The organism is Chlorogloeopsis sp. ULAP01 (genome assembly GCF_030381805.1).
Classification (GTDB): domain Bacteria; phylum Cyanobacteriota; class Cyanobacteriia; order Cyanobacteriales; family Nostocaceae; genus Chlorogloeopsis.
This window is the reverse complement of record NZ_JAUDRH010000004.1, coordinates 230,686-288,356: the sequence shown is the minus strand read 5'-3', so window position 1 is coordinate 288,356 and position 57,671 is coordinate 230,686. Positions and strand designations below refer to the sequence as shown.

42 protein-coding genes and 1 pseudogene (1 of these 43 running past the window's edge) are annotated in these 57,671 nt (G+C 42.1%); 27 read left to right on the top strand and 16 right to left on the bottom strand.

The features are described 5' to 3' along the window. From pheT to QUB80_RS09835, 3 genes are all read left to right on the top strand, one after another. Positions 1-1,908, top strand: partial view of a phenylalanine--tRNA ligase subunit beta gene (pheT, locus tag QUB80_RS09845; protein ID WP_289789318.1) — the 3' portion only. The gene continues 528 nt to the left of window position 1, outside the view; the window shows 1,908 of its 2,436 coding nt (coding positions 529-2,436); its start codon lies beyond the left edge, outside the window; the stop codon is at positions 1,906-1,908. Positions 1,909-2,001: 93 nt separating this feature from the next. Then, positions 2,002-2,271, top strand: a complete 270-nt coding sequence (locus QUB80_RS09840; RefSeq protein WP_289789317.1) for a YciI family protein — start codon at positions 2,002-2,004, stop codon at positions 2,269-2,271. Positions 2,272-2,557: 286 nt separating this feature from the next. Then, entirely contained in the window at positions 2,558-2,971 is a 414-nt protein-coding gene (locus QUB80_RS09835) for a hypothetical protein (RefSeq protein ID WP_289789316.1), read from the top strand. 18 nt (positions 2,972-2,989) lie between these two features. On the opposite strand, the gene QUB80_RS09830 is transcribed toward QUB80_RS09835, so the two are convergent. Beyond that, a complete protein-coding gene (locus tag QUB80_RS09830) occupies positions 2,990-3,763 on the bottom strand; it encodes a cobalt-precorrin-6A reductase (protein ID WP_289789315.1) in 774 nt (257 codons plus the stop codon). A gap of 37 nt (positions 3,764-3,800) precedes the next feature. Next, the gene (locus tag QUB80_RS09825; RefSeq protein WP_502875289.1) at positions 3,801-4,052 is read right to left on the bottom strand and encodes a hypothetical protein; all 252 of its coding nucleotides are present in this window, start codon (positions 4,050-4,052) and stop codon (positions 3,801-3,803) included. A gap of 402 nt (positions 4,053-4,454) precedes the next feature. Here QUB80_RS09825 and QUB80_RS09820 point away from each other — a divergent pair, with 402 nt between their 5' ends. Beyond that, the gene (locus QUB80_RS09820; protein WP_289789313.1) at positions 4,455-6,983 is read left to right on the top strand and encodes a mannose-1-phosphate guanyltransferase; all 2,529 of its coding nucleotides are present in this window, start codon (positions 4,455-4,457) and stop codon (positions 6,981-6,983) included. 147 nt (positions 6,984-7,130) lie between these two features. On the opposite strand, the gene QUB80_RS09815 is transcribed toward QUB80_RS09820, so the two are convergent. Continuing rightward, entirely contained in the window at positions 7,131-8,315 is a 1,185-nt protein-coding gene (locus tag QUB80_RS09815; RefSeq protein WP_289789312.1) for an NAD(P)H-quinone oxidoreductase subunit H, read from the bottom strand. A 395-nt stretch (positions 8,316-8,710) separates the two neighbouring features. Between QUB80_RS09815 and rsmH the strand changes: the two genes are divergently transcribed. Then, positions 8,711-9,604, top strand: a complete 894-nt coding sequence (rsmH, locus tag QUB80_RS09810) for a 16S rRNA (cytosine(1402)-N(4))-methyltransferase RsmH (protein WP_289789311.1) — start codon at positions 8,711-8,713, stop codon at positions 9,602-9,604. A 181-nt stretch (positions 9,605-9,785) separates the two neighbouring features. Continuing rightward, the gene (locus tag QUB80_RS09805; protein ID WP_289789310.1) at positions 9,786-12,284 is read left to right on the top strand and encodes an ATP-binding protein; all 2,499 of its coding nucleotides are present in this window, start codon (positions 9,786-9,788) and stop codon (positions 12,282-12,284) included. 173 nt (positions 12,285-12,457) lie between these two features. On the opposite strand, the gene QUB80_RS09800 is transcribed toward QUB80_RS09805, so the two are convergent. The 3 genes from QUB80_RS09800 to QUB80_RS09790 form a co-directional block, all read right to left on the bottom strand. After that, entirely contained in the window at positions 12,458-13,270 is an 813-nt protein-coding gene (locus tag QUB80_RS09800; protein ID WP_289789309.1) for a S1 family peptidase, read from the bottom strand. Between the two features lie 244 nt (positions 13,271-13,514). Next, on the bottom strand, positions 13,515-15,374 hold the full coding sequence (locus tag QUB80_RS09795) for an ABC transporter ATP-binding protein (RefSeq protein WP_289789308.1): 1,860 nt from the start codon (positions 15,372-15,374) through the stop codon (positions 13,515-13,517). A gap of 188 nt (positions 15,375-15,562) precedes the next feature. Then, entirely contained in the window at positions 15,563-16,096 is a 534-nt protein-coding gene (locus tag QUB80_RS09790) for a single-stranded DNA-binding protein (RefSeq protein WP_289789307.1), read from the bottom strand. A 724-nt stretch (positions 16,097-16,820) separates the two neighbouring features. Here QUB80_RS09790 and QUB80_RS09785 point away from each other — a divergent pair. Then, on the top strand, positions 16,821-18,137 hold the full coding sequence (locus QUB80_RS09785; protein WP_289789306.1) for an ABC transporter ATP-binding protein: 1,317 nt from the start codon (positions 16,821-16,823) through the stop codon (positions 18,135-18,137). 65 nt (positions 18,138-18,202) lie between these two features. Here QUB80_RS09785 and QUB80_RS09780 read toward each other — a convergent pair whose 3' ends face one another. From QUB80_RS09780 to rpaB, 3 genes are all read right to left on the bottom strand, one after another. After that, complete coding sequence (locus tag QUB80_RS09780) at positions 18,203-18,721, bottom strand: DUF456 domain-containing protein (protein WP_289789305.1); 519 nt, start codon at positions 18,719-18,721, stop codon at positions 18,203-18,205. A 91-nt stretch (positions 18,722-18,812) separates the two neighbouring features. Continuing rightward, the gene (locus tag QUB80_RS09775) at positions 18,813-19,469 is read right to left on the bottom strand and encodes a cofactor assembly of complex C subunit B (RefSeq protein ID WP_289789304.1); all 657 of its coding nucleotides are present in this window, start codon (positions 19,467-19,469) and stop codon (positions 18,813-18,815) included. Between the two features lie 74 nt (positions 19,470-19,543). Then, on the bottom strand, positions 19,544-20,272 hold the full coding sequence (gene rpaB / locus QUB80_RS09770) for a response regulator transcription factor RpaB (RefSeq protein ID WP_016872551.1): 729 nt from the start codon (positions 20,270-20,272) through the stop codon (positions 19,544-19,546). Between the two features lie 171 nt (positions 20,273-20,443). Between rpaB and radA the strand changes: the two genes are divergently transcribed. Next, entirely contained in the window at positions 20,444-21,970 is a 1,527-nt protein-coding gene (gene radA, locus QUB80_RS09765) for a DNA repair protein RadA (RefSeq protein ID WP_289789303.1), read from the top strand. A gap of 128 nt (positions 21,971-22,098) precedes the next feature. Beyond that, a pseudogene (locus QUB80_RS09760) lies at positions 22,099-22,829 on the top strand (Uma2 family endonuclease). A 531-nt stretch (positions 22,830-23,360) separates the two neighbouring features. Here QUB80_RS09760 and QUB80_RS09750 read toward each other — a convergent pair. Beyond that, complete coding sequence (locus tag QUB80_RS09750) at positions 23,361-25,793, bottom strand: ATP-binding cassette domain-containing protein (protein ID WP_289789302.1); 2,433 nt, start codon at positions 25,791-25,793, stop codon at positions 23,361-23,363. A gap of 301 nt (positions 25,794-26,094) precedes the next feature. Between QUB80_RS09750 and QUB80_RS09745 the strand changes: the two genes are divergently transcribed. Further along, complete coding sequence (locus QUB80_RS09745) at positions 26,095-26,988, top strand: phosphate/phosphite/phosphonate ABC transporter substrate-binding protein (protein WP_289789301.1); 894 nt, start codon at positions 26,095-26,097, stop codon at positions 26,986-26,988. Between the two features lie 352 nt (positions 26,989-27,340). Then, positions 27,341-28,633: a serine/threonine-protein kinase gene (locus QUB80_RS09740; RefSeq protein WP_289789300.1), complete on the top strand. Its 1,293-nt coding sequence runs from the start codon at positions 27,341-27,343 to the stop codon at positions 28,631-28,633. Positions 28,634-28,638: 5 nt separating this feature from the next. Here QUB80_RS09740 and QUB80_RS09735 read toward each other — a convergent pair whose 3' ends face one another. Beyond that, positions 28,639-29,556, bottom strand: a complete 918-nt coding sequence (locus QUB80_RS09735) for a Tll0287-like domain-containing protein (protein WP_289789299.1) — start codon at positions 29,554-29,556, stop codon at positions 28,639-28,641. A gap of 901 nt (positions 29,557-30,457) precedes the next feature. On the opposite strand from QUB80_RS09735, the gene QUB80_RS09730 reads away from it, so the two are divergent. Together QUB80_RS09730 and QUB80_RS09725 are read left to right on the top strand one after the other, a co-directional pair. Continuing rightward, a complete protein-coding gene (locus QUB80_RS09730) occupies positions 30,458-32,263 on the top strand; it encodes a serine/threonine-protein kinase (RefSeq protein WP_289789298.1) in 1,806 nt (601 codons plus the stop codon). A gap of 97 nt (positions 32,264-32,360) precedes the next feature. Then, entirely contained in the window at positions 32,361-33,254 is an 894-nt protein-coding gene (locus QUB80_RS09725; protein WP_289789297.1) for an SDH family Clp fold serine proteinase, read from the top strand. Positions 33,255-33,364: 110 nt separating this feature from the next. Here QUB80_RS09725 and QUB80_RS09720 read toward each other — a convergent pair whose 3' ends face one another. Then, positions 33,365-34,156: a peptidoglycan-binding domain-containing protein gene (locus tag QUB80_RS09720; RefSeq protein ID WP_289789482.1), complete on the bottom strand. Its 792-nt coding sequence runs from the start codon at positions 34,154-34,156 to the stop codon at positions 33,365-33,367. 244 nt (positions 34,157-34,400) lie between these two features. On the opposite strand from QUB80_RS09720, the gene QUB80_RS09715 reads away from it, so the two are divergent. The 7 genes from QUB80_RS09715 to QUB80_RS09685 all read left to right on the top strand — a co-directional run bounded on the left by QUB80_RS09715 (position 34,401) and on the right by QUB80_RS09685 (position 44,315). Further along, on the top strand, positions 34,401-35,858 hold the full coding sequence (locus QUB80_RS09715; RefSeq protein ID WP_289789296.1) for a hypothetical protein: 1,458 nt from the start codon (positions 34,401-34,403) through the stop codon (positions 35,856-35,858). A 304-nt stretch (positions 35,859-36,162) separates the two neighbouring features. Beyond that, complete coding sequence (gene rimP / locus QUB80_RS09710; protein WP_289789295.1) at positions 36,163-36,624, top strand: ribosome maturation factor RimP; 462 nt, start codon at positions 36,163-36,165, stop codon at positions 36,622-36,624. Between the two features lie 191 nt (positions 36,625-36,815). Beyond that, a complete protein-coding gene (gene nusA / locus QUB80_RS09705) occupies positions 36,816-38,129 on the top strand; it encodes a transcription termination factor NusA (RefSeq protein ID WP_289789481.1) in 1,314 nt (437 codons plus the stop codon). A 64-nt stretch (positions 38,130-38,193) separates the two neighbouring features. Beyond that, positions 38,194-38,469: a YlxR family protein gene (locus QUB80_RS09700; RefSeq protein ID WP_289789294.1), complete on the top strand. Its 276-nt coding sequence runs from the start codon at positions 38,194-38,196 to the stop codon at positions 38,467-38,469. 422 nt (positions 38,470-38,891) lie between these two features. Continuing rightward, complete coding sequence (gene infB / locus QUB80_RS09695) at positions 38,892-41,999, top strand: translation initiation factor IF-2 (protein WP_289789293.1); 3,108 nt, start codon at positions 38,892-38,894, stop codon at positions 41,997-41,999. 683 nt (positions 42,000-42,682) lie between these two features. Beyond that, positions 42,683-42,880, top strand: a complete 198-nt coding sequence (locus QUB80_RS09690) for a hypothetical protein (protein ID WP_289789292.1) — start codon at positions 42,683-42,685, stop codon at positions 42,878-42,880. Between the two features lie 706 nt (positions 42,881-43,586). Beyond that, positions 43,587-44,315 (top strand): peptidylprolyl isomerase, encoded by a 729-nt coding sequence (locus QUB80_RS09685; protein ID WP_289789291.1) that lies wholly within the window; start codon positions 43,587-43,589, stop codon positions 44,313-44,315. A 158-nt stretch (positions 44,316-44,473) separates the two neighbouring features. Here the strand turns inward: QUB80_RS09685 and QUB80_RS09680 are convergent, their stop codons facing one another. Then, positions 44,474-44,647, bottom strand: coding sequence for a hypothetical protein (locus QUB80_RS09680; protein WP_289789290.1), 174 nt, complete (start codon positions 44,645-44,647; stop codon positions 44,474-44,476). A gap of 21 nt (positions 44,648-44,668) precedes the next feature. Continuing rightward, entirely contained in the window at positions 44,669-46,090 is a 1,422-nt protein-coding gene (locus QUB80_RS09675) for a serine/threonine protein kinase (protein ID WP_289789289.1), read from the bottom strand. A gap of 63 nt (positions 46,091-46,153) precedes the next feature. On the opposite strand from QUB80_RS09675, the gene cbiT reads away from it, so the two are divergent. Both cbiT and QUB80_RS09665 read left to right on the top strand, forming a co-directional pair. Then, the gene (gene cbiT / locus QUB80_RS09670; protein WP_289789288.1) at positions 46,154-46,756 is read left to right on the top strand and encodes a precorrin-6Y C5,15-methyltransferase subunit CbiT; all 603 of its coding nucleotides are present in this window, start codon (positions 46,154-46,156) and stop codon (positions 46,754-46,756) included. 129 nt (positions 46,757-46,885) lie between these two features. Continuing rightward, positions 46,886-47,770 carry a phosphatidate cytidylyltransferase gene (locus tag QUB80_RS09665; protein ID WP_276751088.1) on the top strand — a complete coding sequence of 295 codons (885 nt, stop codon included), beginning with the start codon at positions 46,886-46,888 and terminating at the stop codon, positions 47,768-47,770. Between the two features lie 175 nt (positions 47,771-47,945). Here QUB80_RS09665 and QUB80_RS09660 read toward each other — a convergent pair whose 3' ends face one another. After that, the gene (locus QUB80_RS09660; protein WP_289789287.1) at positions 47,946-48,662 is read right to left on the bottom strand and encodes an LmeA family phospholipid-binding protein; all 717 of its coding nucleotides are present in this window, start codon (positions 48,660-48,662) and stop codon (positions 47,946-47,948) included. A gap of 355 nt (positions 48,663-49,017) precedes the next feature. Between QUB80_RS09660 and QUB80_RS09655 the strand changes: the two genes are divergently transcribed. Then, positions 49,018-49,782, top strand: a complete 765-nt coding sequence (locus QUB80_RS09655) for a pseudouridine synthase (protein ID WP_289789286.1) — start codon at positions 49,018-49,020, stop codon at positions 49,780-49,782. Positions 49,783-49,807: 25 nt separating this feature from the next. Then, positions 49,808-50,608 carry a helix-turn-helix domain-containing protein gene (locus QUB80_RS09650; protein ID WP_289789285.1) on the top strand — a complete coding sequence of 267 codons (801 nt, stop codon included), beginning with the start codon at positions 49,808-49,810 and terminating at the stop codon, positions 50,606-50,608. Positions 50,609-50,840: 232 nt separating this feature from the next. Here QUB80_RS09650 and malQ read toward each other — a convergent pair whose 3' ends face one another. After that, positions 50,841-52,352: a 4-alpha-glucanotransferase gene (gene malQ / locus QUB80_RS09645; protein WP_289789284.1), complete on the bottom strand. Its 1,512-nt coding sequence runs from the start codon at positions 52,350-52,352 to the stop codon at positions 50,841-50,843. Between the two features lie 106 nt (positions 52,353-52,458). Between malQ and QUB80_RS09640 the strand changes: the two genes are divergently transcribed. The 3 genes from QUB80_RS09640 (at position 52,459) to QUB80_RS09630 (ending at position 57,577) form a co-directional block, all read left to right on the top strand. After that, a complete protein-coding gene (locus QUB80_RS09640) occupies positions 52,459-52,884 on the top strand; it encodes an NUDIX domain-containing protein (RefSeq protein WP_289789283.1) in 426 nt (141 codons plus the stop codon). A 165-nt stretch (positions 52,885-53,049) separates the two neighbouring features. Further along, positions 53,050-53,448 carry a RidA family protein gene (locus tag QUB80_RS09635; RefSeq protein WP_289789282.1) on the top strand — a complete coding sequence of 133 codons (399 nt, stop codon included), beginning with the start codon at positions 53,050-53,052 and terminating at the stop codon, positions 53,446-53,448. 13 nt (positions 53,449-53,461) lie between these two features. Next, the gene (locus QUB80_RS09630; protein ID WP_289789281.1) at positions 53,462-57,577 is read left to right on the top strand and encodes a tetratricopeptide repeat protein; all 4,116 of its coding nucleotides are present in this window, start codon (positions 53,462-53,464) and stop codon (positions 57,575-57,577) included. Positions 57,578-57,671: the final 94 nt, after the last annotated feature.

Genomic DNA, 57,671 nt, shown 5'->3' with positions numbered 1-57,671 from the left:
ATAGCGCGGGAAGTAGCAGCCCTCACAGGTGCAAAATTGACTATTCCCGAACCTGATGAAGCATCGGTTCCCCAAGGCGCAGGCAATTTAGCGATTAAAGTAGCTGATACGCAAGCTTGCCCCGCTTATATTGGCACAGTCATTAAACAAGTTAAAATTGCTCCTTCTCCAGAATGGCTGCAACAACGGTTGCGGGCTGCGGGAGTACGACCGATTAATAATGTAGTAGATATTACCAACTATGTATTGTTGGAATGGGGACAACCACTACATGCCTTTGATTGTGATCGCCTACAATCAGTTACTGGAGGCGAAAAATTAACCATTGGTGTCCGCTTTGCCAATGCAGGAGAATCTCTGAAAACTCTAGATGGGCAAACTCGCACTCTCTCCACCCAAAATTTGTTAATTACTGCCAATGATAAACCTGTTGCTTTAGCAGGAGTAATGGGCGGTGAAGCAACGGAAGTCCATGGAAATACGCAAAATCTAGTATTAGAAGCTGCACTATTTGATCCCGTAGCGATTCGTCGTTCTTCTCGAAGTGTGGGGTTAAGAAGCGAGTCTTCATCCCGATACGAGCGGGGCGTGAATAGCGCTGGATTGGAAATAGCTACACGCCGCGCCTTATCCCTACTAACGGAACTTGCTTTTGGAAAGCTTGTGACTCAGGAAATAGCCGATACCCGCCCCGATCCATCAACTTGGACACGTTCGATAGAATTGCGTTTAGATCGAGTTAATCAGGTGTTAGGGCCTATTGATTTGGGAGAAAAAAACGGAGAATTACAAAGTGAAGATGTAGAGCGCATCCTCACTGCCCTATCGTGCCAACTCACTCCTATAGAAGAGCGTACTTGGATGGTAACAGTACCACCCTATCGTTATCGGGACTTGGAGCGAGAAATTGATTTGATTGAAGAAATCGCCCGCCTCTACGGTTACGATCGCTTCTGCGATACTCTGCCAGAAAAGTCAGAAGCAGGCTATTTACCTTTTGAACAAGAAATGTTGCGCAAATTGCGCGCTGCCTTTCGAGCCAAAGGTTTGACAGAATTAATGCACTACTCCTTGGTAAAACCGGGAGAAGATAGACAAATAGTGCTAGCCAACCCTTTATTTGTAGAATATTCAGCGCTACGAACCGATTTAATTTCCGGGTTGATTGATGCTTTTCAATACAATTTAGAGCAAGGCAACGGCTCTCTCAATGGTTTTGAAATTGGGCGTATTTTTTGGCAAGAAGAAAATGGATTGCAAGAGGCAGATGCCCTAGCCGGAATTATGGGAGGCGATCCTACATCTAGCAAATGGATAAGAAGCGGGCGCGAACAACCCATGACATGGTTTGAAGCCAAAGGCATACTCGAAAGCGTATTTCAACTCATGGGCTTGCAGGTGGAATATCAACCCGATTGCCGCGATCGCCGCTTACACCCAGGGCGCACCGCTTCCCTATGGCTGGGAGGTTCTAGATTGGGTGTGTTTGGACAACTGCATCCCCAACTACAGCGAGAAAAAAATTTACCAGATGCAATTTCCATATTCCAGTTGGATCTAAATGTGTTGTTGGATGCGCTTGATCAAGATGAAATTCTTGTTCCTGCTTTCAAGCCTTATTCTACTTATCCAGCTACCGACAGAGACATTGCCTTTTTCGCACCAGTGAAAGTGACAGTTGCAGAAATTGAAAAAGTTATTACCAAAGTTGGCAAAGATTTGCTGGAGTCTGTGGAATTGTTTGATGAGTATCACGGCGAACACGTACCTCAAGGGCAGCGGAGTTTAGCATTCCGCTTAATCTATCGAGCCAGCGATCGCACTCTCACCGATGCAGAAGTAGAACCCGTGCATCAAAAAGTCCGCGATACATTGGTGGAGAAATTTGGCGTCTCTTTGAGAAGTTAATCAGAATGCTAATAGCTAATAGTTAATTGTTCGTTGCTATTAACCATTAGCCATTAGCAATTAGCCATTAACATTAACCATTAACAATTAATTATGCCAAAATACGTAATGTGGGGAAGTTACTGCGAAGATGTACTTGAAAAACGCGCTCCTTATCGTCAAGTACATTTAGATGGATTAGCAAAACAGAAAGAATCTGGTGTATTAATTACTATTGGTCCTACCCAAGATTTAACCAAAGTTTTTGGCATTTACGAAGCTCCAGATCAAGACACAGTGCGCCAATTAGTAGAAAATGATCCTTACTGGAAAAACGGTGTTTGGACTGAATACACAATCAAAGAATGGATTCAGGCTTTTTGATAAGTCTGAAACTTACTGAAACTTAAATATCGCCGCGATAGAGTAAATACACTTTTGGCAAACCGTTAGAAATGCTTGGAACTTTTAAGCGATTCCAGATTCTAAAAATCAGGCTATGTATTTAGCCCAAATGGGTGATGGCACAAGAGTATGCTACAAGTATTATGAAGTAGTGTTCACTCAGAAAAACTTTGCTGTTGTTTATCCTCAAAACGTGGGACAAAGCAACACAATTTCAACTTTGACTGTCCTCTGATTGGGTAAATTAGTTGAGGAACGTAGATCTATGAATAAGATTTTCAAGCGCGCACTCATACCTAACCTGATGGCTGCCAGCTTAATGGGTGTTAGCTTATTTCCTGCTCAACCTGCATCTGCTGATGAATACATCCTCCAAGATACCGTGATCGGAGCCGGCGCTGGTATTTTATCTGGTGCGATTAGAGGGCGTGGTAATGTAGTCAGAAATGCAGCTAAAGGTGCTACTGCTGGTGCTGCTGTCAACACTGTTCATGGCACTAGACGCCAACCTCAAAACCGTAGAAACCGTAACTTAGTTCAAGATCTGGCAGCTGGTGCAGCTACGGGTGCAGCAACTAGTGCTATTCTTAACGGAGGCAAAGATGTTGTTGGTGGTGCAATTGATGGTGCAGTAGCAGGTGCAGCTATCAATATTCTGACCAATGGAAAAAGACAGTAACTAAAGTTAGTTTCCATTTCAAGTACGAATTACGTGCTGACAGCAAAACTCCAATGCCTCTGAAACATTGGTCGTTTGCTGGGGATAATTAACCTCTGGGCGACTAATCACCACTAAAGACACATCTAACTCTGCTGCCACTTTTTGCTTGACGTCCTCTCCTCCCGCCTGCCCAGATGCTTTAGTAACAACTAAAGAAATGTTCCACTGTCGCCACAGTGCCTTTTCTAAATCAACTGAGATGGGAGGACGCAAGCAAATTATTCGATCTGTTGTAAATCCTGCCTTAAAAGCTGCTTCTAAAGCTGTCACCGAAGGAAGTAGCCTTGAGAACAAAATTGCTCGCTCCTGCCAAGGCTGAAATAGATGCAACTGTCTATAGCCTATAGTCAATAGCACTCGTTGATTTTCTAAGTAGTTTCCACATATTAAAGTATTAAAGCTATCTAAAGAAATAATTTCCCTTCTTTCCCTCTCTTCCAAAACCGGGCGTTCGTAGCGTAAATAGGGGATTTGTAATTTTTGACAGACAGCGATCGCACTTTGAGATATCTCCACCGCATAAGGATGGGATGCATCCAAAACCGCAGTAATTTGGTGTTGATACAAGAATTCATTAAGATTTATAAAATTTAAACGCCCTACCCAAACTTGCAATGGTGCTACATTTGGGTAGAGCGATCGCGCTGCTTCTGTGGTGACAGAAACAATACACTGAATTTGAGAGTGGGCGATCGCTTTTGCTAATACAGCACTTTCAGCAGTTCCACCAATTATCCAAATTCGCCCCACTGCCCTACTCTCATAACTAGAAATTGACAATTAGCCTTTAACCTTTGAGAGCCTTTCTAAAGTTTTGACGATAGGATTTATTACTAATATACAGAGCAGGCCACAGTAAGGATAAACTCAGGCGATTGCTAAGGCTTTGGTTGAAATTAGTTTTTCTAAATCCACTCCAGAACTTCCACACGCCAGCTGCGTAACCTACTATCACTACGATACCTATTAACTCTCCCATTCCAATTAACTCCACAAAAAAATTTGAGTTAAGCATTCCCACACTACTGTGGTATTCCATCACCAACATTAATAAAACATACTTAAACACCGTAGTTCGGCATTTCAGTCAATTTATAAACCTCTATACCCCAGTTTAAATCAGCCTTCCCCTGAGTAGCGAGGGGAGAGGGAGAAATAGGGGCAGTGCCTTGGGAGCGCCCTAGAGAGTGGGTGAGGAAGATAGGGAAGATAGGGAAGAATTCTTCTCCGTGTCCCCGGATCTTTTTGTCTCCATGTTCTCCTGTTCCCTATCCCCTACCAAACAAGCTAGTGTGGAGAGTAGTTTTACTTACGTCTTCCTAGATGCATCTTGTGGAAGTTCCTCAAATTTCAACATCCGTAGGAGACTAAAGAAAGAAGAAAAAGTTTATCTGATTGGTCTTAACGCAGCAAGTGGTGCAAATAGCTCAAGGAGGATTGTATGCGAGCAGTACTGATGGCAGGAGGATCGGGAACGCGACTTCGTCCGCTAACTTGCGATCTCCCGAAACCGATGGTACCAATTCTAAACCGACCGATTGCCGAACATATTATTAATCTTCTCAAACGACACGAAATCACAGAAATAATTGCTACACTGCATTATTTACCTGATGCTTTACGGGATTATTTTCAAGACGGTAATGATTTTGGCGTACAAATTACTTACGCTGTAGAAGAAGATCAACCTTTGGGTACTGCTGGCTGCGTGAAAAATATTGCCGAACTTTTGGATGAAACATTTTTGGTAATTAGTGGAGATAGTATTACAGATTTTGACCTGAGTGCAGCAATTGAATTTCACAAACAAAAAAAATCAAAAGCAACTTTGATTTTAACCCGCGTTCCCAATCCAATTGAATTTGGAGTCGTAATTACTGATGAAGAAGACAGAATTCGCCGTTTTTTAGAAAAACCTTCTACTAGCGAAATCTTTTCTGATACTGTTAACACCGGCGCTTATATTCTAGAACCAGAAGTTTTAGAGTACTTACCCGCTAATCAAGAATCTGACTTCTCTAAAGATTTATTTCCGTTATTACTAGAAAAAGGCGAGCCAATGTATGGTTACATCGCTAAAGGCTACTGGTGCGATGTTGGTCACTTAGACGCCTATCGAGATGCTCAATATGATGCTTTAGATCGGAAAGTGAAACTTGACTTTCCTTATCAGGAAATTTCTCCAGGCTTATGGGTTGGTCAAAATACTTATATAGACCCCTCTGCTATAGTTGAAACTCCTGCCATTATTGGTGACAATTGTCGCATCGGTGCCAGAGTTAATATTGAAGCAGGAACCGTAATTGGAGATAATGTCACCATCGGCGCTGATGCTAATCTCAAACGCCCAATTGTTTGGAATGGAGCAATTATAGGCGATGAGGCACATTTGTCGGCTTGTGTGATTTCTCGTGGTACTCGTGTAGATCGTCGTGCTCATGTATTGGAAGCTGCTGTAGTCGGTTCATTATCAACCGTAGGAGAAGAGGCCCAAATTAGTCCGAGTGTACGAGTCTGGCCAAGTAAAAAGATAGAGTCTGGGGCAATTTTAAATATTAATTTAATTTGGGGTAACACTGCTCAACGTAACTTGTTTGGACAACGGGGTGTACAAGGATTAGCGAATATTGATATTACCCCAGAATTTGCGGTGAAGTTGGGTGCTGCCTATGGTTCGACTTTGAAACCTGGTTCTAAAGTCACAGTTTCGCGCGATCAAAGAAATATCTCTCGGATGGTTACCCGATCGCTAATTGCTGGTTTGATGTCGGTGGGTATTAATATTCAGAACCTGGATGCTACAGCTATCCCGATCGCGCGGACAGTTATACCAACGATGGGAGTAGCTGGCGGTATCCACGTGCGGGTGCATCCCGATCGCCCAGATTACATTTTGATCGAATTTTTGGATGCCAAGGGTATTAATATTTCCAAAGCCCAAGAAAAGAAAATTGAAGGAGCTTACTTCAAAGAAGATATGCGGCGATCGCTCATTCATGAAATTGGTGATGTTGCCTATCCCAGCCAAGTAGTTGACATTTATTGCACAGCTTTTGAAAAGCTCTTACACATTGATACACTGCGTAACAGTCGTGCCAAAGTGGTAATTGACTACGTTTATGCCGTGTCTGGTGCGGTGCTACCGCAAATGTTAGATAAATATGGGGCAGATGCGGTAGTACTTAATGCTAGTCTCAATAAAACAGCAGTGTCTACTACCGATCGCGAAGCCCTACTGGCACAGTTAGGGCAGGTAGTGGAGGCATTGAAAGCTAACTTTGGTGTTCAAGTATCGGCGAATGGTGAACAACTGATTTTAGTCGATGAATCTGGCATACCGATTCGTGGCGAAATGTTAACAGCACTCATGGTAGACATGATCTTAACTTCTAATCCTAGAGGGACAGTCGTTGTACCAGTGCATGCATCCAGCGCTGTAGAACAAATTGCCCGTCGCCACGATGGCAGAGTGATTCGCACCAAGGCAAATCCCACAGCACTGATGGAAGCAAGTTACAAAACTACAAATGTAGTTTTGGGAGGTAGTGCAGACACGGGTTTCATTTTCCCGCAACTGCATCCAGGGTTTGACTCAATGTTCTGTATCGCCAAGATTATAGAAATGCTGACAATTCAGGAGCGATCGCTTGCTTCTGTGCGAGCGGAATTACCGCGTGTGATTCACAGATCTCACACAATTCGTTGCCCTTGGACAGCCAAAGGAGCGCTGATGCGCTACTTAGTGGAAACTCACCCAGCCCAAAACCTAGAATTAATAGATGGGGTAAAAATTTGTCAACCTCACGATGACAGTTGGGTGCTAGTTTTACCAGATGCTAGCGAACCACTCGTACATTTGTACGCCAACAGTCATGATCGCGATTGGGTGGATGAAACTTTGAGACAGTACCGTACCCGTGTTCAGGTATTTGTAGAAAAAGAACAAGAACAATTAGTGGCAGAAGTGTAAATAGGGAACAGGGAACAGGGAACAGGTAACAGTAGTTCTTGATTCCCTGTTCCTTATCAAAGCAGCTTTTTGATTACTAAGTTATGGGAATTGGGATGTGGAAAAAATAAATTGCTGTAGAGTAGGCATTGCCTACCCTACTAATACTTAGCGGTCTACCGACCCCATAATCACATCAATACTACCCAAAATCACTACAATATCTGCTACCTTCACACCCCGCAGCAGATGAGGAAGAATTTGTAGGTTATTGAAATCTGCCGGGCGAACCTTCCAACGCCAAGGGAAAACGTTATCATCCCCAACCAAATAAATTCCCAATTCTCCTTTGCCGCTTTCTACACGGGAGTAGATTTCACCTTTGGGAATTTTAAAGGTAGGAGCAACTTTCTTGGCAATATACTGATAATCAAACGCATCCCACTCAGATTTAGGCCCAGCTTGCATCCGCTTGGCTTCCAAATTTTCGTATGGGCCTCCCGGAAGCGCTTTTAGAGCTTGCTTGAGAATCTTCACAGATTCGCGCATTTCCCGCATCCGCACCATATAACGGGCTAAACAATCACCAGCAGTTTCCCACTGGACTTCCCAGTCGAAGTCATCGTAACATTCATAATGGTCTACTTTGCGCAAATCCCACTTCACGCCAGAAGCACGTAGCATCGGCCCAGAAAGTCCCCAGTTAATTGCCTCATCGCGGGTGATGGTGCCAATACCCTCTACCCGACGGCGGAAGATGGGGTTATTGGTAACCAAGCGCTCGTACTCGTCTACCTTGGGCAAGAAGTAGTCGCAGAAGTCCATGCACTTGTCAACCCAACCATAGGGCAAGTCAACTGCTACTCCTCCAATCCGGAAGTAGTTATTGTTAACCATGCGATAACCTGTGGCTGCTTCCCACAGATCGTAAATCATTTCTCGTTCGCGGAACTGATAGAAAAAGGGAGTTTGAGCGCCTACGTCCGCAAGGAAAGGGCCAAACCACAACAAGTGGTTGGCGATGCGGTTTAACTCCAGCATAATCACGCGGATGTAACTGGCGCGTTTGGGAACGGTAATGCCCGCTAACTTTTCTGGAGCATTAACGGTAACGGCTTCATTGAACATACCCGCCGCATAGTCCCAACGACTCACATAGGGGACATACTGGAGATTGGTGCGGTTTTCCGCAATTTTTTCCATTCCCCGATGCAAGTAGCCGATTACCGGTTCACAATCAACGACATCCTCGCCATCCAAAGTCACAATTAACCGCAGAACCCCGTGCATTGAGGGATGGTGAGGCCCCATGTTCAGCACCATAGGTTCAGTGCGGGTTTCTATTCTTGCCATAAATTCAGTGTTCTCCCGTTTGTGAACGATGAAGCCAGTAACCCCTACTTGGAAATGTGTTTGACTTTTTGAGTTCGGGTGGCCTTTTGAAGATATATTTGCTACGAATACCCTAAAATCAACAAATTTATGTTGTGGGATTCATGCGTTTTGATTGCATTTAACTAATCTAATTATATTGAGATGGGTGTAGGCAAGCTGATTTCTACTTACAGAACTATCTATAAGCATTCTAGAAGATTGCTATAGGTTCCATTGGTGTTTGATTACGCTGCTATGCATAAGTATGACTTTAAATCAAGAGCATTTTGATATATTGGTTCAGATACTCAATATTGAACTCGTCCGTGTCGTTGAAGTTCGTGTCCTCATTGTCCATTTCTGCACCAGTTTATATGTCTCATTCCTCGCAAGCATTAGATATCGAAGAACCAATTTTTTCCCATATTCCCGTCTTACCAAAAGAAGTTATTGAAGGTTTAGCAGTGCATTCGAGGGGAAATTATCTTGATGCAACGGTAGGTGGTGGTGGGCATACTCGGCTAATTCTTGAAGCGGTACCAGATGTACGAGTAACGGCGCTCGATCGCGATGAAGATGCATTGGCAGCAGCGAAGAAGAACTTAGCAGAGTTTGGGGAGAGAGTTAGTTTTATTCACAGTAATTTTGCTGCTTATAAGTACCCATCTCATACTTTTGACGGTATGCTTGCCGATTTGGGTGTGAGTTCTTATCATCTGGATCAGCCAGAGCGGGGTTTTAGCTTTCGCCATACTGCTAGTTTAGATATGCGGATGAATAGGCAACAATCCCTGACAGCAGCTGATGTGATTAATGATTGGGATGAAGCTGAATTAGCTGAAATTTTCTTTAAATATGGAGAAGAAAGACTATCGCGGCGCATTGCCAGACGCATTGTCGAACAGCGTCCGTTTAAGACTACTACTGATTTAGCAGAAGCGATCGCATCTTCTGTTCCCCCCAAATACCGTTACGGCAGAATTCACCCTGCTACCCGTGTTTTTCAAGCACTGCGAATTGTTGTTAACGACGAGTTAAAATCTCTGGAAACCTTTTTAGAAAAAGTACCAAATGCTCTCGTCTCAGGTGGCAGAATCGCAATCATCAGTTTTCATAGCTTGGAAGACAGGATTGTCAAGCATAGTTTTAAAAATTCGCCAATATTGAAGATTGTGACGAAAAAGCCAATTATTGCCCAAGCAGAAGAAATTGATATTAATCCCCGTTCTCGTTCTGCCAAATTGAGAATTGCCGAGAAGGTTGGGTGAGGGAGAGGGGACAGGAGGGGACAAGGAGACAGGGGATAGGGGTTAACAAGTAAAAATTAACTCCTACCTACTAACTACTAACCACTAACAAATGACTAATCAGACTGTGCTATTCACTTCAAGAATGGGAACACTAAGACAAACCAATTTGGTTAATTACTGCTTACGTTAATTCCCATTTATGAATAGCAGCAACGAAGATTCTACGATTCAAATTGTTGATTTAACAAACTGTGATCGCGAACCCATTCATATTCCTGGTTCGATTCAACCCCATGGTGTATTGTTTGTATTACAAGAACCGGATCTAAAAATTTTGCGGGTTAGTAGCAATACCCTAAGTTTTTTAGGAGTATCACCAGAAAGTTTACTTAATCAAAGTTTGGGTAATTTGCTCGATTCTTATGCATTTGATTCATTGAAACAAAGCCTATCGCAACCTGAACTTGAGAATGTCAATCCTCTGAAACTGTCGCTTAAGCTTGAGAACAAGTCTTTTCTTTGCAATGGTATTGCCCATCGTTCTCACGGGTTATTAATTTTAGAACTAGAGCATTCACTCACGCCAGAAGTTCTATCTTTTTTGGATCTTTACCATCTGGTGAGAACCTCCGCTAGCAGCATCCAGAAAGCAAAAACCCTAGAAGAATTATGTCAAACAGCTGTCAGGGAGATTCGCAAGCTGACTGGCATGGATCGGGTAATGATCTATAAATTCGACCCAGAAGGACATGGGACAATCGTTGCGGAAGAAAAATCGGACACATTGTCAGCATTTCTGGGGTTGCGCTATCCCGCTTCTGATGTACCCAAACAGGCAAGGCGACTTTATCTACAGAACTGGATTCGACTCATTGCTGATGTGAACTATCAGCCTGTGGAAATTATTCCTACAACTGCACATCTATACGATCAATCGCTAGACTTGAGTTTTTCAGTCCTCAGAAGCGTCTCTCCCCTTCATATTCAATATCTCAAAAATATGGGGGTGGGTGCATCTATGTCAATTTCGTTAATTGCCGAACAAAAGTTGTGGGGATTAATTGCCTGCCATCACTATTCCCCCAAGCAGATTGCCTACGAAGTCAGAACAGCGTGTGAATTTATCGGGCAGGTAATGTCGTCACAAATTCCCTATTTGGAAGCTAATGAAGATCAAGACTACAAGCTTTACTTAAAATCTATTCAGAACAAACTAATTGAGTATGTATTTGCTGAAAATAATTTTGAAAATAACTTTACTGATGGCTTGCTAAAGTATCAACCTAATTTACTTAATTTGGCGCAAGCTGGCGGTGCTGGAATTTGGTTCAATGGCGATTGTAAGGTAATTGGCAACACGCCTAAACCAGAAGAGATTCAAGCCTTGGTTGAGTGGTTAACTCAAACCATGACACAAACCGTGTTCCAGACAAATTCACTGCCTCAGCTTTATCCAGAAGCGAAAACTTTCAAAGAAGTTGCTAGTGGATTGTTGGCGATCGCTATCTCTGCGAGCCAATATGTATTATGGTTTCGCCCAGAAGTTATTCACACCGTTAATTGGGCTGGCAATCCGAACAAGTCAGTGGAAATTGCCGAGGATGGAACCGAGCGGCTTTCGCCTCGCGGCTCATTTGAACTATGGCAAGAAACTGTACAGCTAACCTCGCAACCCTGGAAGCCTTGTGAAGTGGAAGCTGTAGATGAGTTGAGAACTGCCCTAGTTGGCATTGTGTTGCGTCAAGCGAATGAACTTGCCAAGTTAAATCAGGCATTGCGGCAATCTGAAGCCCAGCAGCGTGAGAAAGCGATGCAGTTAGAGCAGGCATTGCAGGAACTGCAACACACTCAAGTTCGCTTGATTCAAAGTGCAAAAATGTCGAGCTTGGGGCAACTGGTTGCAGGAATTGCCCATGAAATCAATAATCCAATCAACTTTATCTATGGCAATCTTGCTCATGCTGATGCTTATATAAATAATTTGCTCAACCTACTGCATCTTTACCAACAGGAATTAACTACACCAGGTTCTGAACTACAACAAGAGTTGGAGGCGACTAACGTTGAGTTTGTTCGAGAAGATCTACCCAAGCTGTTGCAGTCAATGCAAGCAGGTGCAAGCCGCATCCGCGATATTGTTCACTCATTGCGAAACTTTTCACGCCTGGATGAGGCAAAGCTCAAGTCTGTAGATATTCATGACGGATTAGACAGTACATTGTTGATTCTGAGCAATCGATTCAAGGCAAGATTGGGCTTACCAGAAATTCAAGTGGTGAAAGAATACAGCTATCTACCATTGATTGAATGCTATGCCAGTGAACTTAATCAGGTGTTTATGGCTCTGCTCACAAATGCGATCGACGCGCTGGAGGAGCGCCATCGTCAGCATACACTGGATGAAATTGCCATCAATCCAAGCAAGATTACAATTCGCACATCTGTGGTTAGTAGCGATCGCCCATCAGTAACAGAGAAAAAAGTGTTGATCCAAATAATCGATAATGGAATTGGAATAGCAGAAGATATTCAACCGAGAATCTTTGATCCCATCTTCACAACAAAGTCTGGAGATCAGCGTCTGCGGGGAATGAGTCTGGCTATTAGCCACCAGATTATAGAAAAACATCAAGGACAAATTACTTGTATTTCTAGTTTAGGTAAGGGTGCAGAGTTTCGGATTGAACTACCGATGTAACAAATTCTGGTGTTGCATAAATGCGAGATGAATTAGGGACTGAAACTATTAATAATTCGCTCAAAATAGGGCAAAATCATTCCCTGATTCAGCAACGCCCAAATTCTAAGCGGGTTGTTAGTTGAGCGAACACCACTTTCACGCAGATAGCATTGTTATTTAAATTACATAAACTAGGGCAGTTGAACTCCAAACTGCTGCAAAAAATTACGTGCTGAAGGCGTATCCAGCCGATAATCTACATCAGTGGCTCGGCAAACAGTGTCACCCGTGCTAGTAATTGCTACAATCAGGTCTGATTCCGCGCCGCCAAGGAAATGTGGCCCGCCAGAGTCGCCGTAACAAGTGCCACCATCTCCCGTCGAGGGATTTTGAGACAACCGCAACCAAGCTTTGTTCAACGCCTGGAATGTTTGCAGTACCATGTTTCGATTAGCATTATCCATGATTGCCCGTGGCCCCAAACGCTTTGTCTCACGCACTTGTCCATAACCGACAGCAGTAAAAACTTGATTTTTAAGCTTTCCTTGAGCCTTCAAGTTATCAAGTAAACCAGCCTGAGGCAGCTTGGCTAGAGGTAGCGGTATTAACGTCCCAGGTTGTAGTGGTTCCTCATTTAACAGGATGACACCGATATCCTTCGGATCGTTCTGATTTTTGCCGTATTCTGGGTGGGGAACGTAACTACCACTGTAAAATGTATTGGATTGATCGAACGTTTGATTGAAGCTAACGTAAACTGTACTAACGCCGTAGCCAGGGAGAAAGTCAAGGCAGTGTGCTGCTGTTAGCACAACCCTCGGCGCAACCAAAGTACCCGTACAGAAGGCAGATTTCGTACCTGTACCATCAAAATCAGCCGAGAGGGCGCCAACATTAGGGTGACGTCCTTCATCTGACTCGCCAAAGGTAATACTACTGGATTTAGTAATGGCGAACAAATTAAGCAGTAAAGCTGCGGACAAAACGAATGACAACCGACGCATGGTTACCCCTTATACGCACACTTACACTCACATATTTTTGAATTTCGATAGGAGTGTAGCTTGCATCAAAAACAAATGCAGAATTTTTCGTCATCCTCAAGCAGAAATGGAATGACGAAGGATTCCCCTATCTTTGGTTGAATTGTTTTAGACAATCACCAGCAGATTGTACCGGAAAAGAAGAGCGAAAAGTATATTCATAACTGGATTTTAACCACTTGACATAATCGCAGGTTTTTTAGTCTTACGATGCTCTTAAGTGACGCTGCTGTATCCTTTCAGGGCTGCCAGTGGGAATGGAAGCAATTAATCTTTGCGTGTATTCTTCTTTTGGTTCGCGGTAGATGTTTTCAGCTATACCTTGCTCTACAATTTGACCTTGATTCATCACCAGAATGCGATCGCTCATAAATTTGACGACACTCAAGTCATGGGAAATGAAAATATAAGTCAAACCAAATTCACCTTGCAATTCTTTAAGTAAATTTAGTACCTGTGCCTGCACTGATACATCTAAAGCCGAAACCGATTCATCGCAGATAATAAACTTAGGATTTAAAGCTAAAGAGCGGGCAATACAAATTCGCTGCCGTTGCCCACCAGAAAATTGATGGGGATAGCGGTTCATGGCATCTGCACTCAAACCCACCCTTTCTAATAAATAAGCTACCCGTTCTCGCTGTTGTTGTTTTGTCTTGGCAATAGAGTGAATTACCAACGGTTCTGCGATCGCTGCTCCCACTTTCATGCGCGGATCTAAAGCGCTAAAAGGGTTTTGGAAGACAATTTGCATTTCCCGTCGCAGTTTTTGCAATGCTTCACCTTTGAGGGTAGTAATATCTCGCCCTTCAAAGACAATCTGCCCCCCCATTGGTTCGATTAACCGCAATAAGGTTCTACCTAAGGTAGTTTTACCACAACCCGATTCTCCAACTAATCCTAGTGTTTCCCCACGTTTAACATCAAAGGATACGCCATTTACTGCCATGGTGTAGCGTTTTGTACCACCAAACATTCCTTTGACGGGAAAGCCTACCTTGAGATCGTGTATTTCCAACAAGGGTTGTTCTTTTTCTAAGATTGCCAATCTTTGGGCAATTTCTTCGGGCGTTAAATCTGGAGGTTCGGTAGGTTCTTTTGCCTGAACGATCGCTTGTCCTGTTGCCAGTTCCTCCACGCTCATATAGTCAGCAACAGTGAGCAGCTTTTGGGGATGGCGGTGAAGTTTGGGACGACAAGCTACCAAGCCTTTAGTATAGGGATGCTGGGGATTAGCAAAAATTTTGACTGCATCGTCAAATTCGACAATCTTGCCTCTGTACATCACTGCAACTCTATCTGCAACTTCCGCGATTAGTCCCAAATCGTGGGTGATAAAAATCAATGCCATGTTGCGACTAGTCTGCAATTCTCGCAGCAAGTCAATAATTGTCGCTTGCACCGTCACATCCAACGCTGTGGTTGGTTCATCGGCAATTAATATTAATGGGTTACAAGAAATTGCCATTGCAATCATCACACGTTGCAACTGCCCCCCCGAAAGCTGATGCGGGTAACGTTCTAGAACTGCTTCTTTGTGTTGATTTACTAACTTCAGCAGCTGGTGTTCGTCTTGGGTAGTTTTTGAGTATTGTTGTTTGATCTGCTCATCGCTCGGAAGCAGTTTTACTTCTTGTAGACGAGCGATCGCTTGTTGTCGGGCTTGTTGTGTAGAAATCTTCTGATGTCGCAAAATTGCTTCTACAAGCTGGAAACCAATCGTATAAACCGGATTTAGGGAAGTCATTGGTTCTTGAAAAACCATAGCGATGTCGCCACCCCGGTACAATTGCATTTCTTTAGGAGGCAACTCTACTAAATTGAGGGATTTGCCATTCTCCTGGGGATGAAACCAAATTTCCCCGCCACTGATTACACCTGGAGACTGTAGCAAACCCATCACCGCTAGGGCTGTTACTGATTTTCCACTTCCCGACTCTCCAACTATTCCTAGAGTCTCACCACAATGCAATTTAAAGGAAATATCATCTACGGCTTTAACTATTTTGTCATCGCCAGCAAATTCAACTTGCAGATTGCGAACATCTAGGATAGTTTCTTTCATAGAAGCCGGGTATTAATCTTAAATTTAAAATTATTAGGATTTTAACAGTCGCTATCTTGTTTTGTGTTGAATCTAACTTTTGTTATATGAAAAGTGTGTGTCAGGATGGCTACAAAGACTTCCAGTTGTAGCCTCCTTAACATTTCTATAACTTTTTCAAGCCATGTTTTTGTCTGGCACTCTCTGAGCTAAAAAGGAATGTCGTCAATATCCGGTTCTTCATTTGGAACTGGTGTCGAATAAGAACTATGTTCGTAATTAGAGCTTGGCGCTACAGGTTCTGAAAACTCTTTTTGAGAAGTGACACCAACTTTATTTGGAGCTGGAGCAGTTTTACTCAATGGTGGTGACTCGTAATTGGAAACTGTCTTCTGGGCGGCACTAGCAACAGGTATTGCTGGCGATGCACTAACATTCCCACTCACAACTAGCGGATAAATTTTTTGCAATGTTAATTCAGCCCGTTTTTCTTTGAAACCCTCAGGGCGATCAATGGTGTGCATTCCCAAACGCCCTTCTACAAGTACGCGATCGCCCACGTGATAGCTCTGCTGAACTTCTTTTGCCAAATTGCCCCAACCTACTACTCTCAAAGTTGCCGGTGATTCACCTTCCCGTGTAGCTGAAAACTGCACCAGCATTTCTGTTAGTTCCAATCCATCTGGGGTATAACGCAGTTCTGGCTCTTTGATAATTTCCACCATCAAAATGCAGCTATTCATTTCATCCTCCTGACTACAAAAAATGCTAAGTGCTAATCTTGGACTTACTGCCTGATATCAATAATTCAACAAAAGTAAGTAAACTTATACACTTAATGCCACCGTAATCTTACGTTTATATCTCGCAATTTTTGTTTTTGCTCTTGATTCAGATTTATTAACTATTTCCATATTGATACATATTTCTACCCTTGGCATTGAAACTGTTTTAGCATAAAAGCCCAGTGAGTACCCTTGTTTTACTTCGCACCTAAATAGTATAAATGTACCATATTAAGTCTTAACTTGAGCGGCAAAGACAAGTCACCACCGAGAATACAAAAATTTGTATTTGTAAGTATAAAATGTAGACAGGAGTTGGCGTCTGGAGTTGAAAAAGGACTTGAGGTGAGTTCAGAAGCCATAAACACAATTCCCAAATCTGCTTTCTTCCAAAATAGTACAGTTGTGATCGTAAAAGCTGTTGATTTATGAAATGTGATGGGTAAAGCGCCCGCTATTGATGAGGGCTATAAGCAAATTGGTTATCCAAAAGCCGTGAGGTATCATAATCACTTTTCGTAATCACTACAAACGTGTATCATGAGCGCTAAAAGTTTTATATCGTTTATCCTTACTCATGGGATAAATAACCATTGCCATAAATCAAGATAAAGTCAATCTAAAATCTCAAATCCAAAATTCAACGACTGGTGATTTTGAACAATTGCGGTAACTAACACTCGTGGCGCAGGTAGTTTTAGAAAACGTTTATAAAAGTTTTCCCCCTCGGAAAGGGGAAAGTGTTGCTTTACAAACCCAACTCACATCTACGTCTGAGAAAAGTGAGGAAGCAGCAACTCCAAAAAGTGCAGATAGCGTGAATGTCTTGCGGCGAATTAATCTCACCGTAGCAGATGGTGAATTTATGGTGCTGGTGGGGCCTTCTGGTTGTGGTAAAAGCACCTTGCTGCGGCTTATAGCTGGGTTAGAAGCGATGACTGGAGGTAATATCTGGGTGGGCGATCGCCTAATTAACAATCTCCCTCCCAAGGAACGCGATATTGCAATGGTGTTTCAAAATTATGCCCTCTATCCTCACATGACGGTGTATGACAACATTGCTTTTGGATTGCGACGCCGATCAACAGAAGGAGAGAATCTCTCTGTTGCAGAAAATTTGTTGGTAGGATTGACAAGAAATTTCCCCAAAGGACTCCGCTATATTTCTGAAAAAGAACGGGCAGTACATGAACAGGTACGGTATGTTGCCCAACTGTTGCAGATTGAAGCTTTACTAAACCGTTTACCCAAGCAATTATCTGGGGGACAAAGGCAACGAGTTGCACTAGGGCGAGCGATCGCACGTAACCCCCAAGTTTTTTTAATGGATGAACCGCTTTCTAATTTAGATGCAAAATTGCGTGCAGAAACTCGCGCTCAAATTGTTAAACTGCAACGCCAACTAGGGACAACAACTATTTACGTCACTCACGATCAAACAGAAGCAATGACAATGGGCGATCGCATTGCTATTCTCAATCAAGGTCAACTCCAGCAAGTTGATCGGCCGTTGGAACTTTATAATCGTCCTGCCAATCTTTTTGTTGCCGAATTTATTGGTTCACCGCCAATGAATTTTATCCCTGTGGAGTTTCACGCTCCCTTATTAATTACCAATGGCGATTTTCGTTTCACCCTCCCAGACTTTTGGGGAAGTGCTTTACAAAAATACGACGGACGCAAGCTGATTTTAGGAATTCGCCCAGAACATTTGACTTTAAGTGTACCTGCCACCAAAAATTTACCAGTTCAAGTAGAATTGGCAGAAAATCTTGGCAACGATTCTTTTCTTTCTACGAAACTTGTAGGAACCAGTTTTCAACAAGCTGGCACATTTAAGAATTCCCTACAAGTACGAGTACCTCCAGAGCGATTTATAAGAGTTGGTGAGCAAGTTTGGTTATCGTTTACACCAGAAAAAATTCACTTTTTTGATCCAGAGACAGAACTAGCGATATTTCCTAAAAGTTCAATACCGTCTCTACCATTAACAAAATAGGTTGTAAAACTGTCATGGTTCGGGGTTTAAATACTATTCTCTATTCCCCCAACCCTGTACCCTTTTTAACTACCAAATACCTGCGGCCAAGTTGTAATTAAAAAAACTACAACTGCGGCGATCGCAAGCAATCCCTGAATTAAAGTTCCAATTACCGTACCCACGACAATTCCGATACCTGCTTTCACAGCTAGGAAAAAATCCCGTCGGTACAAAAATTCAGCGATAATTGCTCCTAACAATGGCCCTAGTAACATTCCTAACAACGGGCCTCCCACAGGCAAAGCCGGCAATAATCCCAGAAATCCAACAATGAAACCGACAATTGCGCCAATTTGTCCCCACTTACTAGCACCTGCTTTTTTTGCACCCAAATAAGCAGCTAAAAAATCTACTCCAATACTAAGGAGTAAAACTATAGCCGTGACGACTAATGGCACGCTAATAGAAGCAAAAGAACCTTTAACAAATCCCCAAATAATGATAGCAATTAAGATGAGGCTAGCTCCTGGAATGGCAGGAACCACAGAACCAATAATACCTACAACCATCAAGGCAAGGAGAAACCAGTAGATTGTTTGCATGAGTTTTTATTGTTAATTAGAAGGCAGAGGGCAGAAGGCAGAGCCTCGAAAACCTCGTTACCATATTTAATTCTGAATTCTGAGTTCTTCTTCAATTGCCATTAGCCATTTCTTCGCTGAAAGTAACAGCTAATTTATCAGCAATTCCAGCTATCCAATTTTCGTCTTGTTTGGTATAACTGCGAGGAGCATTTGCTCCTAAAATTAAAGCACTTTGATTACCAAGAGGTTGACAAATTACTCCTTGAGTATTTTCTGGTAGATAATCAAATTCAATTCTGCCTGGATAAACTTTTAAATCAACTAAATAAACTGGCTGTTGCTTTTCTAGTACTCTTTTTAAAATTACTCCTGGTTTTACCTCAGATTTTGTACCTAAAATTCCTCGACGCAATAACACTTTTCCTTGATAAAAAACTACAAGCGATCGCGTCACTGTATTAGTTAATAATAAATGAGATGCCCAAGCTAATTCTGTTTTTACTCTGTCTGGTAAATCAGGGGCAAGTACAAAACCCTCTTCTCCAATTAGTTCTACTGCATCAGGCGATCGGGGCTGTACCTGCTGCCAAATCAAACCTATTAAAATTAAAACCGCACTTAAAATTACACCCAGCACATCTGCACGGGCTTGGGAATCGGTAATTTGGGGTGTTAACAAACGATTAATCAGCAAAAGTACAGCGCCTAACCCACCAACAAAGATAGGTAGACGCCGCAAAACACGATTCGGATCGGATTTAGTCATGTCTATTAAATACTGAGTTAGCAGTTAGGAGTTCAGAGTTTGATTTTCCTCATCACCCCTGCTCTCTATTAGTTCTACTCCTCTCCTGGTTCTATAATGCGTTGAAACAAATAACCTGTACCTCTAGCTGTGAGAATTAACTCTGGGTTACTAGGATCATCTTCCAATTTTGCCCGCAGACGAGAGATATGCACATCCACCACACGAGTATCAACATGACGTTCTGGTGTGTATCCCCAAACTTCTTGTAAAATTTCTGAGCGAGAAAAAGCTTCGCCAGAGCGACTTACTAATAACTCTAGTAAGCTAAATTCCATACCAGTTAAGCGAATTCGCTCGTCACCTTTATAGACTTGCCGCTTATTCGTGTCGATTTTAATATTACCAACATGAATTACTCCTGAACTGGGAATGCCAGAGGCTCCTGTTTTGTCTACGCGCCGCAAAACAGAGCGAATCCGAGCTTCCAATTCTTTTGGAGAAAAAGGTTTAACTACGTAATCATCAGCACCTAATTCCAAACCAGTAATGCGATCGGCAACGTCTCCCAAGGCTGTTAACATAATAATTGGGACGTCTGATTCTTTGCGTAATTCTTGACAGACACCATAGCCATCTAGCTTAGGCATCATAACATCCAAAACAACCAAATCAGGGTCAGTTTTGCGAAATGTTTCTAATGCTTCTTCCCCATCGCCAGCAGTAACTACATCGTAGCCAATCATAGAAAGGCGCGTTTCCAAAATTCGGCGAATACTGGCTTCATCGTCAACTACCAGAATTTTTTCTTTATGACTTTCCAAGTTTCTCAACGCTCCTTAACTAAAATTTTTCATGATTAATTTTTCATACCATAATATTAAGATATCATTCCATTCATTAAGTTGGAAAAAAGCCGTAAGTACCACCATAATTTAGTTTTAGTTTGGTCGAATAATTAAGGAAAAATTAAGATTATTTAATAAGATTTAAGAATGCCAAAGCAAAAAACTTATTACGTTTGTAACGAATGTGGAGCAGAATCTCCTCAATGGTTTGGTAAATGTCCAGCTTGCGGCACATACAACTCTTTAGAAGAGGAAATTGCCATCCAATCTTCAACAGATATACCAAGTCGGGGAGTAAGTGCTTGGCACTCCCAACAGGGAACTGGAAAATCTGCCAATAAACCAGCCAAGCCAAGATCATCTCTAAGATTCGACCAAATTAGCGATCGCCAAGTAACGCGTTGGGCTTCTGGTTATGGGGAACTAGATCGAGTATTAGGTGGTGGTGTTGTTCCCGGTTCAATGGTGTTAATTGGTGGTGATCCCGGTATCGGTAAATCTACTTTATTGTTACAAGTATCAAATGAACTAGCACAAAGATACCGCATACTTTATGTTTCTGGAGAAGAATCAGGACAACAAGTAAAGTTAAGAGCTTCGCGTTTAGGAGTTACACCAGTTCTTAATGTTGTGGACAATGATAATGGAAAAAGCAAAGTAGCCCAAGAGACACAAAAGTTACAAGAATCTGATGAAGAAGGTGCAGATTTATATGTATTACCAGAAACAGATTTGGAAGAGATTTTAAAGGAAATGGACTCTCTCAAACCAAATCTAGCGGTGATTGATAGTATTCAAACAGTGTTTTTTCCTGCACTTACCTCTGCACCTGGTTCGGTAGCACAGGTACGCGAATGTACTGCCGCTTTGATGAAGGTGGCAAAGCACGAAGACATCACCATGTTAATTGTCGGACACGTCACCAAAGAAGGGGCGATCGCCGGGCCGAAAGTATTAGAACACCTAGTAGATACGGTGTTGTATTTTGAAGGCGATCGCTTTGCCTCCCATCGGTTATTACGCACGGTGAAAAACCGTTTTGGTGCCACCCACGAAATTGGCATTTTTGAAATGGTGGAAAACGGGTTGCGAGAAGTTCCCAACCCTTCAGAGTTATTTTTGGGCAATCGTGACGATCCTGCTCCTGGTACGGCAATTGTAGTGGCTTGTGAAGGAACGCGTCCCATTGTTGTGGAATTACAAGCTTTGGTAAGCCCTACTAGTTATCCTTCACCGCGCCGTTCTGCTACAGGTGTAGACTATAATCGCCTTGTGCAAATTCTCGCCGTCTTAGAAAAGCGGGTAGGAATTCCCATGTCTAAATTGGATTCCTATGTAGCTTCCGCTGGCGGGTTGAACGTAGAAGAACCAGCAGTCGATTTGGGAGTAGCGATCGCCCTTGTTGCTAGTTTTCGCGATCGGATTGTAGATCCCGGTACTGTGTTAATAGGTGAAGTTGGGTTAGGCGGGCAAGTACGTGCTGTATCCCAAATGGAGCTGCGATTGAAAGAAGCGGCAAAACTGGGATTTAAGCGAGCGATCGTACCGAAAGGACAAAAATTCCCTGACTTGAATATCGAGATTTTGCCGGTAGCAAAAGTAATAGATGCGATTATTGCCGCCATCCCGCAGCACACACTGGAAGATTCTGATTTAGAACCAGATGAGGATTAAATCTTCAACAAAGGTGTAAGGGGGTGAGGGTGTGAGGAAAATTATGTTGAGTTTTGAATTTTGAATTTATAATCCCCTACACTCATACACTCCTATACCCCTACCCCCTAGTGAAAGGACAAATCACTATGACAGTAACTGTCACCCAAGACTATAAAATCACTTGGGAAAAATTACCCGATGATTACAAACTGCCAGATGAGCCAGTGGATAACATCAATCAGCCTCCCCTCGCCGCAGCCTTAACCGAAAGCTTAGAACTTGCTGGCAAATTACCTCAAAACGCCCTAGCACAAACAAATTACGGCATCTGCGCCACCGTGAATGGCAAAATTGTCATTAAAGCCCCCGATTGGGCATATATACCCAGTATTAGTGTTTCGCGGGAAGAGGTAAAACGCAGTTACACTCCCCAACTACAGGGAGATATGCCAGTAATCGTGATGGAATTTACTTCCGATACTGATGGTGCAGAGTATTCCATCAAACCGACTCATCCTCCAGGCAAATGGTTTTTCTACGAACGCATTTTAAAAGTACCAAACTACGTCATCTTTGAACCGGATAACGGCAGTATAGAAGTTTATAGATTACACAAATCAGAACAGTATTTAATTCAAGCGCCTGATGAAAATAACCGCTACTGGATAGCAGAAATGAATCTCTTCTTGGCGTGTGGCAAGCAACCCGTGAAAATCTTACAGGATACTAGTTGCGGTGGTGGAGTGAACAAGGGCAGTTACTACTGTGGGGATCAGAGTTAGCCGAACAAGAACGACAACGTGCTGAACAAGAGCGACAAAGTGCCGAACTATTAGCAGCACAATTGCGGGCGGCGGGGATAGAACCGCAAGTGTGAGAAATTACCTATTGTTGGCTATCATCCAACAGAAGAAATCATCGCATTGATGTAGCTAAAAATTACGTCTAATTCTCCAATTGCTTTCAACTCAGCTGCTTCTTCTGGTGTCAGAGAATCAGCTTTTTTCTATCCAATAGTTCTTGCATCCGTAAATCTAAGTCGTCTGTCAATTTAAATAAATTAAGATTATGACTTTTTCGACTCGAATACCAGTCGTTAGCTAAGATGAGGGTTTAATTACTAAGGTTGTCATAGGCTTATTCCAATTGATTATAGTGCTGCTGAAGTTTTTGTTATTTTGAAAAAATTTTAGGGAATTCTATAACTGTAGATTAAGCGATCGCCCAGAGAAAACGGACTGAAAATTTTACCTAGTCTACTTTAGTAGACTTTGGCTTTGAGCTAAGAAATTTATTTCTTGGCGGACAAGAGCGTAGATGCAAGATATAAGTTAATAAATATTGCTCAGAAACTCACAAAAAAATATCAATCAAACCTTCATTTCTTTTTTCTTATTTATAATCTCTATTACACAATATCTTTGCGCTTTTGTAACAACAGCGCCACGATTAAATAAACCAATGTATGCACACCTAGAATTCCCCAATTTAAACCTAAATTATCCCAACTTGGCTCGTAAACAGCAGAAGTTTTAAAAATATTATCTAAAGACGGTAAACCTGGAGTACTTTTTGGAACCATTGCATTAACATTAATTAGGGTTCCATAAGCGCCAATAGACCACCTACTAATTGTGAGCCAACCCAGTTTAGCAGCTAATCCTTTCATTTCAAATAAAACCCCTGAAAGAATTATTTGGGGAATCATAATTAAGGGGAGAATACTATTTGCTTCGTTTTCACTTTTAACCAAAGCAGAAATCATTAAACTGAGGCTAACACTAGCCAGCAAAGTTAAAAATGTCGTAATTCCTAAACCCAGAAACCAAGGCAATAAATCAGATTCTGGTGCTTGAAAACCAACTAAAATTGCGACAACAATTAATAGAGTTTGCAGCAGGGCTAAACCCGAACGAATCAATATTTTAGAACCTAAATAAGGCAACAAGCCTAAATTAATCAGTCGTTCTCGCGTGTAAATGGCTGCTTCTTTGATAATTTCACGTACAGAACTAGAAAGTCCCACCCAAATGCCAATACAGCTGAAGATAAATAGTACTTTAAGCGCTAAAGGGCCTTGCGTGATCTCTGGCGGCACTAGTCTTTCGAGGGGCGTCTCATCTTTTAAAATCCAAGCAGTCAGCCCGATCGCTATTGGCCCCGATAATAATGAGAAAATGATGCTAGCGCGCTCGCGTAAAACTAATTGTAAATATCTCTGACTCAACAACCACAACTGTTTGAGCGGCGATATTCCCGTGTGGATAGAGTCATCAGGTTTAGAAGTACGATCCTTACCAGGTTTTAATTGGGATTTAACGTAGGTTTTAAATTCTGGTGATTGCTGATATTTTAGTGACCAATGGTCAACCGTAGCTGCAACATCCTTGCCATTTCCCCCTTGGTCAAGTTTGATATAAATATCCGAAAAATACTTTAAATCTTCTGAGGGCATTTCAAAAAAGCCCAGTGCTTGCTGGGGTGGCCCATAGTAGCATAGTTTACCACCTCTACCCATGAACGCAATGCGATCGCACACCTCAATATTTGCTGTCGCATGGGTAACTAGCACTACTGTTCGTCCTTGATCTGCCAACTCCCGCAACAAGCGCATCATCTCTTTATCTAAACCTGGATCGAGACCAGAAGTTGGCTCATCTAGAAAGAATAATTTTGGATCGGCTAACAGTTCTACACCAATACTGACGCGTTTGCGTTGTCCACCACTGAGATTGCGAATAAAATTTGTTCTCACATGGGTGAGTTTAATCTGTTCTAGGGTAGTATCAACTACCTGCTTCACATTTATATCTGGTGGAAGTCGCAGTTTGCAGGCATAAGCTAAAACTTCTTCTACTCTTAAATCGGGATGGACAATATCATCCTGGGGAACATAGCCGATTTGTGATCGATACATCGGCCAGTTCTGCCGCAAATTATCTCCATTCAGGTATACTGTGCCAGAAGATACTGCTTCAATCCCCAGTAAAGATTTCATCAACGTGGACTTACCAGCACCACTACCACCCACCAAAGCCACCAATTGTCCCGGCTCAATCACCAAAGAGACATCATTGAGGATGATTTTTTCCCGTCCTTCTTTGTCTTTCACCTTGCGCTGCAAGCGGTGAACATCTAAGCGAATTTGACTACCAGTATTTAGTAATTCTAAGTAATCGGTGCGATATAGCAGGCTAAAAGGGCCAATCTGAATCCTGCTTTCATCCTCTAAATGGACACGTTTGGAAATTCTTTGACCGTTGACAAAAATACCATTTGTACTGAGGTCTTGCAGAATGTGTTTTCCTTGCCCATCTGGATAAATCGTAGCGTGCAGACGAGAGACTGTAGGCGCATCTAACTGCATTGAAGAGTAGCGATCCGACTTGGGGGCGCGTCCTAGTTGTACAGGCCATTCTTTCAAGCCTTTTAATACTAAGCGGCGATTACTAGGAATAACTACCGGAGATTCAACAGGGTTACAGTAAGTCAACTGAATGCGGTTGTGAGGAGATTGTCCGATTTCCAGTTGCGTCCCATTTTTTAAAAGATAGCCTTCAGTGGCATTAATTCGGGTTTGATTGATAAATATTCCATTGCGACTGGCAGCGCTACCATCACCATCATAAATTCGATAGTCTTCTCCTTCTTTTTTTAAGATTGCTTGTTTTCTAGAGAAGACTTCCCAACCGATCGGCACTTCTAAATCTGCCCAATCACGACCGCGCCCTAGCCGATGTTCATCTTTTTTTAGATAAAGCCGCAATATATGACCGCGATTATTCAATTCCAAAAAAGGTTGAGGACTAACAAGTGTGGCTTGTTCAAAACTCCCTGCCATGAGATTAACCGACCTATATTCTCAATTAAAGTCACACCCCTAAACTACAAAACTAACCAATTATTTTACGGATATACTTTTAAATCAACTAGTTCTATTTTCTAATAAGTTAAAAACAATCTATGTTATTCAACAGAAGTTTTTAAATATTAACATTGACTGTAAGTTTAAGTTAAAGTTAATTTTTAGTGCGATCGCATTTTTTCAGCTGATGGATATAGAGATAAACAAATTTGATATTGCATAATTATCATCATAATCGTTAGTGTGTAAATTTATATCAATCTATAACAATTTAGTGATGAAAATTATTATTTCGCCACGTTTTTTTCTCCTTATACTACTAGTGTTAATCGGACAGCTTGGAATAGGATGCAATGCAAAACAAACAAACAATATCCCAAATAGATTAACTATAGGCGTAGTCAGCTACGGTGAAGGAAAAGTTTCACTCGATAAGTACGAGCGCTTCAAAGACTACATAGGCTCACAAACCCGTTCGCTCATAGAACTGGAACCAGCATACAACGAATTGCAAGCCGTTGCTCAAATCCAGCGCAAAAGATGGGATATAGTATTTGCCGCTCCCGGTTTGGCTGCGATCGCGATCGGCAAAGAACTTTATATTCCTTTGTTTTCAATGGAAGGAGTGAGTAGCAGACAACGCTCTTTACTAATTGTGCGAGACGAGCAGCCAATTAAAAAAATATCAGACTTGGCCAACAAAACAGTTGCTTTGGGAGAAACAGGTTCTGCCGCAGGTTATTATGTTCCTTTGTACGATCTCTATGGCTTAACCCTGGCTCAAATTCGTTCTGCCCCTACTCCTGAGACAGTACTGGAGTGGATTAGTAACAAAACTGTAGATGCTGGCGCTATATCCGAGCAAGATTTCGAACTTTATCAACGAAAATTTGCCACAACTAAGTTTAGAATTTTACACACAAGTCGGTGGATACCACCTGGAGTAGTCTTGCTTGCACCAACTGTAGAACGAAATCAACAACAGCAGATTCAGAAGGCAATGAACGATGCACCTGCCGATATTGCCGCCGACGCTGGTTATGTTCCTGCTGCTAGAATACCTAATTATACCGAGTTTATTAAATTAATCGAAAAAGTTAAACCTCTTGAGGGAAGAGTTAAGCAAAAACCTGCGACGCTTCTACCAGAAAAACCTGATCAGCCAAAGTAAGCTTAACAGACAAGTCGTACACTCATATTTCTTAACAAAATTTAATACCTTACCTGCATATTTCTTGAGAATTATCCTGATAAATAATTAGGGTTTAAGTCACTACTAGAGTGAATAAATTGCTCAAAAAAAAGTAAATTTTCTTTTCAAAAAGTCATTATATGTAAATACCTAAGCAGTTATTCTAGAAAATCTAAGCTTTAAAGCTAATAAAAACCTTGCTGCTATAGTCACTCAGTAAATCATTACCTAAGTATCTACACAAACAGTAAATAAAATTCTTCTTTAGTCATCTTGACTGAAGAAACCAAATTCAAATTATTTATATAAATAGAGCTAGGAGCGTCATGATATGTCTCAGTCCCCCTTAATCAAATCGGAAATTCCCTCAGGAACTATAATAGATAACCGCTATATCATCCAGCAACTTTTGGGACAAGGGGGTTTGGGGCGAACTTACTTAGCCTTCGATACTCGACGCTTCAACGAACCTTGTGTTCTGAAAGAATTTGCCCCTATTGGTACTGGAGAAGGGGGGCTAGAAAAATGTCGTAATCTCTTTAAAAGAGAGGCGAAAATACTTCACCAGCTAGAACATCCCCAAATACCTCGATTCCTAGCTTGTTTTGAGGGAGATGGTCGATTATTCTTGGTACAAGAATTTGTGAATGGGAAAACCTATTCAGCATTATTACGAGAGCGTCAGAAGCAAGGACAAAACTTTTCGGAAGATGAGGTGATTCGATGGTTAAAAAATTTACTGCCTATTTTGGAATATATCCATCAACACCATATTATCCATCGAGATATTTCTCCCGATAACATTATGTTGCCAGAAGGCAAAACATTGCCCGTACTAATTGATTTTGGAGTGGGAAAGCAAATAGCCGATCTCAATGAAGGCAATAACTCTAACCAGGCAACCTTTGTCGGCAAAATGTCTTTAGTGGGAAAAGTGGGGTATGCTCCCCGCGAACAGATTAGCTTGGGGTTGTGTTCTCCGAGTAGCGATCTTTATGCTTTGGGAGTTACAGGTGTTGTGTTGCTAACAGGGCGAGATCCATCCTTTTTGATGGATCAGTACAGTTTGGAATGGAAATGGCGTTTTTATACTTATGTCAGCGATGGCTTTGCTGAAATACTTAATAAGATGCTGGCAGATACGCCGAGACAACGTTATCAAACTTCCAGAGAAGTTCTTGCAGATCTTGAGATGATGGGGCAGCCTCATCTATCGCAATCAACAATGTTTGATGTTCCTCCGACTGTACTGACTCGTGAGTCGGAACCGACAATGATAATGCCGCAGACAGATAAAGTATCTCCATCTCCGGCGGAAACAACTTTTATTTCACCCTCAACTCAACAAACTTCTCAACATCAACAAACTTCTCAACATCAACAAACTTCGCGGACTCAGGGCAATACTTCTCGAACTCAAGGAAATACCTCAATTAATGTAGCCTTCATACAACGCTGTCAAAAAGCATTAGCCTATTATATAGGGCCAATGGCAAGTTTTGTTGTGGAAGACACATTAGCAGAAAACGAGCAAGTCACTCCTTACCAATTTGTTGAACTTTTAGCCAAGGAAATTCCAGAGGCAGAAGCAGCTCTAGAATTTACTCGACGTCTATTTACATAAAAGATTTAAGCTCCTGTTCCGTGGGTGTTGCCATGAGGGCGCTTAAGCCGTTTCATGGCCATTTCTAAACTTAATTTCATCCGCTTAAAGGCTTTAGCAAGATTACCGATTTCATCATTAGATAACTGCTCAAACTCGACATCCATATGTCCTGTGCTAACTTCCTCTGCTAAACGAGTTATGCGTTTTAATGGACGTACTACTTGCCTATTTAAAAAGACGTTAACTAAAAAGATGACGATCGCAAAAACAGCCGATACTAGTCCCACAATTAGAATAGAGGACTGATTCGCTTTTTGGATCACTCTGGTTGCTGGCACTGTTATCACCTGAGCACCAACAATTTCTCCTAATTTCCAATTAAATCCGTTCGCAGTACCATAGCGGTCAAGCATACTCTTTGGCGCTCTTTCTGGAGTGTCATGGCATTCTAGACACTTTTGTTCAGAAACTATCAAAGGACGAGCAGTGTAGAAAATTTCTCCACCTGGTATAGAACGAAATCCACTCAATTCTTTTAACTTATTTTCTTTTTTAAACCGCTCGACAATTTGTGTCTCAAAACTATCAGCCTTATCTCGAAGATTTGTAGGATTTAGTGTGGCTTCTTTATAAAAAAAGTCTCTGTAGCCGGATTTATTCCGTAAGTTCTCAAAAACTTCTCGTGCTGAATATCCAGGTACAGATTGCGGCAAAAATTCCGTTTCTAGCTTATCTACTAGTTCTGGATTAACTTGACTACTAGTATATTGGCGAACAGAAATCATAGTTTCCATTAGCATCAAAGCTGTTGAGGTGATTTCTTGCCTGGCATTTTGTCTAAGCACAGAAGAGAGAGCAAAACCACTCAAGCTCAAACCTAGAATTAGAATTACAAGTAGTAAAATTGTAAATTTTTGTCTCAATTGTAAGTTTTTTAACATATTTTTCACTCACCTCAAGCTTAACCAGAAAAGTTTTTGACTTTAGCTATATTTTCATCAAATCAACTTAGACAATACGCAGCCAGTTTTAAACATGATAAAAAATTTTACACACCGAAATATCATATCTTCTAAAACAGGCGATCGCGTAAATATTTCAAGATATTGTTAGATAATCTAATGTAATTTTTCTTACATTAATACGGAATCATAAGTGCTGGAATCAAGATGTTACCTAGGTTTTTTTTGTATCTTTTTATCTTATGTGTGATTCCAGCACCTTTTTGCCGACAAAAATGAGTCGAGAACTAGATACACACTTGTTGGGAATGATTCCAGAAATTTTTAATAAAATTATTAAAAATTTTAAAAACACGATGGAGCATTAATTAAATATGAGCCTGTATTCAGTCTGAGATAAAATTTCAAAAAATCATTATTTTAAATAATTAATTAAGATTTTTTCATATCTTTATTCCTGAGTCTTCTCTATTTCCAGAGACTAGTTTAAGTCTGATCACAACTATTTATAAACAAATCTACAAACTTTTACAGGTTATGTCCGATAAAAATTAGTTTTCTGTTAGTTGAGAAATAGTGGCTCCACTTAATGCATGAGTTTGGTTACCAAAAGAACTAATTCAGCAATCATATTTCATTTATAAAAATTAAAAACAAAGATTCCCGACTACTTTAAAAAGTTGAGGATCATTGTTCTTATGTTGCCATGAACAATAAAACTATAGTGACAATTTGAAATTTAGCGTTATGCTGTAGCATATAACACAATTTCAATTCTCTAAAGGTTAGCCCTACTACAAGCGCGTAGCATAACATCTTTCTACCCAACTCTATTGTGTTGTCGTGTCAAAATAAATATCAGATTTGAAAATTAATACTAATGGTCTGGCATCCGGGACAGCGGTTATTCGGAGGACGCTACATTCTCGAAAGAAGATTAGGCGAAGGCGGAATTGGTCTTACTTATCTCGCCAAAAATGAACATGGCGAATTACGAGTGATTAAAACTCTTAAAGAAGAAATTCTTAATAACCCCGCCTGGAAACCACACCGAGACAAATTAAGGCTAGATTTTCGAGATGAAGCCGTTAGGTTGGCCGTATGTCGCCATCCCCATATAGTGCAGATCGAAAATATCTTCGATGAAGGAAATATGCCCTGCATAGTGATGGAGTACATCGAAGGAGAAGATTTAGGTAAGCGCTTGCGGAGGGTAGGAGTATTATCGGAATCAGAAGCACTGCTATATATCCGGCAAATTAGTGAGGCTGTAACAATAATTCATCGAAAAGGTTTGTTACATAGAGACATTAAGCCGCGCAACATTATGATCCGTAGTGGCAAATCAGAAGCAGTCTTAATTGATTTTGGCATTGCCAGAGAATTTATTCCTAATGTGATCCAAAAACATACGGTTTATCGCACTCCTGGTTTCGCTCCTCCCGAACAGTATGAATTGGAAGCACCACGAGGAGAATACATAGATGTTTACGGTTTAGCCGCAACACTATACAGCTTAGTGACAGGAGTAGTACCAACTAGTGCGGAAGAAAGACGTCACAGTACTTCTTTAGAACCCCCGCAACACTATAATCCCCACCTAAGCAACAGAGTAAATTATCTGATCATGCGCGGTATGGAATTACAGCCAAAATATCGCCCGCAAACCGTGCAAGAATGGTTAGCTTTGATGAGTTCTCAAGGTGACGAGCATTTAAATTCCACACCGCCTACACAAACCATAACTACAAACACACTATCTCGAACAACTGTTTTAACAGGTCAAGTAGAGTGGCAGTGCGTATATACCCTCAGAGGTCACGCCAGCATGGTTCAATCTGTCACAATTAGTAGTGATGCACAACTACTGGCTAGTGGCAGTTCTGACAATACTATTAAACTGTGGCAACTGGCGACAGGAAAATTACTACGTACTCTTGGCCGTTGGTTTTCTGGTCATTCTGGTATGGTTCATACTGTTGCCTTTAGCCCTGATGGGGAACTTCTTGCAACTGGTAGTTGGGATGAGACTATTAAACTGTGGTTGATCAGTTCTGGCAAAGAAGTCCGTACATTTAAAGGTCATACTAACTGTATTAATTCTGTTGTTTTTAGTCCTGATGGGAAACTGCTAGCTAGTGGTAGCGCCGACTGTACAGTTAAAGTATGGCAAGTTATATCAGGAAGAGAAATTTCCACTCTTATCGGTCATGCCGACTCTATTTGGTCTGTGGCTTGGAGTCCAAACGGTCTGATTTTGGCTAGTGGTAGTTCTGACTACACCATCAAACTGTGGCAAGTAAGTACAGGCAGAGAAATTAACACTCTTACAGGTCATTCTTTTTTTGTGAATGCGATCGCCTTTAGTCCAGATGGAGAAATTCTCGCCAGTGGTAGTAGCGATTCTACAATTAAACTATGGGATGTGAATACAGGCAGAGAAATCCGAACCCTTACAGGACATTTCAACTCGGTGTGGTCAGTTGCTTTTAGCCCAGACGGAGAATTGCTGGCTAGTGGCAGTTGGGATCAAACCATCAAAATTTGGCATATCAGTACAGGGAGAGAAATTTTTACTCTTACTGGTCACTCTAACTATGTTAGATCTGTTGCCTTTAGCCCTAATAGACGAACTTTAGCCAGTGGCAGTGATGATGACACCATCAAAATATGGCAATGTAGATGATTGTCTTTCTTAGGGTTTGCTTCTTCAGATAGACTTATAGATTCTGAATAATTGGGAAAATAATGACGGCAAACCGTTATTTTTAAACACAATTTTTATGAGCTTCGGTATTGGTGATTTATTCTGGATTTTTCTTCTGCTTTCTTCCTTACAACCGCTTTGGCAAAGACGTCAGATTGAGTATCGCCGCTTTCGTAGCATTCAAGAATTTCAACAGCAACGCAAAAGTCGGGTCATTTTGCTCATTCATCGTCAAGAATCCATTAGTTTACTAGGAATTCCCCTCTCGCGGTACATCACCATAGAAGATTCAGAACAAATTCTGCGGGCGATTCGCCTCACCCCACCAGAAATCCCGATTGACTTAATTTTGCATACTCCTGGTGGTTTGGTCTTAGCCACTGAACAAATTGCTAGGGCATTAATTCGTCATCCTTCTAAAGTCACAGTGTTTGTACCTCACTATGCAATGAGTGGCGGTACTATGCTTGCCCTTGCTGCCGATGAAATTGTTATGGATGCCAATGCTGTCTTAGGTCCAGTTGATCCTCAACTAGGCAACTTTCCAGCCGCCAGTATTCTCAAGGTTGCAGAACAAAAGCCTATTAGTGAAGTTGATGACCAAACCCTGATTATGGCAGATCTATCACGCAAAGCCATTCAGCAGGTACAACGTTTTGTGCGAACTCTGTTAAAGGACTGTACACCTAAACAGAAAATTAAGCCAGAAAATATTGAAAATATTGTTGAAGCTCTAACAACAGGACGTGTTACCCACGACTATCCTATTACCGTTGAGGAAGCAACAGAAATGGGGCTGCCCGTAACGGTTGGACTGCCCCGAATTGTTTACGACCTGATGGAGTTGTACCCGCAACCACAAGGCGGACGCCCGACAGTACAGTACATCCCCATGCCTTATGATGACCGTCGTCCATTGCTACCAGTTCCCAAAGGCAGACCGTTAGAAGAACCAAATCAGAGAACTTAACAAACTTAGGCGATCGCTCTTGCTGAGACGAACTGTCAAGTGGTTGTGAGTTGGTGGAGAGAATCTAGTGTTCAATCTTAACCACCGCGTCATTTAAGCTTTGATAAATTTTAAGGAGTTGCCGTTGGCGTTGCAGTTGGTGTTGCAGTTGGTGTTGCCGTTGGCGTTGCAGTTGGTGTTGCAGTTGGTGTTGCAGTTGGTGTTGCAGTTGGCGTTGCAGTTGGTGTTGCAGTTGGCGATGCCGTTGGAGTTGCCGTTGGTTTGGCTGTCGGTGTTGCAGTTGGCGATGCCGTCGGAGTTGCCGTTGGTTTGGTTGTCGGTGTTGCAGTTGGCGATGCCGTCGGAGTTGCCGTTGGTTTGGCTGTCGGTGTTGCAGTTGGCGCTGCCGTCGGTGTCGGTGTAGATGCGGGAGCTGCGGCAGGTTTTTGAAGAAGTTCTCTAACCTCTTTGTCAAGTCTCTGCCTTAACGCTAAGTCGGCAATTCCTGTTTCTTGCAGTCCTAATTTTTTTTGATACTGCTTCACTGCTGCTTCGGTTTGAGGGCCGTAGAATTGATTCCTGGGAAGCGGAGGATTTGGCTTTAGCACCGCATTCAAGTTTGCCTGTAGAATCTCAACTATGTTGGCTGCAAAGTCTTGAGTTTTTGCTCCTGCAATACCGTCAGTAGGTTGTAATTTATAGCCTTTTTGAAATTCCTGAATCGCTTGTTTCGCGTCTGCATTCGTTAAAGGTGCATTTGACACTGGAATTTTATAACCAAGTCCATGCAAGACAGCGCGGAATTCCTGGGGAGTATAGTTACGCGCTCGGACAGCAATAGCAGAGTCTGCGATCGCTACACTAGCTGTTACCAGACAAACAACTGCCACATTCACGCTTGATTTTCCAAACTCACACCACATGGTTAACACTCCTTCAGAGAAAATCACCAAAATATCAATAATAAACAGATGCATTTTAAATTTATTTAACATCTGTTTTATTGATTATTAATGATTTTTGATTCATTTTGCTAATACTCAGTTAAAATTAGCTGACCTCTTATATTATGTATAGTCATCTATCTCTAGTGGTAATTTTTATACCACATAATTAAATTTATTTATAAGTAATTATTTGGCTAAAATTTTTGCCAGTAAAGAAATAATGGTTAACCCAAAATCACCGAAGCAGTCTTACTTATGGATTGAGAGACTCATGGCAATTATTGCCACCATAAACTTAGGCTTAGTTTTGTTTAATTTAAGTTACGTTCCTTGGCGAGATTTTTACTTGCGACATCTACCTCAGTTAACTCGCATATACGATCCAATTAAAGGTATTGAATCTCACAGAGAAACTGAAAAATATCTCAGAACAGTTAATGAATTACAGGAGGTAGTAAATAAGACAGGATTAAATTCACCAGAGGCAAAAGCGCGACTAGAAGAATTGAGCCGCCTGAGCACAGAGATGATCGATGATAATCCGTTTGCCGTAGCAGGAAAAAGTGGCACCCTAGAAAAAATCAAAAATAGAATGCGCGATCGCCTTAGGCAAGAATCTGCCAAGCAAGCCTTTGCCACTTTTTGGAGCCAGAATTATTTATTGCAAAATGGTTGGACAAAAGAATTTAATTTTTTTAATCGGCAAATTCGACCTTTAATAGCCACTAACTACTTTCGGCAAATCGGAGAAAATGGCGAATTTATTGATTATTTTTGGATAATTGACTTACCATTCGTATTTATCTTTGCTATTGATTTAGCCGTTCGCAGTTACTATATCAAACGCCGCTATCTTGGTTTTAGCTGGTTAAATGCAATTTTATGGCGCTGGTATGACTTACTTTTTTTGCTACCGTTTTGGCGGTGGTTGCGAATGATACCAGTTTTAGTTCGTCTTGACAAAGCAAAATTGCTAAATTTACAACCACTAAGACAGCAAATTCATTTGGGTGTTGTGACAAGTTTTGCCGAGGAAATCACAGAAATAGTTGTCGTCAGAGTAATTAACCAAATTCAAGGCTCTATTCAAACTGGTGAGTTTGTACGCTGGCTCCTACAAAAAGAAAACTTGCGCCCCTATATAGATATTAATAATGTCAATGAAATGGAAGCGATCGCTACTCTTGTGATACAAACGATTGTTTACCAAGTTCTTCCCAAAATTCAGCCAGAAATAATTGCCATTTTGCGTCACAACATAATTGGGGCTTTCAATCATTCTCCCATCATCCATAACCTGCAAAACTTGCCTGGGCTGACACAGGTAGAAATCCAGTTAAGCGAGCAACTGGCAACCCAATTAACTACTAACCTCTACAATGCGCTAGTTACTGCTGTAGAAGATCCCGTTGGAGCCAAATTAACAACTCAGCTAGTACAACGTTTCAGCGAAGCCTTAGGAACAGAAATACAGAAAAAACAAGTACTGTCAGAATTACAAAGCTTGCTTGTAGACTTTTTGGAAGAAATCAAGCTTAACTATGTAAAACGTTTATCTCAAGAAGATTTCGAGAAAATATTAGAACAAACCAGGCAACTGAGAACTTATGCTCCATCTCAATCAGTTGTTGTCAAAGGCTCTACCTTACTAGTGCAGCAAGAAGGGATTAGGGACTAGGGACTAGGAGCACCAGCAGCAATACTCAATCACCAGTCCCCAGTACCCAATCCCTAATCACCTGTACCTAGTCCCCAATTCCCGATCCCCAATCTACAGGTGTACAATTTAACCAAAATGTACTAGTCTAAATTTCTATCGGAGGATAGAGAAAAAAGAAACTCTTTCTTGCTTCTCGCCCTTAAAAAAATGCGCTAAACTCGAAAGGAAGGCGAATCAAAATTGGTTCGCAAAAAGACTTCTTGGAAGATATCCCTATCGCAGGAAGTGGGTCGGTACCCACTTTTTTTGTTGGAATCGTTGCATGACTCATCCTTTAGTACCACAAATTGTAGATTTGGCTACACCAGTAGCGGAAGAACTGGGGTTGGAAGTTGTTGGAGTAATTTTTCATACAAACCAACGTCCACCAGTTTTGCGGGTAGATATTCGTAACCCTCATCAGGATACTGGTTTGGATGATTGCGAGCGGATGAGCCGTGCTTTAGAAGCTACATTAGATGCGGCTGAGGTCATTCCAGATACCTACGTCTTAGAAGTGTCAAGTCCCGGTATTTCCCGTCAACTAACTACAGACCGAGAGTTTGTTTCCTTTAAGGGATTTCCTGTGCTCGTTTCCACTTCCCCACCCTATGAAGGACAACAAGAGTGGACTGGCCAGTTGATCCGCCGAGATGAAACGTCAGTTTACCTAAATCAAAAAGGCCGCGCGATCGCGATCCCCCGCGTCCAAATTACCAAAGTGCGGCTGGATGATCGTCGATAAAAAAGACTAGGGACTAGAGGCTAGGGACTAGAGGCTAGGAAGAGGACAAGGAGCAGAAAAGACAAGGAGATAAGGGGATAAGACGTGAGTCACAATCCTTCCCCTTGTCCTCGTGTCCCAGAATCCCCGTGTCCTCCAGTCCCTATTCCTCAGTCCCTAATCCCTATTTGTAAAGGAGATTGCTTATGTCAATGGTAAGTTTACCTGGATTGAAAGAGTTAATAGAAAATATAAGCCGGGAGCGTAATTTACCCAAAATTGCAGTGCAAGCAGCCATTAGAGAAGCACTACTTAAAGGATACGAACGTTATCGTCGTGCTCAAAATTTAGATAGAAAGCACTTTGACGAAGATTACTTCGATAATTTTGATGTGCAGCTAGACGTTGACGAAGAAGGCTTTCGAGTCGTTGCCACCAAAACTATAGTTGAAGAAATTAATAATAACGATCATGAAATTGCCCTACAACAAGTTCAAGAAATGGGAGGAGAAGAAGCACAGTTAGGGCAGGAAGTAGTGCTTGATGTCACCCCAGATCAAGGGGAATTTGGACGAATGGCAGCAATGCAAACCAAGCAAGTCTTGGCACAAAAACTGCGGGATCAGCAACGACAATTGATTCAAGAAGAGTTTCAGGATTTAGAAGGAACAGTTCTGCAAGCAAGAGTTCTGCGGTTTGAGCGGCAATCGGTGATTATGGCTGTCAACAGTGGCTTTGGTCAGCCTGAAGTAGAAGCTGAATTACCCAAGCGCGAACAATTGCCCAACGATAATTATCGTATCGGTGCTACGTTCAAGGTTTATTTGAAAAAAGTTTCTCAAGGTCAGCAAAGAGGGCCGCAATTATTGGTATCTCGTGCTGATGCTGGTTTAGTAGTTTATTTATTTGCTAACGAAGTACCAGAAATCGAAGACGAAGTTGTCAGGATTGTGGCAGTGGCGCGGGAAGCTAACCCCCCATCCCGCCACGTTGGGCCTCGAACTAAAATTGCTGTAGATACCCTTGATCGCGATGTAGATCCAGTCGGTGCTTGTATTGGCGCTAGGGGATCGCGAATTCAAGTCGTAGTTAACGAATTACGGGGTGAAAAAATTGATGTAATTCGCTGGTCGCCAGATCCTGCAACTTACATCGCCAATGCCCTCAGTCCAGCACGAGTAGACGAAGTGCGCTTGATGGATCCAGAAACTAGGCAAACTCATGTACTTGTGGCGGAAGACCAACTCAGTTTAGCCATTGGTAAAGAAGGGCAAAATGTTCGTCTGGCGGCTCGCTTAACTGGTTGGAAAATTGATATCAAAGATAAAGCTAAATACGATCATCTAGCCGAAGACACCAAGTTTGCAGAGGCAAGAGCCAAGTATAAAGCCGAAGATATAGATGATGTTGCCGATATAGATGATGTTGATGATGATGATATTTATGAAGAAGAATTAGAGAATGAAAATCAAGAAGATCTAGAGAACGAACTAGAAGACGAAAACTATGATCGCGACGAGGAGTAATTAAAATAATTACAAATTAAAAATTTTTAACATCTAGATCTGGGTAGACAAGACTTTCAAATCAATGAAACCAAACCATAGGCGTTGCTTGAGTTGTCGCAAAGTGGGTTTAAAAAATGAGTTTTGGCGGATTGTCCGCGTCTTTGAGTCTGGACAGGTACAATTAGATGAGGGCATGGGGCGTTCTGCCTATATTTGCCCAAATCCGAACTGTCTCAGTGCAGCTCAGAAAAAAAATAGACTAGGACGCTCGCTACGTGCATCAGTGCCAGAAACACTGTATCAGACATTGTGGCAACGCTTAGTTCAAAGCAATTTTCAAAATCAAATTGAGTTTTAACCGCCATTTGGCGGTTATCTCCAGAGGAATTGTGCCGACAGCCGCCACCCCAGCGCTATCGCCACACCCTCTGTTACGCTAGAAATTAGTGCCAAAATAGTAAAGGGGTGTCAGGCAAGTCGCTCTTAAATATCTAAAGGAGCGAAGCGACACTCATCACAAGAATTACGCTTAATGTGTTGTGGAAGACTCAGAATCAGCAAAACAAAAAACTAAAAAATTGCAATCTGGTAGCGCCCACGCGCAGTCCGGCGTCAACCATCATCTCTGGTGGCGATGCCAGCATTAAACCGAAACATCTCTCTTTCCTGATTGGAGGCACCGGCAACAAAACGGCAACCTAAACACAGTAATCAAAGGATGGAGATGTCGCACTAGCTGGCACCCATCCGTTAAAACTGTAAATTATAGGGGAAGAGTGGATGAACAACGGCAAAGTTAGAATCTACGAATTATCAAAGGAATTGAATTTGGATAACAAAGAGCTATTAGCAATTTGCGACCAGCTCAATATTGCGGTCAAAAGCCATAGCAGCACGATTACAGAATCCGAAGCGGAACGTATCCGTTCCCAAGCAGAAAAACTGGCAGCTACACATGTGATGCCAAAAAAAGATCATCACGGTACAACCAGTCATAAACAAAGTACACTACAAATAAACTCACGCAACCGTCCTGCTGCATCTCAAAAACAAGAATTGTTAGAAATTCGCAAACCAAAACCACCCAAAAACACTCCTGCCAACGCATCTGAAGCGTCGGCTGCTACCAATAATCAAGCCGCTCTTTCTGAGCTTAATCCACCACCTCCAAGACCCTTCGCTCCTTCACCTGTCTCGTCAATGAAGCCGACGGCACCAACTCGACCTGTACCCCGGAATCAGTCTGAGACCTCACAAATAACAGCTGTGACAGACGCGGATAACACCCCCAAGACAACCCAGCCAGGGGAAAAAATTGCAGCGGAAAAACCAGAAACGCCTTCCCCTGCACCTCAAAAACCGAAACAGGAAAAACCCCAAAAACCACAACTGTCAGCTCCACCTGCAAGACCTGTTGCAGAAAAACCGGAATCGGCCGCTCAAACCAGTCAGCCAGAAAAACCGATCCTCAAACGCGATCGGGATAAAGGTGGCAAGGGTAAGGCACAGACACCTGTCGGTGTGGAAGCTGGACAGACACAGCAGCCACCGAAACCGTCACGTCCTACTTCACCACAGCCGAAATCTGATCGCAAAGAAGGCAGACCCAGTTCTCCACAAGGAGAAGGTCAAAAAACCAGAGTTCCGGCCCGTCCTCCTCAGGCACCCATGGCACCGACGCCACCCAAACCCATGCCTGTGGGAGCCACAAAGGCGCAGATAGTACAAGAGTCAGAGGAAGAGGAAACAGAAGTAACCGAAATCATCGAACTCAAGCGTCCAGCCCCACCTCGTCAAACTAAATCTGGGAAGAAATGGGAAGAAGAAGAGATTGACGAAGTCAAAGAGTCAGCGAAAGCTGGCAAGCTAGGCGCTAAAGGCAAACGCCTCAAGCCCATTGTCGATGATTTTGAGGACGAAGATTTCCTTGATGAAGAACTGGAGACAGCAGAATCTACCATTCAGATCAGTAATGCGATCGTTCGTCCGCCTAAACCTAAAGCTGCTAGACCAGCACAACCTGTTGCTCCAGCTCCAGCAGCTAGACCGAAAAAGCCAGCCGCAGCCACCCGTGAGCAGCAACGTCGCCCACAAGAACAAAAGCGTGAGCGTCCAGAAAAGCTGATCGTCACAGGTACGATGACTGTGCAAGAGTTGGCTGACGCCTTGGCGGTTGCCGACACTGAGATTGTGAAGATTCTGTTCCTCAAAGGCATGGCGGTGAGTATCACTCAAAACCTTGATATTCCCACAATTACTCTGATTGCAAAAGAGCTAGAAGTAGAGGTAGAAACCCAAGAACCAGAAGCAGAAGCTCGCAAAGTCACGGAAATGCTGGATGTGGCAGACTTGGAAAACCTCCATCGACGTCCGCCAGTAGTGACAATTATGGGTCACGTAGACCACGGTAAAACCACCCTACTTGACTCGATTCGCAACACCAAAGTAGCAGCTGGTGAAGCTGGTGGAATTACTCAGCACATCGGTGCTTACCACGTAGATGTTGAACATGATGGCAAAATCCAGCAAGTAGTATTTTTGGATACACCAGGTCACGAAGCGTTCACAGCTATGCGGGCGCGGGGAGCACGGGTGACAGATCTTGCTATTTTGGTAGTAGCTGCCGATGATGGGGTTCGTCCGCAGACAGTGGAAGCAATCAGCCACGCCCAAGCCGCAGAAGTGCCAATTGTCGTAGCAATTAACAAAATCGATAAAGAAGGCGCTCAACCTGATCGGGTGAAGCAAGAATTAACCCAGTATGGTCTGACTCCAGAAGAGTGGGGCGGCGAAACAATTATGGTTCCCGTCAGTGCTATCAAAGGTGAGAACCTAGATACTTTGTTAGAGATGATTTTGCTGGTAGCAGAAGTAGAAGAACTATCTGCCAACCCAGATCGTCGTGCGAAGGGAACGGTGATTGAAGCCCACTTAGATAAAGCAAAAGGTGCAGTTGCTACTCTGTTAGTACAGAATGGCACCCTGCACGTAGGTGATATCTTAGTGGCTGGTTCGGTGTTTGGAAAAGTCCGAGCAATGGTGGACGACAGAGGTGCCAGAGTAGAAGTGGCTTCTCCTTCTTTTGCTGTTGAGGTACTAGGTTTAAGTGATGTGCCTGCGGCTGGAGATGAATTTGAGGTCTTCCACAACGAGAAAGAAGCACGAGCACTTGCTACTGAAAGGGCCGAAAAACAACGTCAATCCCGCCTCATGCAGGGACGCGTGACTTTGGCTGCCATCTCCGCTCAAGCCCAAGAAGGCGAGTTGAAAGAACTCAACTTAATCCTGAAGGGAGACGTACAGGGATCGGTAGAAGCGATTGTGGGATCACTCAAGCAAATTCCGCAAAACGAAGTGCAAATCCGCTTGTTGTTAGCTGCCGCCGGGGAAATTACCCAAACGGATATTGACTTGGCTGCTGCCAGTGGAGCTGTCATCATCGGTTTCAATACTACCTACGCCAGTGGTGCCAGACAAGCCGCCGACGAAGCTGGTGTAGATGTACGCGAATACAATATCATCTACAAACTCCTAGAAGACATCCAAGGCGCTTTGGAAGGTCTGTTAGAGCCAGAGTTAGTGGAAGAACCTCTGGGACAAGCAGAAGTCCGTGCTATCTTCCCTGTTGGTCGTGGTGCGGTTGCTGGTTGTTACGTCCAATCTGGCAAGCTGATTCGCAACTGCAAGCTGCGTATTCGGCGTGGTGGCAAGGTAGTCTACGAAGGTATCCTTGATTCGCTCAAGCGTATGAGAGAGGACGCACGCGAAGTTAACGCCGGCTATGAATGCGGTATTGGTGTGGATAAATATAGTGACTGGTCAGAAGGTGACATTATCGAAGCCTACCAGATGGTTACTAAGCGCCGCACCCTCTCGGCTGCTAGATAAATAAAGTAAAAGAGTAGCAGAGTGGGAGAGTATAGTGAATACTTAAACTAATTATTCCCCTATCTCCCTCTCCTTCTACCCTCTTGCTTATTGCTTTATTTAAGTTCTCTGTAATTATCCAAGCTACAAAATAACTAAAGGTTAATCTCCGCAATCTGCTTGCTACTTGTAAATGGTATTTAGTCTGTCTTAAACATAAGGCAGAGGAGTGGAAGTAGGAGGCACAAGGTAAAGACTGTTTTCATTCCCCCGTTAGGTAATTTAATTACATGACTGTCTGATTAGAAATTCTAATTCTAAGTTTTCATAACTGGGGTTAGACTTTATGATTAGTTAGAATCCTGTTTTATATTTAGTAATTTGCTCTATGGGTAGCAAATTTTGTCAGTTTTCTATTTTCTAAATGAAGTGCCTGAGCTTAGTTACAAACTCATTGCAAAATTTCTCAAAAAATATATTGTAGCCAGTTTCAGTAAGCACATCACGAATTTTAGTCACAAATGAAACAGAATTTGCTGCCGTAAAATATTACCTTTAGATCAAGATTTAGCAGAATTTTACGATTGTTACGGGTATGGGGTTTTATTGAATCTTCAAATGATTCGTAAGCTCGCCCCAAATGTAGATCACACAAACAGTGGGTCAATCTGCTGATAAAGCTAAGACTAAAAACTGAGGTAACTATGGCTCGAATTCAAACTTCTAGCGATCGCTCATTCTCTTATGATGCCGATATTTGGAATAGCCTAAAGTGTGCGATCGCCACTAGTTCCGGTTTCCAGCGCTGGTTAGTAGAGCGCGATGTTCAATTTCAAAAGCTTAGTCTGGAACAACAAGTCCAACGGTATTTGCGGGAAACTTTAGAAAATTTAGCCTACTAAAAATCCTTTGGTTGTACTTATCCTTATTTCTTGGATAGGTATTGTGCCAACTCAATCTTTTAGCCTTGCATATAGTGCCAAATTGGCATACAGGAGTCTTGTTTCAAGATTTTGGACTAGCCTATTAATCAATGTTTTTAATCCAAAATCCGAAATTTGTACTGAGCTTGTCGAAGTATCCACGCATTGGTACAAGTGGTGAATACAGATAAAGTCTGTAGTGATTTGCCGTAAACAAACTAAGGCAATTTGTATTCCAAACTTCGTAAATTTGTAGCTTAGGTTTCCTTTCTCAATGAGGGCAAATTAGTTAATTAACTTCAAAATAAGCCTTGCCTTATCATTTTCTACGCTGTACGTGTATATGAGAAAGTAATATGGCAAGGCATAAGGGTAAGTTATAGTGCTTGAAATCACCTGATCAGAATCATTTTTTAGTTGGTGTTACTATAAGCTTAATTGTCTTGCTATTTTTAAATCTTGAAATATTTTATATTTAAGTGAATCTTTGGAATTCCCTTAACAGGGTTAATACTGCTGTTAAGACTTCCAGCTATGGTAGTAAAAGAGCTAAGTAAATTAACATCAATGACTATACAGATTATATCCTTGACCTTTTAGAGAAGTCAGGGATATTATGAAGTGCATTTTCAGTTTAATTTGATTTTTCTACCTACTAATTTTTGAATAGTAGATACGAATTACTATGTATAATTTGCCAAAAATACATATCAGTTCTGAGGAGATTGTTAGTTACCTTAAAAGTGAAATGAGTTTGCGGCAAATATATTACAAGATACTATCTCAAAAACTAATACATTATGTAGCCAAAGAAAGAGGAATAGTTGTCACTACAGAAGAAATTCAAGATGAAGCAGAGCGCCAACGACGCGAGGAGCAATTAGAAAAAGCTGCTGATACGATGGCATGGTTAGCACAGCAATTTATTTGTCCGGATGATTGGGAAGTTGGAATTCGTAATCGACTGTTAGCAAAAAAAGTAGCAGAAACACTTTTTTCTCAAGATGTAGAAAATTTTTTTATTCAAAATCGCTTAGAGTTTGAACAAGTTATTCTCTATCAAATAATTATTGATTGTGAAAAACTGGCTCAAGAAATTTACTATCAAATTGAAGAAGGAGAAATTAGTTTTTATGAAGCCGCTCATTTGTACAATATTGATGAAAATCGTCGGAAAAAGTGTGGTTATGAAGGTAAACTTTATCGTTGCTCACTTCCACCAAATATAACTGCTGTTATCTTTAACGCTACTTCTCAACAACTGATTGGCCCCATTAAAACTGAGCAAGGTTATCATCTATTTATGGTTGAAGAGCTGATATCAGCAGAGCTAACATCGCAAATATATGAAGAAATTTTAAATAATATGTTTCAAAAATGGTTAGCTGCTGAGGTGGAATGTTTGCTGCAATGATAAGTGATTAGGCAAAATTAAAGTTATGGGTGGAGGCAAGGGGATAGGGGAGCCAGCGCGTTGCGAGCAGCGCTCTTGGTAGGGTTTCCAACGGACTGTTCCTACAACGGGGAACAGGGAACAGCAAAAAAAATGTGTAATTAATTTTGTTTAGGTACTTATCTCACCAGAAGATAGGGGCTAGAGAAAAAAGATGTAACGAGAAAATTCTCTTCCCTTCTGCCCTCTGCCTTGAAAGTCACCTCACCCTCTGCCCCTCTCCTTAGCAAGGAGAGGGGTGTCCGACAGGACGGGGTGAGGTTTTTCATGCCTGGCGATAAAACTTGTTTCATTGGGACTGCCTTTTGAAAGCATTACTCTCGTTGTATTGGTACACCCAACCAATTACTTAATTCATTAGCTAGCCATTCGATTTCTAATTCAGATTCAACAGGAGCACCTTTACCACCAATTTGGTACCGATTTACTCCTGCCCAAACAGTTAGTTGGGGTGGAACTTCGATTCTGTTGCCTTGAAAGTCACTAGTAAAAGTTCTTGGTGTATAGACTAGCTTAGTAATTTCTTGTGTTGGTGTGGGCGGAACCCGATTGAATTTCAATCCCAACATTTCAGAAGTAAATGTTATTGAGGAGCGATCTAGGTGCAATCGGATACGCTTTAGTATGGGAGAGAGAATTAAATACACCATATGCAAACCAGCACCCCAAAAAGGTAGTGAGAATAAAGCAAAGGGGATGTTTACAGGAAAAGGAGCAGCTAAAGCATTTATTGTCCAAAACAGGATAAATGAATTCCAGGCGATCGCAAACAAAACCATGAACGCCGTTGAACCTTTAAAACCTGTAGGTGGAATGAGAATTTCTAAAGCATCCGCATTTTTAGTCAACGTAATTTTACTACCAATTGGTTTGGTAACACTTAAAGCAGTGCTATTGATGACTTGGGGGTTTTCTAAAGCCTCCAGTGCTTTTAGGGCAGAAGGCAAACGTCTTTCTAGACTAGGTTCAGTCATCCACTTCAGCCAGTGACTAAAAGCAGGAGTGATGTTTGCTGCTTGTTCAAATTGAATGCGAAAATCCTTTTGGGGTAAATCAGCGGGATGGGTTCCCGTTAGCAAGTAAATTAAAGTAGCCCCTAAGCTGTATAAATCAGAAGCAGGTACAGTGCGCCCGCCAAATTGTTCTGGTGGCATATACCCATAAGTTCCTACCACCGTGACTGTACTGCCTTCGCTTGCTGCCACAGTCTGTACTGAGCCAAAATCTACCAAATAGACTTGCCCAACACTATTACCAGAGCGATCGCTCAACAAAATATTGCTAGGCTTAATATCACGGTGAATTACAGGAGGATTTTGCTCATGCAGGTAAATGAGAATTTCTAAAATTGCTTTGGCTATTTCTTTGACTTCCGCTTCTGTAAAAGTACGTCCAGCTTGTAAATATTGCTCTAAAGATTGGGCAGCTATATAAGTCTGCACCAAAGCAAAACCTTTAAAATTCTGTGTATTTACCTCAAAATAATCTAAGTAGCGCGGAATTGAGGTATGGGACAAAGATTTTAAAGTCTCAGCTTCCCGCTCAAACAGTTTAAGATCATCCCATTCAAAATCACTATTGAAAGATAGCAACTTGACTACAACCAATTCACCAGTCATGCGATCGCGAGCCAAGAACGTCCGTCGCCCAGCCTTTTTACCTAGCTGCTGCTGTACTTCGTAGCGGGAAGCGAAGCTATCGCCATCGGGCAACTCGCCTAAAATTTGACTAGTCATAGTAATTGGTTATAGCGCTACGTTGAAGCCATATCTTTCTTTACTATAACTGTATACAAATATATGCCTTCTCAACTCTGGCCTTACAGTAGTCCTGGCATCCCGGATGATTTATTCGAGCACTTACCAGGAATTCCCTTGAGTCAACGAGAAATTCGACTACTATTGATTGCTCAATTGCGCCTTCAACCCGATACAGTTTTGTGGGACATTGGTGCAGGTACGGGTACTATTCCTGTAGAAGTTGGTTTGTTATGTCCCCAAGGGCGAATTATTGCTGTGGAAAGGGATGAAGAAGTTGCCAACCTAATTCGCCGTAACTGCGATCGCTTTGAAGTCAAAAATGTTGAAGTCATCGAAGGCAGCGCTCCTGATTGCTTGCACGATGTCAAACAAACACCCCAACGCGTTTGCATTGAAGGTGGACGCCCAATTCAGGAAATTTTGCAGACAGTTTGGCATTATTTGCCATCTTCGGGTAGAGTTGTCGCCACAGCTGCTAATCTAGAAAGTCTGTATGCTATTTCTCAGTGTTTTGCTCAGTTGCAAGCGAGAAATATAGAAGTCGTGCAATCTGCGGTTAATCGTTTGGAAACACGCGGTTTTTCTCAAACCCTCGCTGCCGTAGATCCAATTTTTATCCTCAGTGGTGAGAAACTAGACTGAAGCCAAATAAAACACACTAGGGGCTAGGGGCTAGAGGCTAGATAATAGCAGAAAATTCAACTCACAACTCCCTAATCCCTAGTCCCCCCTAGTCCCCAATCCCCAGTACCTTGTCCCTAGTCCCCAGTTATGCCTTGGTCTCGAATTTTCAGTGGAATTATAGCAATTACTGTTGCACTATTGGCAACAGTTTTAGGCGGATGGTATTTTACCATCGTATTTGCCGTGATTATATTTTTAGGTCAAAACGAATACTTTGGTTTGGTGAAAGCCAAAGGCATAGCTCCTGCTGCAAAAACCACTATTGTTGTTAGTCAAGTTCTGTTAGTTATCTGTACGCTGGATGGCAATTTAGCTGATGCCGTTATGCCTGTGGCGGGTACATTCATTTGTTTTTATCTATTATTTCAGCCCAAAATGGCGACGATCGCCGATATTTCCGCTTCAATTTTGGGGCTATTTTACACTGGTTATTTACCAAGTTACTGGGTAAGGTTGCGAGCGATTAATAGTACAGTTGTCAGTAACCTTCCTTTGGGAGGTTATTGGCCTTCAAATTGGGCTGATGTTCTCCAACATAAACACACAACTTCTTTGCCAAATGGTTTGACAGCAACATTGCTAACTTTTGCCTGTATCTGGGGAGCTGATATTGGTGCTTATATTATTGGTAAATTCTTTGGTAAAACCCCTTTATCTGATATCAGTCCGAAAAAAACCGTTGAGGGTGCTGTCTTCGGTGTTTTTGCCAGCATTATGATCGCTTTTGCTGGAGCTTACTACTTTAATTGGCCTCAATACCCAATCACCGGTTTAACATTAGGTTTATTGATTGGCATTGCTAGCCTGTTGGGCGATCTCACCGAGTCTATGCTCAAGCGGGATGCTGGAGTCAAAGATTCAGGGCAATTAATTCCCGGACACGGCGGTATATTAGACCGTACCGATAGTTATATTTTTACGGCTCCTTTAGTTTTCTATTTTGTCACTCTCCTGTTGCCGCTACTGGTTTAGTAGTCTGCCATGCAAATTATGAAAGGTTATACATCCCCGACTTTTTTAAAAAGTCGAGGATCTGAACACCCTATTTTCAGATGAGATAAGTAGGCACTAGAAAGGAAAAAGCTTCTAGCAGTAAAAATATTATGAAGAATTAATAAATAATATTTTTTATCTTTAAGTTTTTACTTTAAGGTTTAACGTTAATTCGTCCCCGACACACTACCTTTCCTGGGATCAGTTGTAGCTCTTGGATGTCAACTTCCGAACCCAAATCTATATAATGTTCATTCTCATTTTCTACTCCAAATCCCGTGTTGTGGTTCGGAAAAATTTGTGTTACTTGTAACTCATGTTTGCTCAGTAATTTTAAGCGTACACACATTTCTGATGGAGTATGGTTGTTTTCAGGAAGTGGGGAGAAATAAAGTATAAAGTGACCATTACCAAGAATAATTTTTTGCCAAATTATCGGCTTGGATTTTGAGCGTTGTTCTGGTGACAGTTTATCCAATAGCTCATTTAATCCTGATACTAATAAAGTAGAAGCAGCAGAGGCATTAAGATCGTCCTCTTCCAAGGTAATTTCCCCACTAACTGGTACTGTTTCTAACAGTCGCAGTGGCTGTCCCTTAAGTACTGAGCCAATATTGATACGAATATTTTGTGCTAATAATTGAATTTGCCTAACATGAAGACCTCGATAAACAGCGTAACTAGCACTAATGGACACTAAGGGGATAAAACCAGAGAGAATTTGGCGATCGCTGGCTTTAATCTCAACTTCTAACTCAGAGATTTGACTAACTTGCGATCTCAACCATACTTTGAGTGCTGCTTTCAGCACATTTGTGACAATCCGAAGTTTTTTCTGGGGACTTTGGGTTTCGAAATTGTTTTCTGGCATCTACTCGCTCAATGTAATGGGTATTTACTTACAAATCTACAAGTGTTTAAACAAAACTTAAATGTATCATTTGTGGCTACCAATAACCAACCACAAATATACGATTTAAGTAGATCGGTACAAATAAAGCTAACTCGTTAAGACCGTCATTTGTCATTTGTCCTTCGTCATTGGTTAGGTTTTTAAACATATTTACTTTTCGTGACTTAGTTGTATTTATTACCACCAACTTACTTAATCAATAAGGACTTACAAAAAAGTAGTCACGAGTTAGGAGTCAGAATATTTTGTATTCTGGGTTCTGAATTCTTCAAGTAATTTTTTAAGTTTTAATTTCAGAATAAGCAATTTCCACATGGAGACTAGGTTACAAAAAATTCTATCTCAATGGGGTATTGCCTCGCGTCGTCAAGCCGAAGAAATGATTAGGCGATCGCGTGTGCGTGTCAACGGAGACGTAGCGCATTTGGGGCAAAAAATTGATCCCCAAACAGACACAATTACAGTTGATGGCAAGCCAGTATCAGCTGTAGAACGTCCAGCTTTGGTGTATTTGTTATTACACAAACCAGCAACTGTAGTCTCCACTTGCTACGATCCCCAAAATAGAAAGACAGTTCTGGATCTATTACCACCAGAATTGCGTACTCGTCAAGGTATTCACCCTGTTGGGCGTCTAGATGCAGATTCTACCGGAGCACTAATACTCACGAATGACGGAGAATTGACTTTCCGGCTCACCCATCCGCGTCACAGTATTCCCAAAACCTATCATGTTGTGGTGAAGGGACATCCTCCGCCAGCCGTGCTGCAAATGTGGAGTAAAGGTGTAGTGTTGGATGGAAGAAAAACGCGATCGGCACAAGTAAAACTGATCGAAAGATTAGCCGACTCTAGCTGTTTAGAAATTATTTTAAAGGAGGGAAGAAATCGCCAAATTCGCCGTGTTGCCCAACAATTGGGCTATCCAGTTATTAAACTACATCGTACTGCTATAGGTTTAATTCAGTTACAAGCACCTAACCAGAGGCGTTTGCGTGAAGGTGAGTATCGTCATCTCACAGAAAGCGAAATTAAATATTTACAAAAAATTCAAGTAAATTCCCAATTAAAGATTTAGCTAGATTCAAGGAGCATAAAAGCCAATGAAGTGGTTTAGAAGGAATCACAAGTATGAGTCTGCGCCTTCAGTTGACGAGCAAAAGCAAGCCGAAAAGTTAGCAGCCATAGGCGGGCAACTGAGTGCCTCACGCCAGGAAAAAGGTTTATCACTAGAGGAAATGGTTGTACTGACAAAAGTTCCTCGGCGGCTATTGCAAGCAATTGAAGAAGGTAATTTCAAAGAACTTCCAGAGCCAATCTACATTCAAGGGTTGATTCGACAATATGCCGATGCATTGGGCTTTAATGGTACAGAATTTGCCAGTTACTTCCCAGTTAACATCAACAAAATCATTACCAAGCCTGTTTTGAAGACTACGACAATTAGTGAATTACGTCCAATTCATCTTTACCTAATTTATGTATTTGTGATTTTATCTTCTGTGATTGGTTTATCTCGATTATTGAATCCTAACGCATTACAAACAGCAAATAGAAATCAGCAACAGCCAGATGTAGAAGCTGCTTTAAATTCACGAGCCACTCAAAATGCTCAACAAAAACTTCAGTCTGTCAGTGAAATTACAAGTAACGAAGAACAACAGTTGCAAATTGGTGTCATTTTGACAGAGAAATCCTGGATTCAGGTTAGAGTTGATGGCAGAGTCGAGTACGAAGGTGAACTACCACAGGGCTTTCGTGGCAATTGGCAAGCCCAAGAGCAATTAACAGTGAGAACTGATAATGCTGGAGGCGTGTTGGTAAGTGTCAACCGTCAAAAAGCCAAGCAATTGGGAGAGCCAGGCAAACAAAAAGAATTTACCATCGCTGCCAACACAAGGTGATAAGTAGAAGGCAGGAGGCAGAAGGGAAAAAATTTATCTTATTTAGTTGAATTGTGAGTGATGAATTATAAGTATCAAGTTTATTTATCACTCGACACTTATAATTTAAGTGCGTTGCTAAATTATGGTATAAATCCGGATGTAGAGACGCGATATATCGCGTCTCTACAAGGGTTTTGGCATTACGCAAAATTATTTTCACGCCATCAAATCAGTAACGCCAATTCAAAACTTATGACTTCGGTTGCGGAGTACGCCCGTATAACGTGGTTAATGTTTTCAGTTTCCAGGCAGACTCTTGAGTCAAAGCCTGTGCTTCATAACGCCATTCCCAATTGCCCTCCGCCTTGCTAGGAAAATTCATCCGCGCCTCAGTTCCCAAACCAAGAATATCTTGCAAAGGAAGAATCGCTAGATTAGCGATCGCACTCAAAGCCAGACGAATTAAATCCCAGTGGATGCCATCCGGGCTGAAGCAACCTAAATAAAGTGATAAATTTTGCTTTTCCCAATCTGAGGCTTGATTGAACCAACCTACAGTCGTGTCATTATCGTGAGTGCCGGTGTAAACCACTGCATTACGTTGGTAGTTAAAGGGTAAGTAGGGGTTGGCAGAATCAGAACCAAAAGCAAACTGCAAAATTTTCATTCCTGGAAATTCAAACTTGTCTCGCAGCGCTTCTACCTCTGGGGTAATCGTACCTAAATCCTCAGCCAAGACAGGCAGCTTACCCAGCTTTTGTTTAATTGTCTCAAATAACCGTTCTCCAGGTGCTTTTACCCACTCTCCATTGATAGCTGTTTCTTCGCCTTTTGGTACAGCCCAATAAGATTCAAATCCCCGGAAATGATCGATGCGAATAATATCGACATAATCCAGCATCGCTTCAAAACGCTGAATCCACCAGCTAAAATCTTGCTTTTGTAAAGTTTCCCAATTGTAAACCGGGTTGCCCCATAACTGACCGGTAGCGCTAAAGTAATCTGGTGGAACTCCCGCCATCAAATCCACTTCACCTGTCTGTTGATCTAGGCAAAAGATATCAGGATGCGCCCAAACATCTGCACTGTCATGAGCTACATAAATAGGAATATCACCAATTATATAGATGCCCCGCTCATTGGCATATTGCTTTAGTTCCGACCATTGGCGGAAAAACTCGTATTGAGTAAATTTATGGTAAAAAATTGCTCCAGCAAGTAATAGGCGCGCTGCTTCCATTGCTTTATCGTGGCGCTTGGCAATTTCTGGCTCCCATGTGTGCCAACTAGGGCTAGCTTGCGCATCCTTAAGTGCCATAAACAAAGCATAATCGTCTAACCAATAAGCTTTCGTTTGGCAAAAATTGGCGAATGCGTGTTGCTGTTCGGGTGTAGCATGGCTTTTAAAGTTAGCGCAGGCTTTTTTGATCAGAGGAATTTTAGCTGCTACAGCTAGCTGGTAATCTACCTTTCCTGTAGGAAATGCTGGTAAATTTGCAAAATCCTCTTCCTCCAGCAACCCTTCATCGCGCAGCTTTTCTGGGCTAATTAACAAAGGGTTTCCTGCCATAGCCGAGTATGACATATAAGGAGAATTGCCGTAACCAGTCGGCCCTAAAGGTAATACTTGCCAATATTGTTGGTTGCTTTCTTGGAGAAAATCAATAAACCGATAAGCCCCCGTTCCCAAATCTCCGATTCCATAGTGACTGGGAAAACAAGTGGGATGCAGCAAAATACCACTAGCTCTCAAAGGATGCATAATTAACCTGAACTGTAGGAGGAAGATATCCCAACGAATTTACCACGGAACAGACGTCTGCTTTCAGCTAACTGAGTGACCAGACTTAATGCAAAAATGGTGTTTTATGAATCATCAAAATCCTGTTCCGACTGTTGATATCATCATCGAATTGGTTGACCGTCCTCATCGACCAATAGTGTTAATTCAGAGACATAATCCGCCTTTGGGTTGGGCAATTCCCGGTGGTTTTGTAGATTATGGGGAAACTGTGGAAGCCGCAGCCCAGCGCGAAGCCACGGAAGAAACAGGTTTGCAGGTGGAGTTGATAGAACAATTACACGTGTATTCCGATCCGAATCGCGATCGCCGCAAGCACACGATCAGTATTGTTTTTTTAGCCGCAGCCAAAGGAGAAGCAAAAGCGGGAGATGATGCCAAGGATATTGGAATTTTTGAGCCTTGGTGCATACCTACTAATTTATGTTTTGACCACGATCGCATTCTCCAAGATTATTGGCGATATCGACATTATGGGATACGTCCGAGGTAGGGGATTGGGGATTGGGTACTGGGTACTGGTGATTGGGTACTGAGAAGAAGAAGCGGTGACAAGGTAAATAATTATCACCCACTCTCCCCATCTTCCCTCTCCCCCTCCTCTTCCTAATCCCTGTTCCCCCAACCCTATTTAAAAAATAAAACACAGGAATAACCAATGAATAAAAAAGTAGTTAATACTGAACAAGCACCTGCACCAGTCGGCCCGTACAATCAAGCTATTGTTGCTTCTGGTCAAATGATGTTTGTTGCTGGACAAATTGCGCTCGATCCGAAGACGGGTGCTATTGTCGGTACAAAAGATGTGACTAAGCAGACAGAACAAGTAATGGCTAATTTGCAGGCAATCTTAGCTGCGGCTGGGGCAAAGTTTGAGGATGTAGTCAAAACAACTGTCTTCTTAGCTGACATGAATGATTTCGCAGCCATGAATGCTATTTATGCTAAGTATTTTGACGAGGCTACAGCACCAGCACGAGCCTGCGTACAGGTATCGCGTTTACCTAAGGATGTGTTGGTAGAGATTGATTGTATTGCGGTAGTCAATAGGGAATAGGGTTGGGGCAACAGTGAGAGATTGGGCATTGGGAATTGGATTTTCTATGCCCTATGCCCCTTGCCCTGTACCCGTGTCCTCTTCCCAGTACCCAATCACCAGTACCCAGTACCCAATCCCCTTCATCTTATCTTCATCATTTCCTCGGAGAATATTCGGTTTAGCGATCGCCTTTTTGTTTCTTTGGGAACACTCTATTAAAGAGTGTATTAAGGAAGTGTCAAAAGTGACAGATGATTATGTAAATTCACCCCTTTCCTTAAGTGACAGAGAAGTGGTGCTAAAGGCTATTAATACTATTCGAGAAAGATTGCCACTGTTAATTGATATCACTGAGTCGGAGTGTAAATACTTACCAGAAGTTGAGGAGAAAAATCAGGAGCTAGTCACCAAGGCTGTAGAGGTGGCAATGCAAAACCCCAACTTTGCGTCTCGCAGCAAGCCACCCCAAAAGCGTCAGACTCTGCAACAAATTCTCAAACAACGCCAACAATTAAGTTTCGTGGGGCGAGAAGAACAAATCGCTCTATTTCGCCATAATTTAGAATTACCATTTGCAGATCATCAACATCGATTTATCTTCAATATTTTCGGGCAAGGTGGTGTAGGAAAAACCTTGTTATTGCGGCAGTTTCGCCAAATTGCTGAGAATGCAAAATTCCTCACCGCTTATACAAACGAGCTGGAAACCAACATTCCGGCAGTAATGGCTCATTTGGCACAACAGCTAGAACAACAAGGTTGGCAATTAACCAAATTTAACGAACGTTACCAAGCTTACCAAAATACACAACAAGAATTAGTAACCGATACCGAAGCTCCCCAAAGTTTTTCGGCTTTTTTAAGAGGAACTGTGCCGAAAGGAGATATATATCTACAGTTACAAATTCCTCGTACTCAGGTGGTTTTGGAATATGTGGATCAAGATATTGAAGCAACACAGACAGAATGGGCATCCTATCTTGCTAAAAAAATCCACAATCAAGACGAACTACGCTTGTTGCTAGAACCTGTTGCCATGTTGACACCTTTATTTTTAGAGGAGTTATGGCAAATAGCAGAAAATTCCGATTTGGCTCTGTTTTTGGACACTTACGATCGCACAGAGGGATTTTTAGATCGCTGGCTCAGAGACATTTTTGATGGTTGTTATGGCGACGTACCACCAAATATATTACTGGTAATTGCGGGGCGGCAGGAGTTAAATCAAAACTATTGGGCGTGCTACGAAGATTCAATCCAGCGTCTTGGTTTAGAACCTTTTACTGAAAGCGAAGCCAGACTTTATCTGAATCACAAAGGCATTAATGACGCTCAGATAATTGATGTGATTCTCCGTTTGTCTGAACGCTTACCCTTGTTGGTGGCTACTCTCGCTGTTGAAGCTCCCCAAGATCCAAACCAAGTTGGTGATGCTAACGGCTTGGTGATCGAACGCTTTTTGAAATGGGTAGAGCCAAAACAGCGACAAGGAGTCATGAGCGCTGCAATGCCTCGGTATTTGCACCGGGAAGTACTTGTACAGTTGCGTGGTGAACAAGAAGCAGATGAACTTTTAGCATGGCTCAAACAGATGCCATTTGTGGAAGCGCATACTCATGGTTGGGTATTTCATGATGCTGCCAAAACTTTGATGTTACGTCACAAGCGTCTTTCTTCAGCACAAGCTTGGGCAGATTCGCAGGGTAAATTAGCAGACTATTATGATGCTCTGGCAAATAACTTGCAATTAGACGAACAGCAAAAATGGTGCGATGCGACTTGGCAAAATCACAAACTCAATGTTTTGTACCACCGCTTATGCCAATCTACCCAAAAGAACTTGTCTTTAGCTTTGAATGGTTTTTTGACAGCGCTTCAGCACCAATATGATTTTGCTTTGGCTTGGGCAGAAATAATCATTCAGGTTGGCAGAGATGCTGATGCTATAGAAGTTCAGCGTTGGGGTGAAAAGCTACTCAAAGGGCTAAAAGGCTTAAAAGAGGATGATTATGAAACCACGCTCGAAATGCTGAGTTCACTCATCGATCAGGGGAAGCTAGATGCTAAGTGTCGAGCTTTGGCTTTTAGCTTTCGGGGTACAATCTATCATGCTACCAAACGTGGTGAAGAAGCCCTCAAAAATTTTAAACAAGCTACTGCCCTCGACTCTACAGTCAACTTAGCAAATTTACTACGAGGTTCTATTTATGCTGAATTGGAGCGTTACTCGGAGGCAATCAAAAACTTCGATCAGATAATTTTTTATGAACCTCTCAATATTCAGGCGATCGCCCAACGAGGTTATACCTACCACTTGATGAAGCACTATCAAGAAGCAATTCAAGACTTTGATCGTGCTATTGCGATTAACCCAAATTACACCTGGGGCAGAATGCAGCGGGGGTATAACAATTTGTTGATGCAACGCTATGAAGAAGCAATTCAAGACTTTGATTGTGTTCTGGAAAATGACTTACAACAAAATGGAGCAATTGCACTCCGAGGAATTGGATACTACTTGCTCGAACGCTATTCCCAAGCAATTCAAGATTTTGATCGCTTCTTAGCATCAGAGCCAGACGATATCAAATTGATTTTACTGCGAGGTACAGCATATTACTTGCAGGAGCGTTATGACGAAGCCGTACAAGACTTTAACCATGTTCTCAAGTTAGAGCCAGAACAAACTCAAGCCCTTGTCTTGCGTGGTGCAGCATACAAGTTAATGGAGTATCACGTAGAAGCTGTTCTCGATTTTGATCGCGTCATTCAACTAGAGTCTACAAACAAGTGGGCGATCGTGCAGCGAGGGCAAACCTATCGCCGGATCGAAGATTACGCTAAAGCAGTGCAAGACTTTGATTTGGCGATCGCTTTGGATACCTATGATATTGGAGCAATTATCAATCGGGGTGAAACTTATCAATTGATGGGAAACTATGACAAAGCCCTCAAAGATTTTAATCGTGCGATTTCCCTTAACCCCAACAATACTTGGGCAATTACTAGCCGGGGTGAAATTTATCAATTGATGAGACAGTACGAAGAAGCTCTCCAAGACTTTGATCGTGCTCTCGAACTCAATCCTAATTGCACCCAAGCTATCAGTAGTAGGGGTAAAACATATCAATTAATGGGACATTACGATCAAGCCCTCAAAGAATTTAAACGGGCAATCGAATTTAAACCCCAAGACACTTGGCTGATTGTCTGTCGCGGTGAAATTTATCAATTGATTGGGAACTACTCTAAAGCCCTCAATGATTTTAACCATGCCTTGAGCCTCGATCCTAATTACACCTGGGCAATTGTTTGCCGAGGCGAAACTTACCAATTGATGGGGCGCTACGAGCAAGCACTCACAGAATTTAACCGCGCCCTAGAAATCGAGCCGATGAATGATAAAGCCTTGGCAGCAAGAGGTTATGCTTACTGGACAATTAATAATTACACTGAAGCTCTCAAAGACTTTGATCGTGCCATTGAACTAGACTCTAATAACGGTAAAGCCTGGGTTGGTAGAGGTTACACATACCGAGCAATAAACCGTTACACCGCAGCTCTCAAAGACTTTGAACGCGCCCTTGAGATAGATCATAATAACGGCTGGGCATTAGCTGGGCGAGGAGCCATCTATTGCCGGATGGAGAATTACAACGAAGCTCTTAGCGACTTTGAGCGCGCCCTTGAAGTTAGTTCAAAACAACATCATGAGTGTGCATTAGCTGGGCGTGGTTATACTTATTTGCTGCTCAAACGCCATAGCGAGGCTTTGGCAGATCTTGATCGCGCAATCCAATTAAATACCAACAATGACTGGTATATGTATTTACGCGCTTTAGCCTACCAAACCTTGAACGAGGCAAGTAAAGCACGAACTGACTTAGCCTCAGCCATTAAGCTTGCTAAACAACGTTATCAAGATCATCCTCAAGACTGGCGTAATACCTTCAATTTAGCCCTTTACTATTTGGCAGTTCAGTATTACCCAACCGTAGAAAACTTATATCGATATGCCATATCTAAAGGTGCATCTTTAGAGCATATCCGTGAAGCTATTCATGAGTTGGATAATTTTTTGATTGTTTTCCCCGAACATCTCCAGGCTAAGTTTATGCGCCAACTGTTACAGTCTGCTTTTAATTAGAAGGCAGTCCCAATGAAACAAGTTTCACAAGCCTTGCATGAAAAACCTCACCCCGTCCTGTCGGACACCCCTCTCCTTGCTAAGGAGAGGGGCA

What these genes read in the sequence shown, in the direction of transcription:
- malQ (WP_289789284.1), bottom strand. Translation starts at nt 52,352, where the DNA reads ATGCATCCTTTGAGAGCTAGTGGTATTTTGCTGCATCCCACTTGTTTT.
- QUB80_RS09680 (WP_289789290.1), bottom strand. Translation starts at nt 44,647, where the DNA reads ATGAAACAAGTTTTATCGCCAGGCATGAAAAACCTCACCCCGTCCTGT.
- QUB80_RS09720 (WP_289789482.1), bottom strand. Translation starts at nt 34,156, where the DNA reads ATGTGGTGTGAGTTTGGAAAATCAAGCGTGAATGTGGCAGTTGTTTGT.
- QUB80_RS09820 (WP_289789313.1), top strand. Translation starts at nt 4,455, where the DNA reads ATGCGAGCAGTACTGATGGCAGGAGGATCGGGAACGCGACTTCGTCCG.
- QUB80_RS09715 (WP_289789296.1), top strand. Translation starts at nt 34,401, where the DNA reads ATGGTTAACCCAAAATCACCGAAGCAGTCTTACTTATGGATTGAGAGA.
- QUB80_RS09750 (WP_289789302.1), bottom strand. Translation starts at nt 25,793, where the DNA reads ATGGCAGGGAGTTTTGAACAAGCCACACTTGTTAGTCCTCAACCTTTT.
- rsmH (WP_289789311.1), top strand. Translation starts at nt 8,711, where the DNA reads ATGTCTCATTCCTCGCAAGCATTAGATATCGAAGAACCAATTTTTTCC.
- radA (WP_289789303.1), top strand. Translation starts at nt 20,444, where the DNA reads ATGCCAAAGCAAAAAACTTATTACGTTTGTAACGAATGTGGAGCAGAA.
- QUB80_RS09730 (WP_289789298.1), top strand. Translation starts at nt 30,458, where the DNA reads ATGGTCTGGCATCCGGGACAGCGGTTATTCGGAGGACGCTACATTCTC.
- QUB80_RS09660 (WP_289789287.1), bottom strand. Translation starts at nt 48,662, where the DNA reads ATGCCAGAAAACAATTTCGAAACCCAAAGTCCCCAGAAAAAACTTCGG.
- QUB80_RS09745 (WP_289789301.1), top strand. Translation starts at nt 26,095, where the DNA reads ATGAAAATTATTATTTCGCCACGTTTTTTTCTCCTTATACTACTAGTG.
- infB (WP_289789293.1), top strand. Translation starts at nt 38,892, where the DNA reads ATGAACAACGGCAAAGTTAGAATCTACGAATTATCAAAGGAATTGAAT.
- QUB80_RS09700 (WP_289789294.1), top strand. Translation starts at nt 38,194, where the DNA reads ATGAAACCAAACCATAGGCGTTGCTTGAGTTGTCGCAAAGTGGGTTTA.
- QUB80_RS09735 (WP_289789299.1), bottom strand. Translation starts at nt 29,556, where the DNA reads ATGTTAAAAAACTTACAATTGAGACAAAAATTTACAATTTTACTACTT.
- QUB80_RS09690 (WP_289789292.1), top strand. Translation starts at nt 42,683, where the DNA reads ATGGCTCGAATTCAAACTTCTAGCGATCGCTCATTCTCTTATGATGCC.
- QUB80_RS09740 (WP_289789300.1), top strand. Translation starts at nt 27,341, where the DNA reads ATGTCTCAGTCCCCCTTAATCAAATCGGAAATTCCCTCAGGAACTATA.
- QUB80_RS09780 (WP_289789305.1), bottom strand. Translation starts at nt 18,721, where the DNA reads ATGCAAACAATCTACTGGTTTCTCCTTGCCTTGATGGTTGTAGGTATT.
- rimP (WP_289789295.1), top strand. Translation starts at nt 36,163, where the DNA reads ATGACTCATCCTTTAGTACCACAAATTGTAGATTTGGCTACACCAGTA.
- QUB80_RS09835 (WP_289789316.1), top strand. Translation starts at nt 2,558, where the DNA reads ATGAATAAGATTTTCAAGCGCGCACTCATACCTAACCTGATGGCTGCC.
- QUB80_RS09665 (WP_276751088.1), top strand. Translation starts at nt 46,886, where the DNA reads ATGCCTTGGTCTCGAATTTTCAGTGGAATTATAGCAATTACTGTTGCA.
- QUB80_RS09825 (WP_502875289.1), bottom strand. Translation starts at nt 4,052, where the DNA reads ATGGAATACCACAGTAGTGTGGGAATGCTTAACTCAAATTTTTTTGTG.
- QUB80_RS09795 (WP_289789308.1), bottom strand. Translation starts at nt 15,374, where the DNA reads ATGAAAGAAACTATCCTAGATGTTCGCAATCTGCAAGTTGAATTTGCT.
- QUB80_RS09650 (WP_289789285.1), top strand. Translation starts at nt 49,808, where the DNA reads ATGAAGTGGTTTAGAAGGAATCACAAGTATGAGTCTGCGCCTTCAGTT.
- QUB80_RS09725 (WP_289789297.1), top strand. Translation starts at nt 32,361, where the DNA reads ATGAGCTTCGGTATTGGTGATTTATTCTGGATTTTTCTTCTGCTTTCT.
- QUB80_RS09805 (WP_289789310.1), top strand. Translation starts at nt 9,786, where the DNA reads ATGAATAGCAGCAACGAAGATTCTACGATTCAAATTGTTGATTTAACA.
- QUB80_RS09790 (WP_289789307.1), bottom strand. Translation starts at nt 16,096, where the DNA reads ATGAATAGCTGCATTTTGATGGTGGAAATTATCAAAGAGCCAGAACTG.
- cbiT (WP_289789288.1), top strand. Translation starts at nt 46,154, where the DNA reads ATGCCTTCTCAACTCTGGCCTTACAGTAGTCCTGGCATCCCGGATGAT.
- QUB80_RS09675 (WP_289789289.1), bottom strand. Translation starts at nt 46,090, where the DNA reads ATGACTAGTCAAATTTTAGGCGAGTTGCCCGATGGCGATAGCTTCGCT.
- QUB80_RS09640 (WP_289789283.1), top strand. Translation starts at nt 52,459, where the DNA reads ATGAATCATCAAAATCCTGTTCCGACTGTTGATATCATCATCGAATTG.
- QUB80_RS09840 (WP_289789317.1), top strand. Translation starts at nt 2,002, where the DNA reads ATGCCAAAATACGTAATGTGGGGAAGTTACTGCGAAGATGTACTTGAA.
- QUB80_RS09685 (WP_289789291.1), top strand. Translation starts at nt 43,587, where the DNA reads ATGTATAATTTGCCAAAAATACATATCAGTTCTGAGGAGATTGTTAGT.
- nusA (WP_289789481.1), top strand. Translation starts at nt 36,816, where the DNA reads ATGGTAAGTTTACCTGGATTGAAAGAGTTAATAGAAAATATAAGCCGG.
- QUB80_RS09775 (WP_289789304.1), bottom strand. Translation starts at nt 19,469, where the DNA reads ATGACTAAATCCGATCCGAATCGTGTTTTGCGGCGTCTACCTATCTTT.
- QUB80_RS09800 (WP_289789309.1), bottom strand. Translation starts at nt 13,270, where the DNA reads ATGCGTCGGTTGTCATTCGTTTTGTCCGCAGCTTTACTGCTTAATTTG.
- QUB80_RS09655 (WP_289789286.1), top strand. Translation starts at nt 49,018, where the DNA reads ATGGAGACTAGGTTACAAAAAATTCTATCTCAATGGGGTATTGCCTCG.
- QUB80_RS09635 (WP_289789282.1), top strand. Translation starts at nt 53,050, where the DNA reads ATGAATAAAAAAGTAGTTAATACTGAACAAGCACCTGCACCAGTCGGC.
- QUB80_RS09815 (WP_289789312.1), bottom strand. Translation starts at nt 8,315, where the DNA reads ATGGCAAGAATAGAAACCCGCACTGAACCTATGGTGCTGAACATGGGG.